Raw genomic sequence first — 57,208 nt, forward strand, 5'->3', positions numbered from 1 at the left:
TCGCCGAGGAGGTTGCCGCCGCTTCAATCCGGTCCGAAGACCCTCTCGAAGCGAGCCGCTCATTCTGCGGCCACTTCCTCGAATCGTCAACACCTTTGTCGCTGAAGTCGTTGATTCGAGAACCCTTTCCGAAGCCGGTTCCTTCCGGAGAAGGAGGCCGATGTCGGCGAGGGCTGCGCAGTTTAATCGGATTCCTGAATCCGTCAACACTTTTTTCGCGCGGCTTCGAGAAACGTCCTCCCGCCCGCTCCCGCCTGCGCATCCGGCGATCGTCGGTGAGAATGCAGCTCCCCCCTCTTCGCAAGGAGCTGTCGATGTCGATGCCCGGCCGGACCTCGATCCTCGGCGATGTCTCGCTGTCCACGCTCGCCGCCGGATTCGTCACGGTCCTGGTGGGTTTCGCGAGCTCGGCGGTCATCGTGTTCGAGGCCGCACGCCACCTGGGCGCGAGCCAGGCCGAGATCGGCTCGTGGATGTGGGCGCTGGGCATCGGCATGGGGGTGACCTGCATCGGGCTGTCGCTGCGCTGGCGGATGCCGGTGGTCACGGCATGGTCGACGCCGGGGGCGGCGATGCTGATCGCCAGCGCCGCCGCGGTGCCGCTGTCCGATGCAATCGGGGCGTTCGTGCTGGCCGCGCTGCTCGGCGCGGCGGCGGGATTCAGCGGGGTGTTCGCGCGCGCCATGCGGCGGATACCGGTGTCGCTGGCCTCGGGCATGCTGGCCGGCGTGCTGTTGCGGTTCGGGCTGGACCTGTTCGTGTCGGTGCAGGCGCAGCCGGGCATGACGCTGGCGATGTTCGTGGTCTACCTGTGCGGCAGGAAGCTGTTCGCGCGCTACGCGGTGATCGCAGCGCTGCTGGTCGGCCTGGCGATCGCCGCGGGCACGGGCGCGATGCACTGGAACGAGGTGCACGTGGCGGTGGCGCGCCCGCTGTTCACGATGCCGTCGTTCTCGTGGGCGGCGCTCTTCGGCATCGCGCTGCCGCTGTTCGTGGTGACCATGGCATCGCAGAACGTGCCGGGCGTGGCGGTGGCCCGCGCATCGGGTTACGCGTTGCCCATTTCGCCGGCGATCGGCTGGATCGGGGTGGTCAATACGCTGCTGGCGCCGTTCGGTGCGTACGCGTTGAACCTGGCGGCGATCACCGCGGCGATCTGCATGGGGCGCGAGGCGCACGAGGACCCATCGAAGCGCTACATGGCGGCGGTGTTCGCCGGCGCGTTCTACCTGCTGATCGGGTTGTTCGGCGCGACGGTGGCGGCGCTGTTCTCGGCCTTTCCCAAGGAGCTGGTGATGGCGATCGCCGGCATCGCGCTGCTGGGCACGATCGGCAACAGCCTGGCGGCGGCGTTGCGCGAGGAACACGAGCGGGAGGCGGCGCTGGTGACGTTCCTGGTCACCGCTTCCGGCCTGACGATGGCCGGCATCGGCGCCGCGTTCTGGGGCCTGATCGCAGGCGGCGCGGTGCTGTTGGCGCTGAGGCGGCAAGGCGCCTGAGATTCGAGCGCTCCGCGACCGCTCAGCGGTGGCTCACGCCGGTTTCGCCACGGCCTTGCGCCAGGCCACGCACCAGCCGGCGGCAAGCAACGCACCGGCCAGCAACCAGGGGGCGCCCGGCAGGTGCAGCGGAGCCTGCTTGCCGATGAACCAGGCGAAGACATTGGCGAACAGCAATGGACCGATGATGCCGGCGAGGCTGACCAGGCTCATCAGCGCGCCCTGGATGCGCCCTTGGACTTCGGCGCCGACCTGGCGGGTGATGAGCGCCTGCGCGGCGGGACCGGCCACCGCCCACAGCGCGCTGATCGGAATGCCGACCAGGAAGGCGCGGCCGCTGTCGGCCAAACCGTAGATCACGAAACCGGCCACGCCGGCGGCCACCCCGATCAGCAAGGCGCGGCGCTCGCCGAACCTGCGCACGATGCGCCCGACCAGCAGCGCGTTGACGACGATGCTGCATGCGCCGACCAGCGCCAGCACCCAGCTCACCTCGCGCGGCCCCCAGTTGTAGAGATAGCCGGCGAACAGGACGAACACGCTGGGATAGACGTAATGCGCCAGGTTGACCAGGAACAGTACGGCCGCCAGGCCGAACACCTGCGGGTAGCCGCGCAGGAGTTGCAGGGCGCCGAACGGGTTGGCATGCGACCAGTCGAAGCGGCGGCTGCGCTTTTCCGGCGGCAGCGATTCGGGCAGGACCAGCAGCCCGTAGAGCAGGTTCAGCAGCGCCAGGGCGGCGGCGGCGAAGAACGGCAGGCGCAGGTGGATGTCGCCGAGCCAGCCGCCGATCAACGGGCCGGCGACGAAGCCGATGCCGAACGCCGCGCCGATCATGCCGAACGCCTGCGCACGTTTCTCCGGCGGGGTGACGTCGGCGATGTAGGCGTTGGCGGTGGAGAAGCTGGCGGCGAACACGCCCGACACCACCCGCGCCAGCAGCAGCAACGGCAGGGTGTGCGCCACGGCCATCAGCAGGAAGTCCACGCCGAGGCCCAGGCAGGAGAGCAGGATCACCAGGCGCCGGCCGTAGCGGTCGGACAGCGCGCCCTGGATCGGCGAGCAGAAGAACTGGATCGCCGCGAACAGGAAGCCGAACCAGCCGATCCACTCGGCCGCCTGCGCGTAGTCGCCACCGGTGAACTGGCGCACCAGGCCGGGCAGCACCGGGATGATCACGCCGAAGGCCAGCACGTCGATCAGCACGGTGACGAAGATGAAGATCATCGCCGCGCGGCGCACGCCGGGGGCGGAATCGATCGGGGCCATGCGCGGCTGCCTTGGTCGGAAAGCGGCGAAGTTTAGCGGTGATCGAGGCGATGCCGCACCCGTTGGCGTCGCCCTTCACGGCGCCTGCATGCGCGTCCGCCGGCTACAAGGGCTCAACCGCGATCGTCTGCTTGAGGGTGTGGCGGCCGCCGGGTGCGAGTTCGATCACGTCGGGGCCGGCATTGGCCGCTTCCAGGCAGACGTACTCGCGCCAGTGCTCGCCGACGTCGGCCATCTTGCGCCCGGCGTCCTCGCCGGGATTCCAGGCCACCAGCGTGCGGCTGCCCTCGGTGGCGATGGCGATGCGGCGGCCGAGCACCGGGTCGACCAGGGTGTAGCGGCCGCCGGCGCCGGTGTAGATGCGGTCGCTGCGCCCGGGATCGCGCGGGTCGCGCAGGTTCCAGTCGCCCTGCTGGCGGTGCGCGGTGGCGTAGTTCTCGTACTTGTCGAGGTAGTCCAGGCCGTCCAGGCCTTGCACGTCGACCTTCAGCGCGTCGCCGACGCGGAAGTAGTTGTGCAGGGCCTGGGTGAAGCGGGCCGGCGCGGTGCTGGTGTTCTCGGTGACCAGTTCCTGTTCGAGGGTGCGGCCGATGCGCAGGTGCATGCGCAGGCGCAGCGGCAGGTCGTCGAAGGCCGGCGGCGCCAGCACCAGGCGCAGCGTGCCGTCGGCCTCGCGGCTGGCCTCCACCAGCTGCCACGGCACGGTGCGCACGAATCCGTGCGAGGGCACGTCGCCGGTCTGGTCCTGCCGGCCGAAGTACGGCCAGCACACCGGCGTGCCGCCGCGGATCGGCGTCGGCGGCTGCTTGGCCAGCGGCGAGAGCCACATCGCGTCCTGTCCGCCCTTCGGCACGAACGACAGCAGCTGGCCGCCGAACAGGCTGATGGCGGCGCTGGAGAACGGGGTCTGCACCAGCAGCGAGGGAAATCCTTGGTAGTCGCCGGCGCTCAGGCCGGGAAGATCGGGCAGGGCCATGGTCTTGGTCACGAGGGGGGATTGCAGGAACTGGGGATAGCGCGCCGGCAGCGCGAAGGCGGTGCCGCGGCGCGGGGAGACGGCGGGAGCGGCGCGCAGGGCGTCGAGGATGCGCTGGCCGGCGCGGCCGTCCGCCGGTTGCAGGCCGAGGCGCTGCTGTTCGGCCTGGATGGCGCGGCGGGTGGCGCTGCCGACCATGCCGTCGGCGCTGCCGATGTCGTGGCCGCGCGCGATCAGCAATCGCTGCAGTTCGCGCCGTTGGCCTCGGCCGAGGCCGGGATCGTCGGTGGGCCAGGCGGCCCGCAGGCCGGGTCCGCCGCGCAGGCGGTCGGACAGCAACGCGATCGCCAGCGCGTAGCTTTCGGCGGCGTTGTAGCTGTAGATCGCATCGTAGTTGCGGAAGACCAGGAAAGCCGGGCCACCGGGACCGGCGGGCAGCAGCAGCGCGGCCGGCGCATCCGCGGCCAGGCCGGGAACCGCCAGGGGCTGGCCGGCACCGTCGCGCAACCCGCCGGCCCGCCACGCGCTCAACGGGCGGCGCGCGGTGCGGCCGGTCCGGGTCGTGTCGAAGCCCGGCGGCAGGCGTACTTCCATGCCCCAGGGTTCGCCGCTGCGCCAGCCGGCGCGCGCGAGGTAGTGCGCGGTGGAAGCCAGCGCGTCGGGGATGCTGCCGACCAGGTCGCGGCGGCCGTCGCCATCGCCGTCGACCGCGATGCGCGCGTAGGTGGACGGCATGAACTGGGTATGCCCGAACGCGCCGGCCCACGAGCCGGTGAGGCCTTCGCCCTGGAGGTCGCCGGCGTCGATCAGCTTGAGCAGCGCGAGCAGTTCGCCGCGGAAGAACGCCTGGCGGCGGCCCTCGCAGGCCAGCGTGGCAAGCGATTGCAGCAGCGGGCGCTTGCCGAACACGCGGCCGTAGTCGCTTTCCACGCCCCATACCGCGACCACGGTGGCCGGATCGACCCCGTATTCGCCGGCGATGCGGTCGAGCAAGGCGCGATGGGCGGCCAGCATCGCGCGGCCGTCGGCGACGCGTTCGTCGTCGATCAGCGCGGCGAGGTAGTCCCAGATCGGCGTGGTGAACTCCGGCTGGGCATCGAGCAGGCGCAGTACCTCCGGGTCCGGCTGCAGGCCGGTGGTGGCGCGTTCGAAGGTCGCGGCCGACACGCCGGCGCCGGACGCCTGCGCGCGCAGGGTACCCAGGCACTGCCGGAAGGCCGCATCGTCGGCCTGCGCCGCGGCCGCCAGCGGCCCGGCCAGCAGCGCCAGCCATGCAAGCCTTGCGCGCCGCGGCGCGGCGCGTTCAGGCGCCATCGCGCAGCGCGATCCCCACCGGCCGGGCCGGCTCATCGGCACGCCCCGCGCGCGCCGCCGCGGACCGCGCGGCCGGCCGCAACCAGATCATCCAGGCCGCCAGCAACGCCGGCACCACCAGCCCGAACAGCACCGCCACCGCCATCACCCACTGCCAGAGACTGAGCGTGTTCATCGCTTTTGCCCTGCCAACCTGCGGCATTCCACCCCGCGTTGCGCGCTAGCTTAGCGTCCGGGCGCGAACGCCGTGTCGAGGCCGCCGTCACAGGGCGTCCAGGTAATACCAGCGGCCGTCCTCGCGCACGAAGCGGCTGTGCTCGAGCATCCGCACCGCGCTGCCGCCGCCGATGCGGTAGCGCGCGAGGAATTCCACTTCGGCGGTGTCGGGGCCGGTCCGGATGGCCTTCTGCACGCTCAGGCCGAGCCAGGTGGTGCGCCCGCCGGCGGCTTCGTCCAGCGACAGCGCGGCCGGGCGCGTGGACGGATGCCAGCTCGCCAGCAGGTAGTCCGCGTCGCGGCGGACGTAGGCGCTGTAGCGCGAGCGCATCAGCGACTCGGCGTCCGGCGCGGGCTCGTCGCGGTGCCAGCGACCGCAGCAGTCGGCGTAGTCGAGGGATCGGCCGCACGGACAGGGATCGCGCGGCGGACGTGAAACGGTCTTGCTCATGGCCCGATTGTGCCGGCTGCCGGGCGCGGGCGCATCCAGGCGGGCGCGCGGCTATGCTGGCGCGCCCCGGATCCGGTCCCCCACGTGTTCGACGCCCTGCCCGACGTACTGCCCTGGCTGCTGTGCCTGTCCTTCGCCGCCGGACTGATCGACGCCGCGGTCGGCGGCGGCGGCCTGGTCCAGTTGCCCGGCCTGTTCGCCGCCCTGCCGCAGCAGGCGCCGGCGGTGCTGCTGGGCACCAACAAGTTCAGCGCGATGGCCGGCACCGCGACCGCGGCGTGGCGCTACGCGCGCAACGTGCGCTTCCCGTGGCGGCCGGTGCTCTACGCGGCGGTCGCCGCGTTCGTGTTCTCGTTCCTGGGCGCCACCGCGGTCAGCCTGATGCCGAAGCAGGCGGTGCGGCCGCTGATCCTGGCGCTGCTGGTGGCGATGCTGGCCTACACGCTGGCGAAGAAGGATTTCGGCGCGCTGCACCGGCCGCGCCAGATCGGCCGGCGCGAGCTGGCGATCGCCCTGGCGGTGGGCGCGGCGATCGGGTTCTACGACGGCTTCTTCGGGCCGGGCACCGGCAGCTTCCTGATCTTCCTGTTCATCCGCTTCTTCGGCCTGGATTTCCTGCGCGCCTCGGCGGCCTCGAAGGTGGTCAACCTGGCCACCAACCTCGCCGCGCTGGGCTTCTTCGTGCCGACCGGCAAGGTGCTGCTGGCCGCGGCGCTGCCGATGGCCGCGGCCAACATCGCCGGCGCGGTCACCGGCACGCGGCTGGCGTTGCACGGCGGCACGCCGCTGATCCGCAGGCTGTTCCTGGTGCTGGTGGTGGTGCTGATCGCGAAGATGGGGTGGGACACCTTCGCGGCGTGAGTCGCCTGCGGCGGCTCACGCCTTTAGCTCCCATCCGCGCTACGCGCGGATCGCCCCCAACCTGGGGGCGGGTTCGATAGCCGAGACGGCCGTGAACACCTTCAGCGCTTGCCGCGAGGCTTGGCGGCTGCGCGCTTGGCCGCCGCCTTCTTCGCCGGCCCGGGCTTGGCGGATGCGGCTTTCTTGGCGTTCCTGGCCGGCTTGCGCGCGGCGGATGGCGGTGCGGCCTCGGGCTCCACCGGGGCCACGACCGCTTCCGCCGCGGCCACCACATCCTCGCCGCGCGAACGCTCGGGCAGCTTGAGGCGCTGCTCTTGCTCGTCGTACTCGATCAGCAGCACGCCCGAGTGATGGCGGCCGCTGATCTCGACGAAGCAGGCGCCGCCGATGAACGGCTCCAGCGTCATCACCGACTTCAGCGGGGTGGCGACGACCATCTGGAAGCCGAAGTTCTCGAAGATGTTCATCGCCAGCGCGGTGAACTCGTTGTCGGCCTTGTCGAACGCCTCGTCCAGCACCACCGCGCAGTAGCGCGGCAGTTCGCCGTCCTCGCCGCCGAGCTGGTAGCGCAGCGCCGCGGCCAGGCAGGTGGTGGCCAGCTTCTGGCGCTGGCCGCCGGACTTGCCGGCGCCGCTGCGGTAGATCTCCACCTGCTGGCGGGTCTGCGCGTCCAGTTCGACGCCGATGAACTCCACGTGCTGGCGCACGTCCAGCACCTGCTCGCGCCAGCGCCGCGCGTCCGGCTCGGTCGAGCCGAGCCGCGCCACCAGCTGGCGCAGCGTGGCGAACTGCGCCTCGGCCAGCGCGCGGTCCTCGGTCTGCTGGTGCGAGAGCACGGTGCGCAGCCATTGCTGGAACTCCTGCACCTCGCCCAGGCGGCGGTCGCCGACCTCGATGGTCAGGATCGTGCCGCGGTTGAACGGCACCTGTTCCAGGCTGGCGTTGACCTCGTCCATGCGCTGCTTGATGCCCTTGTGGGCCTCGGCGATGTGCCGCTGCAGGGCCAGCAGGTTGTTCTTGCTCTGGGTCTGCAGCAGGTCGAAGAAGCGGTGCTCGTGGCGCGGCAGGCCGTCGCTCTCCAGCCGCTCCAGGCGGGCCAGGAAATCCTCGGCGCTGGCCAGGCTGACGGTGAAGTCGCCGCTGTCCTCGGGCCACTGCTGGCAATAGCGGCGGAAGCAGTCCAGCAGTTGCGCCGACAGACGGCTGTCGCGGCCCTGGCTTTCGGCGAGCTGCTCGGCCAGGCCGCGCTCGACCGTGCGGAAGTGCGCTTCGAGATTGTCCAGGCTCAGCGGCGGCAGCGCGGCCAGGCGCTGCTGCAGGCCCTCCGTCTGCAGGGGCGTCAACGCGGTGCCGGTGCCGCGCGCGCGGCAGGCCTCGTACTGCTGCTCCAGGCGCGTCCGTTCGCGCGCCAGCTGGGCGCGCTCCAGGCGCACGTCCTCGTAGGTCCGCCTGGCCTGGTCGCGGTGCGCGCGCGCGCTTTCGATCGCCTGGCCGAGCGCGCGCAGGCCGGCATCGCCTTCGCGCAGCTGTCGCAGCTGTTCGTCGATGTCGCCCAGGCGCTGCAGCTGCGGCACCACGTCGATCTCGTCCCACTCGCGGCTGGCCAGCGCATGCGCGGCCAGCTGCTTCTCCTGGCCCTGCTCGCGCTGGCGGCGCAGCGCGGCGACGTCCGCCTCGCAGGCGGCGATCCGCTGAGCGAGCGCCTGGCCCTCGCGCTCGTAGACCTTGAGCTTGTCGCGGTTGTCGTAGCCGAGCAGCCAGCGCTTGCGGTCGTTGATCGCGTGGCGGTCGTCCTTCTCGTAGCGGTCGCCGGGGTGCTTGATCTGGCCCTCGCGGGTGATCGCGCGCTCGGCGTTGCGCAAGGCCGCCACGTTGTCGACGCAGTCGTAGTCGAAGCGGCGCTGCAGCTCGTTGCGCAGCCAGTCGGCGAAGGCGTGCTCGCGCAGCTGCAGCTTGCCCGGCAGCGAATCCGGGTCCGGCTTGCGCGCCTGCAGCGCGTCGTTGCGGCGCACCCGGAAATAGACCAGGCGGACGCCGAGGTGGGTGCGGTTGGCCCACTCGCCGACCTGGGCGTGGTGGCGCTCGTCGACCAGCAGCGACTGCGCGAAACCGCCCAGCACGCGCTCGATCGCGCCGCGCCAGGCGATCTGGTCGTCGCGCACCTGCACCAGCTCGCCGACGAACGGCAGCGCGGATTCGGCGATTCCGGTATCGGCGGCCAGGCGCGCGCGCAGTTGCTGCAACGGCGCGGGGATGCTGGACGGGGCCTTCTTCAACGCCTCGATCTCGGCACGGATCTCGGCGAAGCGGCGCTCGTCCTCGCGGCGCTCGGCCATGCGCTCGGCGATCGCCTCGTCCACCGACAGGGCGTTGGCCGCGCTGCCCTCCAGCAGCGCGCGCGCATGCGCCACCTGCTCGGCGAAGCCGGCCGCGGTGGAGGCGAGCACGGTGCCGAGCTGGCGGCAGGCCTGCTCGGCCTGCGCGCGCCGGCGCAGGCGCTCGTCGCGCTCGCGCTCGATCCGGTCGCGCTCGCGCTCCAGCGCCTCGATGCGTTCGCCGCCGGCGGCGCGCTGGTCGCGTTCCAGTTCGGCCAGCTTCTGCTCGTGGTTGTCCAGCGCCTGCCTGCGCTGGCCTTCCTCGCCCGCCAGGCCGCGGTCCTGCACGTCCAGTTCCTGCAGGCGCGCGGCCAGCAGTTCCTCGCGGCGCCGCTCGCGGTAGCCGTCCACGCCGAGCTGCAGCTCGCGCAGTTCGCCGACGCTGCGGCGCAGTTCCATCAACGCGGCGTGGTGTTCGCGCGCCGGGCTGAGCGTCTCGACCTGGCGGCGCGCGGTGACCACGGCGTGGTGCGCGCCGTCGAGCTCGGCGAAGTCCTCCACCAGCCGGTCGGCAGCCTCGAAGGTGCGCGGTTCGTCGAGCATGAAGCCGCGCAGGAACGCGTTGAGATCGCCCAGGTTCTTGGCCGACTGGGTCTTGTGCAGCAGCCGCAGCGCCATCTCGTTGCCGATCCCGAGCAGGTGGCGGAAGCGCTCGGCATAGCCGGCGAAGCTGTCGAAGTGGTGCACCCCGTCGCCCAGGCGCGCCTTGAGCCGGCGCAGGTCCAGGTCGAAGCCGTCCAGCTCCGCGACCAGGTCGAAACGGCGCGTGGCGACCATGTAGTGCTTGCGCACGTCGGCGGCGGCGTTGCCGCTGCCGGCGATCCAGAACAGGCGGACCAGGCTGACGGTCTCGCCGTGCGCGTTGCGGTATTCCAGCGCCAGCGCCGACCAGGTGGTGCCGCGGCGCAGGTACTGGGTGGCGATCTCGCCGGACTCGCTGTCCTGTTGGTCGGCCCAGGCGCCCCGCACGTACGACACCAGCGAGCGGTCGCGGCCGGAGCGCTCGGCCTCGCGCGCGGCGGCGTTGAAGTCGACGATCGACGGCGGGGTCAGCAGCGCCGACATCGCGTCCAGCAGGGTGGACTTGCCCGAACCGGAGCGGCCGACGAACAGGAAGCCCTTCTCGGCGATCGGCACGTCGGTCAGGCCGTTGAAGGTGCCCCAGTTGTGCACCTGCAGGCGGCGCATGCGGAACTGGCGGGCGCGCTGCTCGGCCACGGTCTCGGCGAACAGCGAGGGGGCGATCTCGCCGGTGGGGATGTCGATCTGGGCGTTCATGCGGTCCTCGCTCAAGCCTCGGCCTCGGCTTCTTCGTCGTCGCGCAGCACCGCGCGGCCCTCGCGCAGCTCGCGGTAGGCCTCGGCCAGCGCCTGCACTTCCTCGGCCGAGAACAGCAGCTTGAGCACCGGCGACACTTCGTAGCGGTCCTCGCTGCCGCGCAGGCGCGAGAGCAGCTGGTTCTCGCGCATCTTGTTGATCGCCGCCGCCACGCGCCGGGCGAAGCCGGCGCGGTCGGTGGACAGGTGCCGCTCGTAGACCGACAGCGCCTCGACCAGTTGCGCTTCCTCGACCACCGCGCGCTCGCCGCGCGTGTCGGCCTCGGCCAGCTGCTGGCGCAGGAACAGCAGCAGCACCGACTCGATGAAGGTCAGCGGCGCGCTGCGCAGCAGGGTCGGCGATTCCAGCTCGGCGGTATCGGCCTGGCGCGCGAACGCCACGCCGTCATCGCGGTCGATCACCAGTTCCAGGAACAGTTCGCACAGCACGCGGCGGATGTCGGCCTCGTGGCGCAACAGCGCCGGCCAAAGCGCGCCGTGGCGCTGCGCGTCCACGCTCGGTCCGGCCAGCAGCTGGCACAGCGCGCGTCGCGCGTCGAACGGCAGCGTGCCGGTATCGCCGAGGAACAGCTCGCCGCTGCGTTCCTCGCCCTTGGGATCGGCCGGCTCGGCCCGATCAGACCAGTTCATCGCGTTTCTCCTGGGTGAACCACACCAGCGGGATGCGCGCGCGCCGCGTGGCGCCGTCGCCGCCCTCCCACTGCACGGTCTCGTGTTGGTCCTGGATCACCATGCCATGGCGGGTGCCCAGGGACAGGTAGCCGATCACGCTGCCCAGGCCCTGCGCGGCCGGGCGCTGGCGCAGCGTGTCGCCGATGCTCAGGCGCGGGTGCCGGCCGAGCAGGTCGTGCAGGTCCTGGCGCAGCGCGCGCACGTCGATCTCCGACTGCGCGACCAGGTCGCCGATGCTGTCCAGCGAGATCTCGGCCTCGTCGGCGAACTCGATGCTGCCGTCGATTTGCACCACGCGCGGGTCGTGCAGCCGCCACTGCGACAGCGAGCGCAGCCGCGCGCCGCTCAGCGACAGCGTGTAGCCGGTGGCGGCGGTGGCGTGCAGCTTCTCGCGCAACGGCAAGGCCTCGGCCTGGGCCTGCTTGAGCAACTGGTTGAGGCGACGCTGCTCCAGGTAGCCGCGGCTCTGCACGAAGCCGCGCAGGCTGCGCGCGAAGTGCTGCATCACCGTGTGCACCTCGCCGCCGCGCTCCAGCAGGGTGGTGGTCAGCCCGCGCAGGAAGGCCCGCTCGCGACGGTCCAGCCGGCGCGCGAAGCCGCGCGCCAGCAGCGCTTCCAGCGCGGCGTCGAGCTGGCTGCTCTGCTGCGGGTCGTTGAGCAGGTTCCAGAACGCCTGGAAGGTGCGCCCGGCCTCGCTCTCGGCGATCACGTCGACGCCGTCGAACAGCTTCTCCAGCACGTCGCCGCGCGCGCCCTCGTCGTCGATGATGCGCTCGCGGAACTCGCGGTTGAGCCGCTCGAAATCGTCGCGCACGCGGTGGAAGTCCTCGACCAGCTCGTCGGAGAGCTGGATCAGGTCGCGGGTGCGTTCCAGCGCGCGCTTGCCGTCGAGCGCGGCGACCTTGCCGGCGGCCACGCGCTCGATCTCCGCGTCGATGCGCTCGCGCTCGGCGCGCAGCGCGGCCAGGCGCGCGTCCGGGTCGGACTCGGTCTGGCCGGCCAGCTGCACCAGCTGCTGGATCACCAGCGACAGCCGGCTCTCGGTGGCGGTGGAGCCGTATTCGCGCAATCCGGCGATGAAGCGGATCGCCTGTCCGGCCGCGCGCGAGAGTTCGTATTCCTCTTCCGCCGCGCCTTCGGGCAGGCGCCGCTCCAGCCAGCCCTGCGCCAGCCAGTGCGCGATGTAGGCCTGGGCGGTGCGCGGCAGCTCGCGCGACAGTTCCTCGGCGCGCAGCGCGTCGAGCTGGCGCTGCAGGCGCTCGTGCAGCACCGCCGCGCCGAGCCGGCGCTCGCCGTCCAGCAGCAGGGTCTGCAGCAGGCCGATCAGCTCGGGCGCATGGTCGGCGGCCAGCAGCTTCCACAGCGGCTGGTCGCGCAACTGGCGGTAATGGGCGATCCGTGCCGCGTGCTTCATGCCGACAACGACATCGACCGCATCAACGCTTGCCGCCCACTTCGATGAAGCGCAGGAACTCGGCGCGGGTGCGCGCGTCCTCGCGGAAGCTGCCGAGCATCTTGGAGGTCACCATCGACACGCCGCGCTTGTGGATGCCGCGGGTGGTCATGCACTCGTGCGAGCCCTCGACCACCACGCCCACGCCGACCGGCTGCAGCACGTCCTGGATGCACTGGGCGATCTGCGCGGTCATCTTCTCCTGCACCTGGAAGCGGCGCGCGTAGGCCTCGACCACGCGCGCCAGCTTGCTGATGCCCACCACCTTGCCCGCCGGCAGGTAGCCGACGTGGACCTTGCCGATGATCGGCGCCATGTGGTGCTCGCAATGGCTTTCGTACTCGATGTCGCGCAGCACGATCAGCTCGTCGTAGCCGGCCACTTCCTCGAAGGTGCGCTCCAGGTAGGCGCGCGGGTCCTCGCGGTAGCCGCTGAACCAGTCGCCGTAGGCCTCGGCCACGCGGCGCGGGGTATCCAGCAGGCCTTCGCGGGCCGGGTCCTCGCCGGCCCAGCGCAGCAGGGTGCGCACGGCCTCTTCGGCCTGGGCCTGGGTGACGGGGGAGGCGTTGTCTTTCTTGGAATCGTTCATGCGACGGCACCCGTTACGGGGCGTGCATGGTACCCGAGTGACCGGATCGTCGCCGGGAATGAACGGCAACGAACCGAAGGGCTCGCCGACGCGGGTCCGAGTTGATTCATTCCTGAAACAGTAGCATCCTATCGATCACCGATGGACACGCTCCCTCCCCTCACCCAGCTCAGCAGCGGCCTGCTGCTCGCCAGCCGGCAATGGCAGCGGCTGGTCGATGCCGCGCTCGAGCCGTTCGGCATCTCCGGCGCCTGCACCGCGCCGCTGCTTCTGATCGGCCGCTCCGGCGGCGGCATCCGCCAGGTCGCGCTGGCGCAGAAGCTGGGCATGGAAGGCCCGTCGCTGGTGCGCCTGCTCGACCGGCTCGGCGAGCAGGGCCTGGTGCGGCGCGAGTGCGACGCCCACGACCGCCGCGCCAACCAGCTGTGGCTGACCGAGGCCGGCCAGGCGCTGGTCGGCCAGCTGGAGGCCCGGCTGGTGGAGCTGCGCCGGGACGTGCTCGGCACGCTCTCGCCCGCCGAGGTCGAGGCCGTGCTGAAGCTGTGGCGCCTGATCGGCGACGCCAGCGAAAAGCACGACTGATCCATCGCCCGATCCCTCCCGCAGGCGCGGCGCATGCCGCGGCTTGCCCGTTCCGCAACCGAAAGAAACACAGACGACGATGTTCGGAGAATTCAGTCTCTACGGCGTGTTCATCCCGACGCTGCTGGCGTTGATGACGTTCGCGTACCTGCTGACCGGCGCGCTGGGCTACGCGCTCACCCGGCTCGGCGCCTATCGCCATATCTGGCATCCGCCGCTGTTCAATCTCGCCCTCTACATCGTGCTGCTGGGCGGCCTGTTCTCCCTCCTGCGCTGGACGCAACCATGAAGACTCTGACGAAGGCGGCCGGGCCGGCGTTGCTGACCCTGGCGATGGTGGTGGTCGCGCTGCTGGTGCTCCGGCACCTGTGGCACTACTACATGGACGAGCCGTGGACGCGCGACGCGCACGTGTCGGCCGACGTGGTGCAGGTGGCGCCGGACGTGTCCGGCCTGGTCGAGCGGGTCGAGGTCGCCGACAACGCCGAGGTGAAGCAGGGCCAGGTCCTGTTCGTGGTCGACCACGCCCGCTACCGGTTGGCGCTGGACCAGGCCAGGGCCGCGCTGGCCGAACGCCGCGCCGCGGTCGCCCAGGCCGAATCCAGCGCGGCCCAGCTGCGCCGCGAGATCGCGCGCGACCGCAGCCTCAAGGACCTGGTCGCCACCGAGGACGCCGAAGTGCGCCGCGCCAAGCTGCAGGCCGCCGAATCCGCCCTGCAGGCGGCGCGCTCGGCGGTGCAGACCGCGCAGGCCGCGGCCGACCTGGCCGCGCTGAACCTGGAGCGCACGCTGGTGCGCAGCCCGAGCGCCGGCCGCGTCAACGACCGCACCGTGCGCGCCGGCAACTACGTCGTGGCCGGCAAGCCGGTGCTGGCGGTGCTCGACACCGGCTCGTTCCGGGTCGACGGCTATTTCGAGGAAACCCGCCTGCGCGGCGTGCACCCGGGCCAGCCGGTGGAGGTCCACCTGATGGGCGAGCCGGGCGTGCTGCGCGGGCACGTGCAGAGCATCGCGGTCGGCATCGAGGACCGCTACCGCAGCGACGGCAGCAGCCTGCTGCCGAACGTCACCCCGGCCTTCGACTGGGTGCGGCTGGCGCAGCGCATCCCGGTGCGGATCGCGCTGGACGAAGTGCCGGAAGGCGTGCGCCTGATCGCCGGCCGCACCGCCACGGTGAACATCCTGCCGGACCGCGGCGCCGGAGCGCGGCCATGAAGCTCGCGTTCGCGCGCCGGTCGGCCGCGGCGCTCCTGCTGGCGAGCCTGGCCGCCTGCACCACGGTCGGCCCGGACTACGCGATCCCGAAGGACGCGGCCTATGCGCGTCCCGAGGCCAACGGCGCCTTCCTGGACACCGGCAACGACCGGGTCCAGCCGAGCGCGCCGCTGCCGGAGCGCTGGTGGTCGCTGTACCGCTCGCCGGTGCTGGACGCGCTGGTGCAGGCCGCGCTGCGCGACAACGTCGAGCTGAAGGTCGCCGCCGCCAACCTGCGCCGGGCCGACGCGATGTACCAGGTCGCCGAGGATGCCGCCGGCCCCGACTTCGAGGTGGACGCGTCCGCCCAGCGCGCGCGCATCTCCGGCGAGAGCTTGCTGCACGAGGAGCAACTGCCGGTGATGAACCTGGGCGACGCCAAGGCCGGCGTGTCCTACCTGTTCGACATGTTCGGCAAGCTGCGCCGCGGCGAAGAGGCCGCGCGCGCCGACAGCGAGGCGGCGCAGGCCGCGCTCGACCTGGCCAGGATGGCCCTGGTGGCCCGCGTGACCGGCAACTACGTCGCCATCTGCCATGCCAACCACGAGCTGGCGGTGGCCGAGCACTCGGTCGAACTGCAAAAACGCGGGCGTTCCGTGGTGCAGCGCCTGGTCGCCGCCGGCCGCGGCACGCCGCCCGACCTGGCGCGCGCCGAGGCCCAGGTGGCGACGCTGGAAGCGGCGCTGCCGCCGCTGCGCGCCAAGCGCGAAACCGCCGAGTACCAGCTCGCCGCCTTGCTCGGCCGCACCCCGGGCCAGTTGCCCGAGGGCGTGGCCGACTGCCGTCAGGCGCCGGAGATCAACCGGCCGATCCCGATCGGCGACGGCCGCGCCCTGCTCGCGCGCCGGCCCGACGTGCGCGAGGCCGAGCGCAGGCTGGCCGCGGCGACGGCCCGGATCGGCGTCGCCACCGCCGACCTGTATCCGCAGATCCGCCTCGGCGCCTCGGTCGGCGCCATCGGCACCCTGGGAACCTTCGGCAGCCCGGCCACGCAGATGTTCGGCTTCGGCCCGCTGATTTCCTGGTCGATCCCGGGCAAGGCGGCGCATGCGCGGGTACGCGCCGCCGAGGCCGGCGCCGATGCGGCCGTGGCGCAGTTCGACCATGCCGTGCTGCAGGCCTTGCGCGAAGCGCAGACCGCGCTCAGCCAGTACGCCCAGGACCTGCAGCGGCTGCAATCGCTGCAGCAGGCGCAGCGCCAGGCCGACCTGGCCGCCGAGCAGAACCGGCGCCTGTACCAGGCCGGGCGCAATCCCTACCTGTCCAGCCTGGACGCCGACCGCACCCTCGCCAGCGCCGACATCGCCCTGGCCAATGCCGAAGCGCAGGTGGCGCAGGACCAGATCCAGCTGTTCCTCGCCCTCGGCGGCGGCTGGGAAGAGGCGGACGCTTCCTCGCATGCGCGATGAAGCTCCCGAGGATCGCCTGGCGATCCTTGCGCCCTCTCCCGGCACGCCCCGATCCCCGGCGGCTGCCGCCGCGCTCCCCTTGCCGGGGGGAGCTGTTCCACTGAGCTATCCCGAGACCGAAATGCCGCTTTCCCTTCTCGCCCGGATCGTCGCCATCGCCTCCCTTGGACACGGGGGCCGGTGATGCTGCTGCTGGACAGACAGGCCTGGCTGTTCTCGGTCAAGACGTTCCTGGCGTCGATCGCGGCGCTGTACATCGCCCTGGCCGGCAACCTGTCGCGCCCGTACTGGGCGATGGCAACGGTCTACATCGTCACCCAGCCGATGCTCGGGCCGACCCGCGCCAAGGGCCTGTACCGCGTGGCCGGCACGCTGATCGCCGGCGTGGCCACGCTGGTGATGCTGCCAAACCTGGTGGAGACCCCGCTGCTGCTGAGCGCGGCGATGTCGCTGTGGTTGTCGCTGTGCCTGTTCCTGGCGCTGCTCGACCGCGGCCCGCGCGGCTACGCCTTCATGCTGGCCGGCTATACCGCCGCCTTCATCGGCTTCCCGGCGGTGACCGCGCCGGAGACCATCTTCGATACCGTGGTGGCGCGCTGCGAGGAGATCGTCCTCGGCACGGTGGTGGCGGTGCTGTTCGCCGCGCTGGTGTTCCCGGCCTCGGTGCGGCCGATGCTGGCCACGCAGGTGGGCCGCTGGATGCGCGACGCGGCGCAATGGTGCCGCGAGATCCTGGCGCGCGGGCACGCGGCCGGCCCGCGCAACCGCCTGGCCGCCGACCTGGTGCAGTTCGAGACCCTGATCGAGTTCGTCCGCCACGACGACCCGCGCCACGCGGAAGCGGCCCGCGCGATGGAGCACCTGCGCGAGCGCATGCTGCTGCTGTTGCCGGCGCTGAACTCGATCGCCGACCGCCTGCACGCGCTGCGCGCCCGCGGCCGGGCGTTGCCGGCCGACCTGCAGCCGCTGATCGCCGACATCGCGGCCTGGCTGGACGTCCCGCCCGACGCCGACCTCGGCCAGTACGCGGCGCTGCGCCAGCGCATAGCCGCGCTCAAGCCCGAGATCGACCGCGACTTCGACCGGCTGCTGCTGGCCTCGCTGCTGCTGCGGCTGGAGGAACTGCTGGACCTGTGGCAGGACTGCCGCACGCTGGGCGACGCGATCGAGCACGGCACCTCGCCGCGCGAGACCAGCCACTATCGCATCCGCACCGAGCGGATCGGCCCGGCGCGCCACGTCGACTACGGCATGACGCTGTTCTCCGCGCTCAGCGCCGGCGCGGCGCTGATGGCGTACTGCGTGCTGTGGATCGGCATCGGCTGGGAAGGCGGCGGCATGGGCGCGATGATGGCCGCGGTGACGGCGGCGTTCTTCGCCGCGCAGGACGACCCCGCGCCGAGCATGCTCTCGTTCCTGCTCTGGGCCACGGTCGCCAGCGTGGTGGCCGGCGTCTACCAGTTCGGGATTTTCCCGGCGATCCACGACTTCGGCATGCTGGTGCTGGTGCTCGCGGCGGTGTTCCTGCCGCTGGGCCTGATGCTGCACCGGCCCAAGACCGCGCTCGTCGCGCTGCCGCTGACGGTCAACCTGGTGGCGCTGCTGAGCGTGCAGAACACCTACAGCGCCGACATCCAGAGCTTCGTCAATTCATCGGTGGCGATGATCCTCGGCATCGGCTTCGCGGTGGTGCTGACCCGCCTGTTCCGCTCGGTCGGCGCCGAGTGGACCGCGCGGCGACTGGTACGCCAGGGCTGGACCACCCTGGCCGAGGCCGCCGAAGGCCGCGGCCAGCAGGACCGCCGCCGCTTCGCCGCGCGCATGCTCGACCTGCTCGGCCTGCTCGCGCCGCGCCTGGCCGCCACCCCGGAGGGCAGCGACCTCGCCTCGGTCGACATGCTCGGCGAGATCCGCGTCGGCCTGAACATCCTGCAGCTGCGGCGCGCGCGCCTGGAACTGCCCGAGCGCAGCATGCACGCGGTGGACGCGATCCTCGACGAGGTCGCCGCGCACTACCGGCGCCAGGCGCGGGCACGCCGGCCGTTGCCGGGCCCGGCGCAACTGCGCGAGCGCCTGGACGCCTCGCTGGGCCGCGTCGGCAGCGTCGCCCCCGGCAAGGCGCGCGACGAGGCGCTGATGGGCCTGGTCGGCCTGCGCCATGCCTTGTTCCCGGCCGAGGTGCCGGAGGCGGGGGACTCCATGCCTGCGCCTTCGCGCTAGCGTTCCGTCCCATCACCTACAAGCTTCGCCCGTCCGTCCTCCGGCAGCCCGCCGCGTCCCGACCCGGCGCAGCGCGCCGGGCGTTCGCGAGCCAGCGGCTCGCAAGCCGCGCTTCTTCACCCCGTGAGCGGGAGAAGGGAACGAAAGCTACCTGGGCGGCCGTCGGCAAGGCCCGTCGGGACTGGAGTCCCTCCCACGGAAAGCGCGCGCCTCCACGGAGAACTCAGCCGCGCCCGGGCACGCGCCTGCGCATCGCGGCCTCGTCGTCGAGCCAGTTCGAGCCCTTGTTGGTCAGGAAGAACATGTACACCACCAGCGAGACCGCGATCATCGCCGTCGCGTAGATCACGAACGTGGTGACGTGGCCGGTCTTCAGCGACGCCTGGTACAGCAGCGGCGCGGTGCCGCCGAAGGCCGAGTTCGCCAGCGCATAGCCCAGGCCGACGCCCAGCGCGCGCACGTGGGTCGGGAACAGCTCCGCCTTCACCACCGCGTTGATCGAGGTGTAGCCGGTCAGGATCACGAAGCCGACGGCCAGGATCGCGAACGCGGCGAGCCAATCGGTCTGCCGGGGCAGCTCCAGCACCAGGAACCAGGTGTACAGCACGCCGCCGATGCCGAAGAACACCAGCAGGGTCTTGCGGCCGACGATGTCCGACAGCCAGCCGCCGACCGGCTGCATCAGCATCAGCAGCGTCAGCGCGGCAAGGTTGATGAGCGTGCCGGCCATCACGTCGTCGCCGGCGAACGCGCTCTGGATCATCTTCGGCCCGTTGACCGAGTAGGTGTAGAACGCGACCGTGCCGCCGGCCGTGACCAGGAAGCACAGCAGCAGCGGCTTCCACTGGTGCAGGAACAGCTCGCGCATCGAGCCGGACGCGCGCGCGCGGCCCTGCCGCGCCTCGGCGATCGACTCCGAGTGCAGCGACTCGTCCATGGTCCGGCGCAGCCAGAACACCACGATCGCGCCGATGCCGCCGATGCCGAACGCCACGCGCCAGCCCCATTCGGAGATCTGCGGCACGTCGAGGAACTGCAGCATCACCAGCAGCGTCGCCTGCGCCAGGACGTGGCCGCCGACCAGCGTCACGTAGTGGAACGAGGACAGGAAACCGCGCCGGCCCGGGATCGCCGCCTCGGACATGTAGGTCGCGCTGGTGCCGTACTCGCCGCCCGTAGCGAAGCCCTGCAGCAACCGCGCCAGCATCAGGATCGCCGGCGCGGCGATGCCGATCGTGGCCACGGTCGGCGTGACCGCGATGATGAACGAGCACGCCGCCATCATCGACACCGACACGGTCAGCGCCAGCCGGCGGCCGTAGCGGTCGGCGAAGCGGCCGAAGTACCAGGCGCCGATCGGCCGCATCAGGAACGTCATGGCGAAGATCGCCCAGACGAACAGCGTGGCGTTCTTGTCTTCCTTCGAGAAGAACTGCGACTCGAAGTAGACCGCGAACACCGAGTACACGTAGACGTCGTACCACTCGACGAGGTTGCCGGCCGATCCCTTCAGCGTGTTGGATACCGAACGGCGCAGGCTGCCCAGCGCGGCGGGATTGGTGGTGGCCGGAGACGGCGTGGGTGCACTCATGCGTCGAGCCCCTGGAAATGGACAAACCCCGAGTATAGAGGGCGCCCGTATCCGGCCCGTCTACTCAGAAAGTAGTAGGCGCGTGCGATCTCCCGGCCCCCGGAGGGAGCCTGCGGTGCAGGCCATCGCCGCCGCCCGGCGATGCCCCGCAACCCGGGAGAACGGACCAGCCTACCTGCGCCGGGCGCGCGCCGCGGCCGTGGCCGCGCGCTTGGCCGGCTTGCGCTGCGGCCCGGACTCGCGCCCTTCCACCTGCGCGATCAGCGCCAGCACGTCGTTGATGATGGCGGCCATCGCCGCCTGGGCCGCCGGCGCATCGCCGGCCTTGATCGCGTCGTAGACCCGCCGGTGCGCCGGGATGCTCGCCGTGTGGCCATGGATGCGGTTGGTGAGCTGGATGGAGAAACGCAGCGCCGCATGCACCAGTTCGTGCAGCTGGATGTAGAACGGATTGCCCGTCGCATCCAGGATCGCCACGTGGAAGGCCGCATCGGCGGCATGGTGGTCGTCCTCGCCGCGCTCGGCGGCCATCATCCGCTCCAGGCCATGCTCGATCCCGCGCATGGCCTCGGGGTCGGCATGGCGCGCGGCCAGCGCGGCCGCGGTGGGTTCGATGCCCAGGCGCATCTCGGTGAAGGAGCGCAACAACTTGTAGGAGAACTTGCGCTCCAGCATCCAGCGCAATACGTCGGCGTCCAGCAGGCTCCACGCCCGCTCGGGCTGCACCAGGATGCCGCTGCGCGGGCGCGCGGACAGCATGCCCTTGGCGGTGAGCATCTTGATCGCCTCGCGGGTCACGCTGCGGCTGGTGGAATAGGCCTCGGAGATTTCCGCTTCGGTGGGAAACGGCCGGCTTTCGAAACGCCCGAGCACGATTTCCCGACCCAACGCCTCCAGCAACTGTTCCGTCAACGTCATGCGGCCGGCCAAGCGCGAGCGTCCGGCGGGCTGGAGTGGGGCCATCTTCGATAAACCCGTTGAAGAGAAGTACAAGCCTGGGAAGCTGCCCAGCTCCTGGAAACCCCTATCGCGTTTCCGGCCGGACGATAGCACGCCGGTTTATGTGCTCCAAGTCACGCGCGGCACGTGCTCGCTGCGATTGCGCGTTGCAGCATGGACGTTCGCCGCATCGCGCCTTGACGCTACATGTCGCCTTATTTATATGATAAATCCCATAAAAGCCAGACAGGGGATCTGCATGCGCATCGCGGCGCTGGTTGCATCGGGCTTGGGGTTGTTGATCGCGCAGGCGGGCGCCATCGAGGCGGCACGCGCGGCGGCGCACTACGACGCGCGCACGCGCGTGTTCCGGCTCGATGGCGGGCAGGTCACCTATGCCTTCGGCATCAACCCGCAAGGACAGCTGCAATCGGCCTACTGGGGCGGCCGCCTGGCCGATGGCGACCCGCTGGGACCGTTGGCGCCCTTGCCCGACGCGGCCAGCTTCGACCTGTCCGCATCGGTCACGCCGCAGGAGTTTCCCGCCCAGGGCGGCGGCGTCTTCAGCGAGACCGCGCTCAAGGTGGCCTACGCCGACGGCGGCCGCGACACGGTGCTCAAGTACGTTTCGCACCGCATCCAGGGCGACACCATCGAAGTGGTGACCCGGGACATCGCCCAGCCGCTGCAGGTGACATTGCGCTACAGCATCGATCCGGGCACCGGCGTGCTGGCGCGCTCGGCTTCGATCCGGAACCTGGGCCAGGCGCCGGTGCGCATCGACCAGGCCGGCTCGGCCTCGTACACCCTGGCGCCGGAAGGCGACTACCGGCTGCACTACCTCACCGGGCGCTGGGCCAGCGAGTGGACCCTGCAGCAACGGCCCGTGACCGAGGGCGCGACCGTGCTGGAGAGCCGCCGCGGCTCCACCGGCCACCAGAACGCGCCGTGGTTCGCGATCGACCGCGACGGCAGCAGCACCGAGGAAAGCGGGCCGGTGTGGTTCGGCGCGCTGGCCTGGTCCGGTTCGTGGCGGATCAGCATCGACAAGGACCAGGCCGGCGCGGTGCGCGTGGTCGGCGGCTACAACCCGTTCGACTTCGCCTACCCGCTCGCGCCCGGCGAGACGCTGGACACGCCGGTGTTCTACGCCGGCTACTCCGACCAGGGCATGGGCGGCGCATCGCGCCTGATGCACCGCTTCCAGCGCGAACGCATCCTGCCCGGCAACGGCAAGCCGCGCCTGCGCCCGGTGCTCTACAACAGCTGGGAAGCCACCGGGTTCGCGGTGGACGAGGCCGGCCAGATGGCGCTGGCCGAGAAGGCCGCGCGCCTGGGCGTGGAGATGTTCGTGATGGACGACGGCTGGTTCGGCGCGCGCGACAGCGACAAGGCCGGGCTCGGCGACTGGCAGGTCAACCGCGGCAAGTTCCCGAACGGGCTGAAGCCGCTGATCGACAAGGTGCATGGCCTGGGCATGCAGTTCGGGCTCTGGGTGGAGCCGGAGATGGTCAACCCGGACAGCGACCTGTATCGCGCGCATCCGGACTGGGTGCTGCATTTCGACGGCCGCCCGCGCACGACTGCGCGCAACCAGTTGGTGCTCAACCTGGCGCGCCGCGAGGTGCGCGACCACGTGTTCAAGGTGCTGGACGAACTGGTGAGCACGCACGACATCCAGTTCCTCAAGTGGGACTACAACCGCAACTGGTCCGAACCGGGCTGGCCGGAGGTCGCGCCGGACCAGCAGCCCAAGCTGTACGTGGAATACGTGCGCAACCTGTACTGGATCCTCGCGGAACTGCGCCGCCGGCATCCGGGACTGGAGATCGAATCCTGCTCCGGCGGCGGCGGCCGCGTGGACCTGGGCATCATGGCCCTGACCGACCAGGTGTGGCCCTCGGACAACACCGATCCCTACGACCGGCTGAGCATGCAGGACGGTTTCAGCCGCGCCTACACGCCGGCGGTGATGATGGCGTGGGTGACCGACTCGCCGAACTGGCTCAACGGCCGCCAGACCTCGCTGGAGTATCGCTTCCTGTCGTCGATGCAGGGCGGGCTGGGCATCGGCGCCAACCTCAACCACTGGCAGGAGGCGGACTTCTCCACGGCCAGGCGCATGGTCGAGGCCTACAAGCAGGTCCGCGCCACCGTGCAGCAGGGCGACCTGTACCGGCTGATCTCGCCGTGGGACGGCGGCCGCCGCTCCGCCACCCTGTCGGTATCGCAGGACCGCCGCCAGGCCGTGCTGTTCGCGTTCCTGCACAGCGGTACCAAGGGATTGCCGGACCCGGCCATCAAGCTGCGGGGCCTGGACCCGGCCAAGCGCTACCGCGTCGCCCGCCTGGGCGGCGGCGAGCTGCCCGCCGGGTTGCCCACCGAAGCCAGCGGCGCCTACTGGATGCAGCACGGCCTGCCGGTGGCCCTGCGCGGCGATTTCCAGGCGGCGGGATTCGTTTTCGAGGCCAGGTGACTAGCCGCGGGAATGGATGGGGGATATCCCGTCGAAGAAGTCCCGCAGGCGCAACCAACCGGAGCGCAAAGCGCGGAGGACGCGAAGACCGGGCGTGCTTGATCAGCCACATGGCTGATCAAAGAGACTCGCCCAGGGTGAAGCTTTGCTCCAGGCGAGGAAAGCAGAAGCCTAGCAACGTCCCTGGATGATCAGCCATTCGGCTGTTGTGGGATCGCTCCGCTGCTGAGAAGCGTTTCCTGCTTTCGCGGGAACGACGATGGATGGATGGCGGATGGAGCCTGCATATGGCTTCGCCCATACCCTCATCCGCCCTCCGGGCACCTTCTCCCGCAAGCGAGAGAAGGAAAAATCCGCGTCGCCAGACAACGCTGGCAAGGCTCGTCGGGACTGAAGCCCCTCCCACAGAAGACAATCCCCCGAGGACCATCCAAACTCCCGGACCAAAGTCCGCCTGGGCTTGGGCTTATTCCGCCGCCCCGACAGAATCACTCACCAACTGCGGCTGCAAGCGGAACCGATACCGCGAGGGCACCACCGGGATGCGGTAGGCCTGGTGCGGCTGGCCCCAGCGGCTCCATTGGTCGTCGCCGCCCACGCCGATCTGGCGCTGGTCGATCATCAGGCTGACGTGTTCGCGCGGCCGGATGTCCGAGCTGTGCGCCTGCCCCACCGGCTTGCGGTCCAGGTCCGAGTACGGGAAGGCCAGCGCGTTGACCGACAGCGGCTCGGCGCCGGTGATCTTCAGCCCCGTGCCGTTGGCCGGTGCCACCGCCAGCCAGCGCACGTCCACCTTGTTGCCGGTTTCCTGCGGGCGGATGTAGTCGTGGTTCTGCTCGGCGATCCTGCCCGAGTACAGCGCGATCTCGCCGCTCGTGTAGCGGTCGGCGTAGGTTTCGTGCGGGCCGCGTCCGTACCAGCTCAGCTCGGTCATGCGGCTGGGCACGGTGAACATCAGGCCGAGCCGCAGCGGGTCGGGCAGGCCGGCGTACAGCGGGCGGAAATCGCCGGTGACGGTCACCGAGCCGTCGCGCGCCATCTCGTAGGTGACGTCGTACTGCACGTCCGGCGTGGCGTCGCCGCCGATGTCGAAGCCCACCTGCACGCGCGCGCCGCCGTCCTGCGACCTGGACGCCTGCACGCCGCGGACGCGGCGGGTTTCCGAGAGCGTCTTCCAGACCAGGTGGCTGGCGTACAGGCCGGTGCCGATGTCGTTGTCGGTCGGTGCGCGCCAGAAGTTGGGCGTGCCGCCGCTGAGCAAGATCTGGCCTTGGTAGGCATAGCGCGCCACCTGCCCGGTGCCGCGATCGACCACCAGTTCGGCGCCGGCGGCGCGCAGGCGGATCTCGCCTGCGGTCTCGCTCATCGCCACCGCATTGCCGGACGTGGGTGCGGGCGGCAGCACGGGCGGCGACGAGAGCGCGAACTGCTCCCACGACACCACCTGCCCCGCCGGCACCAGCGGCACGGCGCCGTCGCGGGCCAGCGCGCGCAGGGTCAGGAAATACTCGGCACCGGGCTTGCGCTGCACGGGCGGCAACGTGAACTGCACAGTCTCCTGTCCATCGGCCGGCGTGGACAGGGCCGGCCCGCGGCCCTGCGCGACCAAGCGCCCGTCCTCGCGCAATTGCCAATCGAAGTCGAACCGGCCCAGGTCGATGAAGTTGTGCCGGTTGCGCACGACGAAGCGTCCCGCGGCCGCATCCACTGCCTCGAACTGGACCGGCCCGTACACCTTGGCCAGTTCATGCAGGTGCGGGTTGGGCGTGCGGTCGGATTGCAACAGGCCATCGCCGAATTCGATGGCGTCCTGGCCGGAAGGATTGGGACCGTAGTCGCCGCCGTAGGCCCAGTACTGCCGGCCGTCGGGCGTGGTCTTGATCATGCTCTGGTCCACCCAGTCCCAGACGAAGCCGCCCTGCAGGCGGTCGTGGGCATAGATGGCGTCCCAGTAGCGCTTCAGGTCGCCCAGGCTGTTGCCCATCGCATGGGCGTATTCGCACTGGATCAACGGTATCGGCGGCGAATCCGGGTTGGTGACGAAATCGACGATGCGCTCCACCGAGTCGTACATCGGCGCGTAGAAGTCCACGTAGGGCTCGGGCAGGTGCTGGGCGTACAGCGTGCCGTGGCCCAGGTAGCTCACCAGGCGGGTCTTGTCGTAGCCGCGTATCCACGCGGCGGCCTGGGCGAACGCCGGGCCGGTGCCGGCCTCGTTGCCCAGCGACCAGAAGATCACCGACGGGTGGTTCTTGTCGCGCTCCACCATGCGCTGCACGCGCTGCAGGTGCGGCAGCGCCCATTTCGGGTCGTAGCCCAGCTGCACCTTGTCGCGCGCGCGCATGCCCTGGTCGCCCTTCTGCATGTACTCGTGCGACTCGATGTTGGCCTCGTCCATCACGTACAGGCCGTACTCGTCGGCCAGCGCGTACCACAGCTCCGCGTTGGGATAGTGCGAGGTGCGCACCGCGTTGATGTTGTTCTGCTTCATCAGCTCGATGTCGCGGCGCATCGAGGCTTCGGAAACCACGTGGAAGGTGTACGGATCGTGCTCGTGGCGATTGACGCCGCGGATCTTGATCGCCCGGCCGTTGACCTTCACCAATCCGCCGCCGATCTCCACCGTGCGGAAGCCCACCCGCGTGGCGGTGGCCTGCACCAGCTCGCCGCCCGGCCCGTAGACCTCGAGCAGCAAGGTGTAGAGGTTGGGGGTTTCGGCGGTCCACGGACGCACGCCGGCGATGCTGCCGGCCAGCGTGGCCTTGCGCGGCTTGGCCGAGCCCGCCAGTTTCGCCTCGCGCTCGAGCACGACGCGGTCGCCGTCGAGCACGCTGGCCTTCACCCGGACCGGCGTGGCGGCGCCGCTCATTTCAACGTCCAGATCCAGCACGCCGTCGCGATAGGCCTTGTCCAGCGTGGTGCGGGCGAAGAAGTCGCGCAGCCAGACCGGCGGTGCGGCGACCAGGTAGACGTCGCGCTCGATGCCGTTGACGCGCCAGAAGTCCTGGTCCTCCAGGTAGCTGCCGTCGGACCAGCGGTACAGTTCGATCGCCACCGTGTTCCTGCCCGGTCGCAGCTTCGCGCCGACGTCGAACTCGGCCGGCAGCTTGGAGTCCTCGCTGTAGCCCACTCGCTCGCCGTTCACCCACACGTAGTAGGCCGCGCCGGCCGCGCCGATGTGCAGCATCACCTGGCGTCCGTCCCAGCCGTCCGGCAGGGTGAAATCGCGCCGGTAGGAACCCACCGGGTTGGTCGCGTGCGGGATGAAGGGCTGGTTGGCCGGGAACGGATAGGTGATGTTGTTGTACAGCGGCTGCCCGTAGCCTTGCGCCTGCATCATCGACGGCACCGGGATGGTGGCCCAGCCCGACACGTCGTAGCCGGGGCGGTAGAAATCCACCGGGCGCTTGTCCGGGCTTTCCGAGTAGGCGAAGTGCCAGGGACCGTTGAGCGACAGGAAGTACCGCGAGTCGCTCATGCGGCCCGCCCGCGCCAGCGCCACCGACTCGTAGGGAAAGCCGGTGGCGCGCATCGGCGCGCGGTCGATCTCGTTGATGTCCGGGCGTTCCCACTCGCGCACGCCGGCCGTCGAATCGGCAGCCGGCGCTGCCAGGGCGAGCACCGGCAGCACCAGGAGCAGCAGCGAGGCCAGGCCCTTGCGCGATCGGGAAAGCAGGGATTCCAACGTCGTTCTCCTTACCACGAACCCCGGATGCCCAGCGACAGCGTCCGGCCGTTCTTGGCCATCCATTGCACGCGATCGGTGTAGCGCGAGTAGGCTTCCTCGGTCTCGTTGGTCAGGTTGGTGGCCTCGGCGAACACCGAAACGTTGTCGTTGATCTTCAGGTTGGCGCTGAAATCCAGTTGCCCATAAGGCTTGACCGTGGTCGGCTGGCCTTGCGAACCGCGCACGGCGGCCAGGTATTCGTCGCGCCAGTTGTAGGCCACGCGGAAGCCGATGAGATCCTTTTCGTAGAACAGGACCAGGTTGCCGGAATCGGCCAGCCCCACCACCGCGAACTGGCCGGTGGCGATGGCCGGGTCGAAGGTCTGCGCGCTGTCCACGTAGGTGTAGTTCGCTTGCACGCCCAACCCGTCGAACGGCGTCGGCAGCCGGTCGAAGGTGTACTGGAAGGACAGCTCCGCGCCCTTCACCACCGCCGTGTTGGCATTGACCGGCTTGGTCTCCAGGAACGGGTAGCCCTGGATGGTGGTGGGCTGGGTGATGGACGTGATGAAGTTGTCCACCTTCTTGTAGAAGCCGGCCAAGCCCAGGTAGCTGGTGTTGTTGAAGTACCACTCCGCGCCCAGGTCGTAGTTGCGCGCCTTGTACGGCTTCAGGTCCACGTTGCCGGTGTCGTAGGAGCCCGGGCCGGGCGGACGCACGCCGATGCTCTCGCTGATGCGCAGGCTGGTCAGGGTGGGGCGGGTCACCGTTTCCGAGGCCGAGGCGCGCAGCACCAGGTCGTCGCGCAGGTTGATGCGGAAGTTCAGCGAAGGCAGCCAATCGTCGTAGCTGGCGCTTCGCGAGATCGGCACCGGCGGGGTGAAGTGCACGACCGCATTGGTGGGGTCGCCCGGGTTGCCGGTGATCGACTCTATCTGCGAGGACACCGCATCGGACACCACATCGGTTTTGACGAAACGCACGCCGACGTTCAACACCCATGGCATGTCACGGAAGCTGTTTTCGAAGTTGGCCATGGCGTAGGCGGCGTAGGTCTTCTCCCGCACCTGCCACGGACTCTGCGCGACCGGCACAGCCGTGTAGCCGCCGTACTTGGCGATCGCCTCGGCAACTTTTTGTGCGCTTTCCGGATCAAGCTGGTTGTAGGCGGCCGGGCTGGAGAGGAACTGGAAGTACCGCTCCGCGTCGTAAGTGAGCCACTGCGTCGGCGCGCCGGTGGAAATCCCGTTGACGATGGAGCCGGCATTGAACACGCTGGCCAGCTCTGCCGGTACGCGTACCGCGTAGCCGCAGTAGGCACAGTTCAGGTCTTCGTCCGAGCTGCGCAGGGTGACACTGCTCTTGGTGCGCTTGGAGCCGGAGACCCCGAACTTCAGCATCGACAACGTCCCGTCGGTGAAGTTCCGGGTGAAGTTGATCTTGCCTTCGTACATCTCGTCGCGGCGGTTGTCGCCCTCCCGGCCCACGTAGTGCGCGCGCAGGTCGGAGGTATCGACGGTGGACAACAGGTTGGAGTAGCTGGGGAAGCCGCCGGGATTGAGGTTCCAGGTCGGGTTGGTGCCCACGTTGCGCGTGCCCATCACCATGAAGTACTGCTTGCCGCCGTCGTTCTCTTCGGCCTTGGAGTAGGAGCCGTCGAAATCCAGCGTGGCCTGCTCGCCCACTTGCCAGGCCACGTTGATGCCGGCCTGCTGATTGGTGGAGTCGCGTGGGAAGCTCGCCACGACGTAGTCGTTGGCCAGCCCACCGGTGTCCCTGCGCACGAACGAAGTGGCCGTGCCGTTGGCATCGGCGGTGATCGACTGGATGTCGGCCGGGTCGTCGAACAATCCCAGGGCGTTGTAGTGGGACTTGATCTTGTAGTGCGAGTACATCGCATCCAGCGTGACCGTCACCGTGTCGCTGGGTTTCCAGTCGATCGCGCCATTGATGCCGGTACGCGTGCGTTCTTCTTCGGTCACCCGGTATTCCGTCGTACGTGGCACTGCAATGCTGGTCGATGTGGCCTCGTCCTTGTAGCCGTTATCGCCGGTCAGCCAGCCATCGGTATTGACGAACTCGGACCTGTGGTTGCGCTGATAGCGCACCACGCTCAGCAGCGCGCCGAACGTGCCATCGGCGTTGGTATCGCTGATCAGCGCCGACACCTTGGGCTTGGTATCGCCGGACATGCTGCCCTGCACGCCGGAGACGCTGCCGGCCACGTGGAAGCCCGGGTTGTCCAGCGGCCGCTGGGTGCGGATGTTGACCGTGGCGCCGATGCTGCCCTCGCTCAGGTCGGCCTGGGAGGTCTTGAACACCTCGGCGGTATTGATCAGCTCCGAAGGCAGCGTGTCGAAACTGAACTCGCGCCCGGCATTGTCCGTGGCCATGGTGCGGCCGTTGAGCAGTACCGTGTTGAATTCCGGGCCGAAGCCGCGCACGGTGATGAACCGCGCCTCGCCGTTGGAACGATCCACGGAAACGCCCGCAATGCGCTGCAGGGCATCGGCCACGTTCTGGTCGGGAAACTTGCCGACGTCCTCGGCCGAGACCGCGTCCAGCGTGCCTACCGCGTCCTGCTTGAGCGCCTGCGACTTGCGGATGCTGGCGCGGATGCCGGTGACCTGCACCGCATCCAGGTCGGTGACGCCCTGCGCGTTCCTGTTCTCGGCCGGTGGGCTGGCGGCAGGCGCGCCGTCCTGCGCGTTGGCCGGAAAGGCGGCGGAAGCGGCCACGGCCGCCATCGCCAGGAGTCCGTTGCGGATTGAAACGGTTAATGCCGACTGATCCATTTCCCCACCCATTGGCTTGGACGAAACGATGGTGTACGGCAGCGCTCCCCCCGGTGCGCCTCTCGCCTCGGTCCTCCTGCGGCCATTGCCGGCCATGCACGTCGGACGCGTGGCGAGTCATTTGTAAGATAAATCGTATTTATGTCATCGAGCGGCACGCAAGCTGCATCGCAACATGGGCGCGAAATCGCGATGGCCACCGCCGCAGCGCACGTGCCGGCCTTCCCGCGATGGGCTTGGAGACCGGGAAAAGCACGGAAAAAGAGCGTTCGTGGCGCGCATGGCATCCTGCGCGCGCATCGGGTGTCTTCGTTGCAGGAGGGCGCAGGTGGCCCAGCGCCATTGGCCCGTGGCCGATTGCAGGCTTCTTCTTGTCAGCAGCGGCACGAAGACGCGCCTCGCCGGCAATGGCGGCCCGGCCGGCTCGTGCCCGCCGGCGCGCCGAGGCCTATTCCGCCGCTTCCGGCGCCGCGAAGGCCTTGCTGTAGATCCCCGAACGATCGAAGCAGCAGGCGCGGCGCTTGCCGGAGGCGAGCATGTCGCAAGCGGTGTGGATGCGCTTCACGCGCGTTTCGGCCTTCTTGCCGGAGGTGATCCAGTGGATCCAGTCGCGCCGCGCCACCGGCGTGATGTCGTCCCAGACCGCACGCGCGGCCGGATGCGCGGCCAACGCCTGGCGCAGGTCGGAAGGCACCTGGGGTTCCGGCTCGACCGCGGCCGGCGCGAGTTCGAGCGCGACCGTGGCGCCCGCCTCGATGCCGGCGGCCTCGCGCAATGCCTGCTCGACCTTGAGCCAATGGCTACCCTGCCCATCCGGTTCCAGGGTGGCCTGGAACGGATGGCCCGCGATCGTGCCTTCGACGCTGACCATGCTGCGTGCCGGCAACTTCGCGCTGGCATCCTTGGGTAGCACGAGGAACGCCCACGCCGCGCCTTTCGGCGTTGCGGGCCGCAACAGTTTCGCCTCGAATCGGATCTTGCCCGTGGTCTTGCCCATGGCGAGACGATAGCACTGCTGCCGGCGCGAAGGCCCGGGGATCTACACGCCGCCCTGCACGAACTCGACGTTCGGGATCCAATGCGTCGCGCGCCTGGCCAGGCGGCTCGCCTCATCCTCTCCGTCGTAGGAGACCGGCACCTGGCGGAGCCTGGCCGGATCGACGTCGTCGAAGGCCAGCACGCTGACGACCGCGTGGAGGCGGCCATCGATCCGGCTGCTGACCACCGGCACCGCCCCGCAGGACGCGCATACGTGGAAGTCGGCGGTCTTCGTCCCGAACCGGTAGGCGGACACCTTCGCGGGGTCCTTGATCCGCACGGTCAGGGCGCCCTCCGGGCACGCCGTCCATACCCCGCCATGCTTCCTGCAGAAGGAGCAGGAGCAGGCCCGGGCCGGGATGTCCTCCGGATCCGGCCGCCAGTCCAGGGCGAACCCGATGTTTCCGCAATGGCAACTGCCCCGGACAAGCATTCGCGTCCTCCTGGCCAACGACGAACATGCAAGCATCCTGCCGCGCGCGGCAGGCGTTTGCGGGCCGCGGCTCAACGCTCCCGCTGCCGGACGCCCGTCAGCGCGATCAGCCGCGACACCACCACCGCGATGTACATCACCCCGGCGAACATCGCCAGCATGGTCAGCGCGCGGGCGGCCGGGGTGACCGGCACGATGTCGCTCAGGCCCACGCCCGACATCAGGCTGAAGCTGAGGAACAGCAGTTCCAGCCAGCTGCGCGCGTGCGTGGGATCCACCGCCCCGCTGAAGCTGCCGGGCGCCAGCGCCTGGCACGCCGAGAACGCGAAGGCGAAGCCCCAGGCCAGCAGCGTGAACGTGGCGCCGGCCGCGAGCAGTTCGTCCATGGTCACGTCGTGGTCGCCGAGCATGTAGAACATCAGGCCCGCCGCCGCGTAGAAGTACAGCAGCGCCTCCAGCACCTGCGCGAACGCCTGCAACGGCCACACGTGCATGAAGTTCGCCAGCAGCGACAGCACGACCGAAGGCACCGCCAGCGCCCAGGCCACCCAGTCCGACGCGCTGCCGCGATCGACCACCCAGATCACCAGCGCCAGCACCAGCATGCCGAACGCGCCGAACAGCGCGCGGCCGAGCGAGGTGTCTTCCATCAGCGGGTACAGCAGCAGGCCCAGCAACTGCACCGCCAGCAGGATGCCGGCCGGGTGCCGGCGGAGCGTGACCAGGCCCTGCCGGAGCGAGCGGTTCATGCGTGCCGTCCTGTTCGTTGCATGCCGGGACATGCGGGCCGTTCGGGCGGGTGCGATGGTCTCATCGGGCGCGGCATCCTGGGTTGGCCACGGCAGCCTGCCATGCCGCCGCAGGTCCGCCAAGGGATGCGCGCGGCCGGGCGCGGGCGATCCGCGGACCGGCGTGTTCCACCGCGACACGCGGATGTCCGGGCCGTGGCGCTAGACTTGGGGATCGTGCTCCACGGCGTCGCGACATGTCCCCCCTCAAGCAAGAAGCGCACAAGCTGATCGACGCGCTGCCCGACGCGGCCGGCTGGGACGACGTTGCGCGTGCCGTGGACGAGGCCCGTTTCCATGGTGCGGTCCGTGACGGCATCGAAGCGGCGGACCGGGGGCAGCTCGCCGGCCCTGAGCGGATGAAGGCGACGTTCGCCAGATGGGGCATCGATGTTGCGGCGTGAGTGGACCGCCCCGGCCGCCAAGCGATTCGAACACGCCCAGGACCACTACCACGCCCTCAACCCGGTGGCGGCCGCGGCGATGGCACGGCAGGTGCTGGAGGCGACGCGGAGGTTGGGCGAGCAACCGGGACTGGGTCGGCCTGGCCGGGTCGCGGGAACCCGGGAATGGCGGGTCGCGCGCACGCCGTACCTGCTCGTGTACCGCGTGCGCGACGACGCGCTGCAGGTGCTGCATGTCGAGGTGGACGCGCGCGACTGGATGCCGCGGACCGAGCCCTGGATCGAGCCCCTGGAACCGTGGCTCGCGGCGCTGGCCAGCGCGCTGCTGCACGTGCTGATGGTGTTCGCCTTGCTGCACGCTTCCACGCCGACCATGTCCACGCCGCAGGGCGCCGTCGCCGGCGGCCGGATGAAGGTGGACTTCCTCGGCGAGACGTCCGAACCGGAGCAACCCGCCCCGCCGAGCCCGCCCCCGCCTTCGGCCACCTCGCCCGTTCGCTCCACCGTGGTCAAGGACGCCAAGGATCCGTTGCCTCCCGACGTGGCCGCCACGCCGCGTCGCGTGCCGGCTCCCCGCCCCGTCGTGCAGCGCCCGAGCCAATCGCCGTCGCCGACGCCCGCACCGGTGCAGCGCCGTCCCGAGACCTGGACCGGCCGCCCGCCGGGCATGCTCGACGAGGACGTCGCCGAGGACGACGGGCTGGCCGACAGCGCCGCCTTCGAGCCCGGCTACCGCAACGATCGCCGCTCCGCCGAACCGAGCCTGGACGTGGGCGGCTACCAGGTCTACTACGACCTGCGCAGCGAGACCCAGCTGCGCGCGTGGAAGGAGCAGGGCATGAAGGAAATCGCCATCCTCCTGCCCGGCACCCAGAACCGCATGATCTGCCCGCTGGAGATCGCGCTGCGGCGCGGTTCCGGCAAGTGCCGCCTGCTGCCCCCGGACTCCCCGGAACTGCAGTCCATCGGCGACGCCCGCGAGGTCATCAACATGATGGAGGTCTACCGCCGCGGCGAACCGGTGTGGCGCGGGCCGGGGCCGTATCGGTGAGGTAAAGGGGTACTTGGGCCGCGGTCCCGGCTACAGCCGAACGGCAAGCCAAAGACGCGACCGAATCACCGGACACTCCGTCTTCGTGTGCAGGCATGCCGCCGAACCGGCAACATGCCTGCACGACCAATCAGCACCAATGCCAATACATGGGCACGCTGCGCAACGATTCACCACGTGTCATGGCGCAGATCGCATTCCTCGCTTGCGCAGGACCGGCGGCGAGCTCGTTCGAAGCGACTATGGGCTCCCCCTATTTAATCCAGAAGGGCTCGCATGACCGCCGCCGCATCGAAGATCACAATGTCGTGTCAACGGTGAGAAGCAGTCCGAGAGAATTTCTAACGAAGTATATAGAAGTACACACCCCGTCGCTTGCTTTACCCTTTGTCGTCGGGCGACTCGCTACCTTAGCACCCTTCTCGGTCAGTACCCTAAAGAGGCGTGTCATGTTGAAGACAGGCTCTTGGCAACACGAGTCCAAGTCCCTACCCAAAAAAAGCCCTCGGTGAACCGAGGGCTTTTTTTTAAGTTGATCTAACAGAGAGAAATAATCCAACAAAAACCACAACAATAGATACTCCCGTTAAGAAATACGAATACCTCCTCCTCGAGAAATAATCATACCTACCTATTTTAATAAGATGATGTACTGGGAGCGCAAGATATATCAATGAGAATAGGAAATAATAGACATTGAGTCCAACCCCATCATTCCCAATGGATTTGCCTATGGCCGCAATCACTACCGATCCAAGTAATATAAGAAAAGATCGGAAAGCAAAATAATTATTGACTCTTGCATTATTCATGGTGATAGATATCGAACTTGGCATCTGACGCCGCTTGGAGTTGATGCGCAAGCAACAATGTAACTCACGTTCACCGGTACGTTGCGCGGCCCGTCCCAACCAACACCCAAGTTGGATAGGTGATTGATCATTTCCCCGCCAGCATTGGAGGCGGAGGAGACGTTAGGATAGACGTAATTTCTAGTACCTTCATCATCCGTCACCTGATCTCTTGTTTCTGGAATTGGATTACCGGCTGCATCAATAGCCGAACCCTTTACATACGAATAATCTCGCGCACTCCAATTCCATTGTATTTTAAAGTAAGAACCATCGGGGAATTTTATAATATTTACAACTTTGAATGGATTTTCAAGTGGATTCTTGCTCAATACACTCATAAAATCGACGAGTGTTGTGCGTAACTTATCCACAAAATAGTAGAAGGGCCCGACCTGTTCATAGCTCAGCGCTGCCCTTATAGCAGTATCGCGATAAGTCGGGGTAGTTACAGCATCCATCGCTGTCATCGGCCGAGTCCCGACAGCTGCGACCGTTGCTCGAGCCTGTGCGCTTACTACAGTTGGCACCTGAACGGCTACAGAGAATTCATGTGTTGCTGTCGGAGAGCCTCCATTGGCGTCATAAACCGCCAGTCCCGCACTTAACACACTCCGTTCACCACTGGTCAGACTAACTTCTTTAACAGTAAGAGTGGTCGTTGCAGTGACAGCCAGCTCGCTCGAGGTAATCCGAACATAATCCGCAGCCGGCGCATTCGTTGGCACTGTTCCTCCGCCACCGCCGCTACTCGAACTAGTAACACGCATGTGATAAAGCGTACGCCGCGATAGATCCCACAAATAGTGATCGCCAACACCAAGTTCCCGCGACATGGTTTGTTTCTTGCCCAAGTCGCAGTCATTGCAGATTGCCGCTGCGGCATGGGCTGTAGACGTCGATCCAAACAGTACAGCTGCTAGAAAAATCGCTGATTTAACCCTATCCATTGCTTGCATTCCTGTGCGTGCGTGGGGATGTCCCCACGTTGATTTTTCACATTGCCTGCATTGGTAGCTTTGCCGAGTTTGGCCGCATGGCAGAAGTTAGGAAAAACTTCGCAAGAAATAGCTCCGCTGGGACTTGCCGCCGTAGTGGCCGCATCTGCATCGACTTAGGATATACAAAAGAGCGCTGCTCTCTATTCCGTTGAGGCGTGGTCCACGACCCTACTGCCTATCAGGAGGCAGGACAATTTCTTCCCTGCAACCTGTGTCTCAGCTTCCATCAAGTGGGCGGATATATATGAGCACTTCGGGAAAGTGATCTAGTGGTTCTCCGATATTCTTCAGAAACTATAGCGAAGAGCCGATAACTGACAGCAAGTCCAGATCGGCCAAGCTCATCTCGACCTGATTGGCCTGCTTGATTGCCGCCGGATTGCCCAAATCCAGGACTTCGGTAGCAAGGATAAGGGTGCCGTTACCTTGACGCTCCAATCGTGCCGCATCGGGAACCTGTTCAGCGGCAAGGGGACTGTTTACGTACCCCATCCATCCCAGAAACTCCCGATGGGGAAACGGAGCACGGTCAATACTGTACAGAAGCAGATCGTTTCCTACTCGCTGTTTCACATTGGTTTGGGCGAACCAAACACCTGGGACCTTGCTCAGCTCTTTCAGGATCCCCCAAATGATCTCCGTTGGGCGTTCGAAGGCCTGCTCCGGATTTCCAATACTCAGCCGCATGTCTCCAAAACTGGGATTGATGGTCCAACCTATTCGGCCACGCTTTTTCCAAGTCTTTTCGTCTCCAGCGTTCGTCAACAACAGGCCAGGAGCTCCTTTCTCCTTGAGCTCGGGAAACTCCTCATCTTCCTCCATACGGGCGATGATCCCCTTCCGGTCGCCGAAGGGAAGAAAAGCATCTTTAGGGCCCCGAGGGTTGGACCACCATTCGCGAAAATCAGGATGCACTTGAGCCAATCGCCCTATCAGTACTGCGGCGGCTGCATAGGCCTCGGGCAAGGACAGCCTTTCCGGCCGGGACTTCACCACCAAGGTGATGCCCATGTCAGATTCGCCCCAAGATGTAGAGAGTAAAGCAAGCCGCTGTGGATGGAATTCCGGCCTCGACTCCTGCCTTGCATGCGTCCATTTCCATGAAGTGCCATTCGGGCTTCCCCTGGGGTTTTGCCGACATGATGATTTCCTCCTGAGCCATATAATTCTTGAACCACGACGCGACTACTGCTCTGGTGAAGGGCTTGGCTGCATCCGATGCCTTCGGCGTGATGCTCGACAACCGTGTCATTGACGAGGCGAAGCGTCGCGAGAATCCGCTGGGATTGATCAACGATTTCATCAAGGCCAGGCGCTATCTCCGTACATTCGAGAATGGGGCCTTCGCACTCCTTCCTGCCGAGAGCGAGTCAAAAGCCAGCGAGCAGGCCAAGAAAGACCACTCCAAAAGGAAAGGCAAGTGGATGGGACTGTCACTATTTGCCATGCCGGTTTTTTCGTTCATTGCGATGCTTATCCCGTCGTTCTTCGGGCCAGCGACCGATCTCAAGGCTTTCCAGTTGTTGATCCTCGTTTGCCAAATAGCTTCCTTGCCCTTCATCTTGCCGATGATTTCGGCATTGACCGCCATATACGCCGCCGACAGGCTATTCAACGAGCTGGACCTGCATTACCCGCTCAGATCCGGATGCCCGGTACAGGAGAACAGAGCGATGCTCGCTCCGCCTTCGCTCTTCGGCAACGGCTTGGCCTCGTGCGTGGACAGCATGGCGGATGAAACCACGCGGCTTTCCTAGAACAACGTGCCCTGCTCCGGTTTGCGTGGCGGCCCAGCGACAACGTGGTCGGGATGCAACCCCTCGCCTTCTCGCTGCCCCAGCCTCCACCCCAACCCAGAGACCCGCGCTGCATGCCTTGCCAGCGCGGCGCGCAGCACCGCCTCGCTGGCGGCCAGATGCAGCGTGCGGCGGGCGCGGGTGATGCCGGTATAGACCAGCTCGCGGCTGAGCACGCGTGCGTCGCGGATGGGCAGTTGCAGCCATACCTCGTCGAACTCGCTGCCTTGCGCCTTGTGCACGGTCATCGCGAAGGCGCTCTCGTGCGCCGGCAGCGCCGCGGGGTGGAAGCCGCGGACCTCGCCGTCGCGGCCGCCTTCGAACCAGGCGACCAGCGCGCCCCGTGCGTCCCTGAGGCAGATGCCGACGTCGCCGTTGAACAGGCCGTGGCGATAGCTGTTCTCGGTGACCAGCAGCAGGCGGCCGTGGAACCAGGGCGAGGCGGTGCCGAGGCGGCGGCCGGCGGTGCCGGTTTCGGCCAGCAGTTGCTCGATGCGGGCATTGAGGCCGCGCGCGCCCTGCGGCCCGTTGCGCACGGCGGTGAGCAGGCGCAGGCGGCCGGCCTCGCGCAGGGCCTGGGCCGGGTCGCTGGCCTCCGCCAGCGCGCGCCAGTGCGCGAGCAAGGCGTCGCGGCGGGTTTGCAGCGGGTCGTCGGCGTTCTCGTGGAAGTGCACGCCGGCCAGCCGGCCGCCGCGCAGCAGCGCCAGCGCGGCGTCGGCGTCGCCGCCGCGCACGGCCTCGGCCAGCGGCGCCAGGTCGAAATCCCGGGCCTGGCGCCAGCCGCGGCGCAGGTGGATGCGGTGGCCGGCCAACCCGCCTTCGGGCGTGGCGACGGGCACCGGGCCGAGCAGCGGGCGCAAGGCGATGGCGTCGTCCGGCGCCAGTGCGTCGCCGGGACCGGCGGCGCCGAGGATGGCGGCGAGGACGTCGCCGGCTTCCACCGAGGGCAGCTGGTCGGGATCGCCGAGCAGGATCAGCTGGGTGCCGTCGGCCACCGCTTCGGCCAGCTTGCACATCAGCGGCAGGTCGACCATCGAGGCCTCGTCCACCACCACGATGTCGAACGGCAGCGGGTTGTCGGCGTCGTGCCGGAAGCGCGGCGAGTCGGGAAGGGTGCCCAGCAGCCGGTGCAGGGTGCTGGCGCCTTCGGGCAGCGCGGCGCAGGCGGCGGCGTCGACGCCGGCCGCGCGCATCGAGGCCACCGCGGCGCGCAGGCTCTCGGCCATGCGCTCGGCGGCGCGCCCGGTCGGCGCCGCCAGGGCGATGCGCGGCGGCGCCGCGCCGGCGCGCAGGGCCGCGGCCGCACGCAGCGCCAGCAAGCGCGCGATGGTGGTGGTCTTGCCGGTGCCGGGGCCGCCGGTGACCAACAGCAGCGCGCGGCGCAGGGACAACGCGGCGGCCTGGGCCTGGCGGTCTTCGGTCCAGTTGCCCCCCTCCGTCCTCCGGACACCTTCCCCCGCGAGCGGGGGAAGGGAAGGAGCAGGGAACAGGGCGTCGAACAGCGGCGCCAGCGCTTCGACGTCGAACGCCGGCGGCGGCATGGCGGCGATCCGGCGCAACGCCAGCGCCAGCCGGCGCTCGTACTCGCGGTAGCGACGCAGGTACAGCAGGCCGCGCTCGAGCACCAGCGGCTTCGCTGCGGTCGCCGCGTCCTCGTCCACGCTTGGCGCATCCACCCATGGCGAGGCGGCCAGGAGCGCCTGCCAGGCCCGCGGGTCCGGCCATGCCAGCTCGGCGTCGGCGAGCAGGCGCGGGCGCGCCGGGTCGAAGCCGGCATGGCCCTGCGCCACCGCCAGCGAGGCCAGCGCCGCGGCGGCCAGCACCTCGTTGGGCGTGCCCGGGTCGAGCCGGCGCAGGCTCTGTGCGAAAGCATGGTCGAGCGTGCGCAGGATGCCGGCGCGCTGCAGGTCGGCGAGCAAGTTGGGGACGTTCATGGCGAAGGCGCTCCGGGCGCGGACGTCTCCTCGCCCCGCCCCCTCTCCCGGGCAGAAACGGGCTCGAGTTCGGCACCGGCGAACAGCGCATCCAGCGCGTGGACCAGCGCCGGGTCGAAGCGCTGCGCGTGCACGCCGGGCGAGGGATCGCGCGCGGCATCCAGGCCGCGGCAGAACAGGTACCGCACGCCGCCGAAGTCGCGCGCGTAGTCGTAGTCCTCGCCGAGACGGAAGCGCAGCCAGCGGTGCAGCGCCAGGCTGTAGATCAGCGCCTGCAGGTCGTACTCGCTGTGGCGCATGGCCTGCGCCAGCGCCGGCGGGTCGTAGGCGGGCAGGCGGTTGGACTTGTAGTCGAGCACGTACCAGCGGCCTTCGTGGCGGTAGGTGAGGTCGATCAGGCCGGTCATCAGCCCTTCCAGGCGCTGGCGCAGGCCGAAGCCGTGGCGATCGCCGACCACGCCGTGCGCGTGCAGCAGGCGCAGCAGCGCGTCCACGCGGGTGGCGCGCAGCGCGAACTGGAACTCGATCTCGGCGCGGCGCTCGACCGCCGGCACGTCGCACAGGCGCACGCCCTCGGGCAGCGCGACGGTGAGGGTCTGGCCGATCAGGCGCGCCAGCAGCGCCGCGCCGTCGCCGAGGTCCTCGGCCGCGTAGCCGCCCTCGCGCAAGGCCGCGGCGATCGTTTCCGCTTCCGCGGCCGGCGCGGCATCGCCCGGGCGCCAGCCGCGCCAGGCGGCGAAGTCGCCGTGCTCCAGCGCGGCGTGCAGCACCACGCCGAAGCGGTTGCCGGCGAAGCGCGGATCGAAATCGTCCTCGAGCGCGACCGGTGCGGCCGGCTCGTCGTGGCCGCCGGCGGATTCGACCGTGGCGCTGGCGAGGGTGTCGCCACCGCCGTCGGCGTTGGCGAGCTGGGTGAAGCTGTAGACCCACCAGTCCGGCGCGAGCCGGCGCGTGGCGACGCGCGCCGGCGGCGGCTCGCCCTCGCCGGGCGGCGGCAGCCACGGCAGCGTGGCCGGGAGCGGGCGCTCGTCGAGGACGATGCCCGGCTGCGCCGCCAGCGCGGCCGGGTCGGCCAGCATCGCTGCGAGCGGGCTGCGAGGGGCGTTGTAGAACGCGCCGAAGGCGATCCACAGCGCGTGCTCGGCGCGCGTGAGGCCGACGTACAGCAGGCGCGCGTCCTCGGCGTGCTGGGCCTGGATCCAGGCCGCGCGCGCGGCGCTCCACTCCGGCGTTTCCGGCGAGGGTTTCCAGAACAGCGCGCGCGTCCCCTGTTCGGTCGGCGCCACGCAGGCGCGGCCGGGATCGGGCGACTTGCCGCCGATGCCGACGAACGGCAGGAACACCAGCGGGTACTCCAGGCCCTTGCTCTTGTGCAGGGTGACGATCTGCACGCGGCGCGCGTCCGATTCCAGCCGCAGCAACTGGGTCTCGTCGTCCGGGTCGGCCTCGGCGATGCGGCGGCCGAGCCAGTCCACCAGCCCATGCAGGCCCAGCGCGCGCGCGTCGGCCTGTTGCAGCAGTTCGCCCAGTTGCAGGTAGTTGGTCAGGCGGCGCTCGCCGTCGAGCAGCCCGAGCAGGCGCTCGGCGTTGGCCGCGCACAGCTCGTCCACCAGCGCCAGCGGGCCGCCGCGCTGCAGGCGCTCGCGCCAGTGCTGCGCGCGCAGCTGCCATTGGCGGTGGAGCTCGCCGTCGCGTTCGAGCGCGGCGATGCCGTCGGCGTCCACGCCGACCAGCACCGTCGCCAGCGCCGCGCGCAGGCGGCCGTCGTCGGCGCCGTGCAGCAGCGCGAGCAGCAGCGCCAGCAGTTCCCGCGCCTGTTCGCTGGCGAACAGGCTCTGCTTGCCGGCCGCCACGGCGGGGATGCCGGCCTCCGCCAGCGCCTGCTGGATGCGCGTGGCCTCGCCGTGCTTGCGCACCAGCACGGCGATGTCGCCCGGTTCGACCGGACGGCCCCGCAGCGATGCCTGGCCGGCGCGCGCCTGCGCCAGCACCTCGTGGATCGCGGCGACGCAGGCGGCGGTGGCGAGCTGGCGCGAGCGCTCGGCATCGTGCGGCTTGTCGCCGGCAGGCGGCGGCGCGCGCCACAGCGTCAGGGCCGGCGCGGGCGCGCCGTCGCGCAGGAAATCGTCGTCGCCGCGCACGCCGCCGGGCTGCACGTCGTGGAATCGGATGCCTTCCTCGACGAAAGCCCGCTCGCCGGCCTGCCGGTACAGCGCGGCGATGGCTTTCAACAACGAGGGTCGCGAACGGAAGTTGCGCTCCAGCGGCGGTGCGCGTTCGGCCTGCCCGGCCGCGGCCAGGTAGGTGTGCACATCGCCGCCGCGGAAGCCGTAGATGGCCTGCTTGGGGTCGCCGATCAGGGCGAGAAAGCGCGCTTGCGAACCACTGGTTCGCGCGCTTTCGAGCGCCGCCGGGCTATGCCCGGTGGCCGGGTGCTCGCACTCGCGACGTTCATCTGGAGAATCAGGACCGAACACGCGCTCGAAGATGCTCCACTGGCGCGCGTCGGTGTCCTGGAATTCGTCCACCAGCGCGACCGCGTACTGCGCGCGCAGGCGCTGCGCCAGGGCCTCGGCGTGCGGGCCGGACAGCGCGGCGGCAACGTCGTCGATGAGATCGTCGTAGGTCTGCACGCGGCGCAGCCGCTTGAGCGCGGCGAGGCGCTCGCGCGCTTCCTCGCGCAGGCGATGCAGCAGCGCGATGCGGCGCTGGCCCTGCCACAGGCGCATCGCGTCGTCGGCCTGCAGCCAGGCGTCGAGCGCGTCGAACAGCGGCGAGCACGGCGGCTCGTGGCCGTCCTTGCACAGCTCGCGCAGGCGCGCCGGCACCAGCTTGTCCAGGTGCGCGGTGCCCCCGCGCGACCAGGCCTGCGCCTGCAGGCCATCGAGCAGCGCCTGGAACGCCTTGTCGAAGCTGGGCCGGCGCGCGCGGCGGCCGTCGAAGCGCTTGCGCTCGAAGGCCTCGGCCACCGCGGCGCGTGCGTCCTCGAGATGCGCGGCGATCGCCTCGGCCAGGCGTTGCGCGGCCTGGCGCAGCGCCGGCCGCGGGTCGTGGGCGAGGTCCACCGGTGCGGGCAGCAGCAGCGGCTGGCGGATCAGCGCCGGCAGGTCGCGCGCCAGCGCGGCCGGGCCGGCCGGCCACAGCGCCGGCAGGTGCTCGGCCTCGCCCGCTTCGGCGGCGTGCGCACGCCACAGGTCGGCGGCCAGTTCTTCGAGCAGCTCGCGGTCGCTGGCGAGCAGTTCGGGCGGGGCGAAGGTCTGCCCGCTCTCCAGCGCGTGTTCGCGCAGCACCCGCGCGCAGAAGCCGTGGATGGTGAAGATCGCGGCCAGGTCGATCTCGTCGGCGGCCTGGCGCAGACGGCGGCGCAGGGCGTCGGGGGATTCGCCCGACGTGGCGAGGTGGGCCGCCAGGAGGGTGCGGGTCAAGTGGATTTCAGGCGAGTCCTGTGGGAGGGACTCTGGGTGGCCTAGGGCCATCAGTCCCGACGCTTCCTCGGCAAAGCCCGTCGGGACTGAAGTCCCTCCCACAAGGGCGGTCTCTCCAAGGGAAGTTTCGGGCACCAGCGTAGCGGCCAGGGCCAGGCGCTCGCGGATGCGCTTGCGCAGCTCCTGGGTGGCGGCCTCGGTGAAGGTCACCGCCAGGATCTGGCCGACGCGCAGGCCGCGCTCGACCACCAGCCGCGTCGCCAGCGTGGCCAGGGTGAAGGTCTTGCCGGTGCCGGCGCTGGCCTCGATCAGGCGCACGCCGTGCAGCGGCAGTCCCAGGTAGGGATCGGCGGGGACGTCCATGCTCACTCCTCCTCGCCCCCGTCCTGCTCGCCGCGCGCGGCCCAGACCGCGTCCAGCGTCGCCTCGTCCGGTTCCAGGTCGGTGCGTCCCTCGCAGACCGCATCGAACACGGCGAAGCTGGTGCGGGCGAAGGCGATGAACGCCGTGCGGTCGGCGAACGGATCGCGCCCGCGCAGGGCCAGCCGGGTCGCCTCGCCCTGTCCTTCGGCATAGCCGCGCGTGCCGTGCCAGCGCTCGAACGCGGCCTTGAAGGTCTTCTTCGCGTCGGCGCCGTCCATCAGGTGGCGGTAGAACTCCCAGCCGCTGTAGGGACCGAACGCCAGCGGTTCGCGCAGGCCGCGAGCGCGCAACGCCAGCAGCGCGCGCAACGCGTCGCGCGCCTGCGCCGGCGGCAAGGCCTCGCGCACGTGCGGGCCGGTGCCGGCCTCGCCCGCGTCGTCGAAGCGCACCAGCGGACGCGGGTCGCCGGCGGCGCTGGCCAGCAGCCAGTCCAGGCCGTTGCGGATCGCCGCCGGCCCGTTGCGCACGCCCGGCCGCACCCGCGCGATGCCGTGCGGATACAGCGCATCGACGCGGCCGTGCAGGTGCAGGCCGTCCAGTTCGATGTCGTAGCGCTGCGACTGTGCGCCGGCCCCGGCGCGCCATTGCGCGAAGCCCCGCGCGTACGGGCGCAGCTGCGCCAGCAGGTCTTCGAGCTCGCGCTCGCCCAGCGTGCCGGACGGCAGCAGGGCGCGGGCGCGCAGGCGGCGGTACAGGGCCTGTTCGTCCTCGCCGTCCAGCAGCGCCTCGAACGCCTGCATCTGCAAGGCGTGCTTCTCCAGCCCGCCGCCGGGCAGCAGCAGCGGTTCCAGGTCCTCGGCGCGCTCGATCTCGTCGGCCAGGCGCAGGCCCAGCCGCAACTGCAGGAACTGCGCGGCGGGCGCGAGCAGGAAGCGCCTGAGCGCGTCCAGCGGCAATGCCGGCTCCGGCTCGGGCGCGGGCAGCGCCTGCCCGAACCACGGTTCCAGCGCATGGCGCTCGCTGCCGAGGCGGCCGGCGGCCGGGCGCCACGCCGCGCGGTAGCTGAAGCGGCGCGGTTCGCCGTCGCCGCCGAACGCGGCCGGCGCGAACGGCTGCAGCGGATGCCGCACCACCAGGTCGCGTGCGGCGGCGGCCGGATCGGCGTGGTAGGCGGCGGCCTCGGCGAGCAGTTCGGCGACCAGCACCGAGGGTTCGCGCTCGCTGCCGTCGCGCGGGTCGGCGCCGAGGTAGCTCAGGTAGAACACGTCCTGCGCGGCGGCGAACAGTTGCAGGAACAGGAAGCGGTCGTCCTCGCGGGTGGAACGGTCGCCGGGACGGCGGCGCTCGCTGCCCAGTTCGGCGGTCAGGCGATTGAGGCCGGCGGCCGGGTCGCGGCGCGGGAAATCGCCGTCGTTCATGCCCAGCAGGCAGATCGCGCGGAACGGCAGCAGCCGCATCGGCACCATGCGGCCGATGCTGATGCCGCCGGTGAGCAGCGGTGCGCGCGTGTCGGCCTCGCCCAGCACGGCGGCGAAGTGCGCGCGTACCGCCTCGGCCGGCAGCGGCGCCTCGAAACCGGCACGCGCGGCACTGTTGGCAAAGCCGTCGACCAGCCAGCGCAGGCGGTCGAGCGCGCGCTGCGTGGACGGTGCCGATGGCGGCTGCGGCAGCAGCGCGTCGAGCAGGCCGATCAGCCGCTCGCGCCAGGCCGACGGCGGCAGCGCCTCGCCCAGCGTCTGCTGGTGCCGCGCCAGCACGCGCAACAGCCGGATCAGCGTGTCCAGCGCGTCCAGCGCGCTGCCTTCCAGCTCCGGCCACGGCGCCACCCCGGCGATCTCCGCATCGCTGCCGCTGGCGTGGCCGAGCAGCAGCCGGTCCAGCGCGAACGCCCAGGTGTAGGCGTCGTCGCGCGGCGCCGCGTGCTGCTGGCGGTGCGCCGCGTCCAGGCCCCAGCGCGCGCCGGCCGCCTGCAGCCATCCGTGCAGGCGCTCGAACGCGGCCGCGTCCAGCGCGGCGGCCTCGGCCAGCGGCGGACTGGCGAGCAGGTCGAGCACCTCGTTGAGGCCGAAGCGCGATACCGGCAACCCGAGCAGGCGCACGAACACTTCCGCCAGCGGCTCGCCGGCCAGCGGGCTGGCGTCGGCCAGGGCGTAGGGCAACGGGTCGTCGGGGCCGCCGAATACCGCGTCCAGGTAGGGAATGTACGGATCGATGTCCGGCGCCAGCACCGCGATCTCGCGCGGCTGCAGCGGCGGGTCGAAGCGCGGGTCCTCCAGCAGCGCGCGCAGCTGGTCGTGCAGGACCTGCAGCTCGCGCAGGCGGGTGTGGCAGGCGTGCACCTGCAGGGTCGGATCGTCGCGGCGCAGCGCCGGCAGCAGCCCGCCCGAAGGCCGGCCGCGCCGGTGGAACAGGTCGGCCTGCAGCCGCTTCAGCAGGCCGTCGCCCAGCCCGCCCTCGGCCAGCGGCTTGCCCGGGCGCCGTTCCGGGTCGGCGTAGGCGGCGATCTCGCCGGAGGGGTGCACCACCTCGTAGCCGCCCAGCACCGCCATGAAGTCGCGGCCGACCGCGCCCCAGGCCTGCAGCAAGCGGTTCTCGCCGGCATCCTCGCCGAACGGGTCGGCATCGCCGGCTTTCAGGCGCGCGCCCAGGGTCTGCAGGTCGCCCCAGTACGACGCCGTGGGCGTGGGCAGATAGAAGTGCAGCGTGCCGGTCCGCGCCTGGGTGGCGAGCACGCGCAGCACGTCGGGCGAAACGTTGAGGGTGGCGAAGGCGAACAGCCGCGGCGGCAGCCCCGCCGGAAGCGCGCCGCCGCCGGCATGGCGCGCCAGGTAGTCGTTGATGCGCCGGGCGCGGTGCGCGCGGCCGCCGGCGATGCGCCGCCACAGCAGCGCCTGCGGATCGTCCGGGTCGGCCCCGGCCTCCCAGCGCAGCAGCCAGTCGCGGCGCCAGGCCTGGTATTTCTCGAACACCGACGCCAGCTCGCCGGCCAGCGCCCACGGCTTGAGCGCGTCGCCGTCGGCCAGGTAGGCCTGCAGCGCGCGCATCGCCGGCCGCGCCAGCAGCTCCGGATCGACCAGCGCCGCGTACAGGCGCCAGCGCAGCGTGTCCGCGTCCAGGTCGTCGTCGGCCGGGCCGAGGTTGGCCTCCAGCGCGTGCGCGACGAACTCTCCGGGGGTGAGGAACTCCAGGTTGGCGGCGATGCCGTACTCGGCGGCCAGGGTCGATTGCAGCCAGCGCCGCATCGCCACCTGCGGGATCAGCACCGTCTCCGGCGCCAGCAGCGACTGGCCGGGTACCGGCCGGCGCAGCTCGTGCGCCAGCAGCGATGCCAGCACCTCGAGCGAGTTGGAATGATAGAGGCGGAAGTCCGGTGCAGCGTCGGCCATCGCGCCATAGTGCCGCAGCGCGGCATGGGCGATAAGCCCGGGGCGCGGCGGCTGAATGGGCGGCCCGCCCGCGCGGCCGGTCCTCGGCGATAATGACGGAATCCTCACGCGGCGCCGGGTGTCATGCGCATTCATGCACCTGAGCAGTAGTCGAACGAGCCGCGGAGTGACACAATACTAGACCGCCCAGTTCTGAAAAACTTAGTCCAACTGAGTTCAGCCAGCCGGCGCGAAATTAACCTGTTCGTTATTTGTTAACGGTGGCGATGTCGGATTCCGCTTCCCCTGTCGTGCAGTTGTCCGGCGTCCGCATCGACCGTGGCGGGCGCACGATCCTGCGCGACGTTTCGCTCGACGTGCCGCGCGGCAGCATCACCGCGGTGCTCGGCCCGTCGGGCAGCGGCAAGTCCACGCTGCTGGCGGCCCTGACCGGCGAGCTGCGCCCGGCCGCCGGCACGCTGGCCCTGTTCGGCGCGCCGATCCCGACCGGCACGCGCGCGCTGCTGGAGACGCGCCGCAACGTCGGCGTGCTGCTGCAGGGCAACGGCCTGCTGACCGACCTCACCGTGGCCGAGAACGTGGCGCTGCCGCTGCGCACCCACACCCGGCTGCCCAAGGCGCTGATCGCGCGCATCGTGCAGATGAAGCTGCACGCGGTCGGCCTGCTCGCCGCCGCCGATGCCTGGCCGCGCGAGCTGTCCGGCGGCATGGCCCGGCGCGTCGCGCTGGCCCGCGCGCTGGCGCTGGACCCGCCGCTGATGATCTACGACGAGCCGCTGACCGGGCTGGACCCGATCGCCTCGGGCGTGATCATGAGCCTGATCCAGCGCCTCAACGACAGCCTGGGGCTGACCAGCATCATCGTCAGCCACCACGTCCACGAGACGTTGCCGATCTGCGACCAGGCGGTGGTGATCGCCAACGGCGGCATCGTGTTCTCGGGCACGCCGGCGCAGCTGGAAGCCAGCGCCGATCCGCTGGTGCGGCAGTTCCTGCACGGCCAGCCGGACGGCCCGATCCCGTTCGACGCCGCCGCGCGCACGACCAGGAGCGCCGCCTGATGGCCTTCGCCGAATCGATCCGCTCGCTCGGCCGCGCCGGCCTGTTCTCGCTGACGGTGGCGCGCGGCTCGCTGCCCACCGCCGACTTCCTGGCCGAGCTGACCCGCGAGATCTACAAGATCGGCGCGCGCTCGCTGCCGATCATCGCGGTCGGCGGCGCCTTCGTCGGCCTGGTGCTGACCCTGCAGGGCTACCGCACGCTGACCACGTTCGGCGCGTCCGACGCGCTGTCCACGCTGCTGGGGCTGTCGCTGTACCGCGAGCTGGCGCCGGTGCTGACCGCGCTGCTGTTCATCGGCCGCGCCGGCAGCTCGATCGCCGCCGAGCTGGGCCTGATGCGCGCCACCGACCAGATCAAGGCGCTGGAGCTGATGGCGATCGACCCGGTCGCCAAGGCGGTCGCGCCGCGCTTCTGGGCCGCGGTGCTGACCGTGCCGCTGCTGACCGCGGTGTTCTGCTCGCTGGCGATCAGCGGCGGCTACTTCGAGGCGGTGCACGTGCTCGGCGTGGACAACGGCACGTTCTGGTCGGGCCTGCGCAACAGCGTGGACCTGTGGGACGACTTCGGCGTGGCGCTGCTCAAGTCGGCGATCTTCGGCGGCACCGCCGCGCTGGTCGCCGCCTACGTCGGCTTCCATGCCGAGCCGACCATCGAGGGCACCTCGGTGGCGACCACCCGCGCGGTGGTCAACGCCTCGCTGCTGGTGCTGATGTTCAACTTCGTGCTCTCCGCATTGCTGTTCCAATGAGGCGGGCCCGGATGCGGCGAGTCCCTCGCAAGAACCCGCGCGTCCACGCGCGGGAACTCAATGAAAAGCCCGCTGCGGCGCATGTCGCGGCGGCAGTTGGACGAAAGGTGGAATGACATATGGCCATGCGTGGACCACGACTCGAATTCGCCGTCGGCGCCTTCCTGCTGCTGACCCTGGCCTCGCTGCTGGTGCTGGCGGTGGCCTCGACCAACCAGCGCTGGGGCCTGGGTTCGGACGGGTACGACCTGACCGCCCGCTTCACCCAGATCGGCCAGCTCAAGAAGCAGGCGCCGGTGCGCATCGGCGGCGTCAACGTCGGCCAGGTCAGCAACATCACGCTCGACCCGAAGACCTTCGAGTCGGTGGTGACGCTGAGCCTGGACGGGCGCTACAAGGACCTGCCGGCCGACACCTCCGCCGGCATCTTCACCAGCGGCCTGCTCGGCGAGAGCTACATCGGCCTGCAGCCCGGCGGCGACCCCGACGTGCTCAAGCCCGGCGACGAGATCGCCTTCACCCAACCGGCCGTGGACCTGATCCAGCTGGTCGGCAAGTACATGTTCAGCGGCGGTGGCGGTAACTCCGCGTCAGGCGAAGCGCCTGCCGCGTCCGACGCGACCACGCCCTCTTCCACGGAGCCCCACAAATGAAGACCCCGTTGCTTTCGACCGTACTGGCCGCGGCGCTGTTCGCCGCCGCGCCGACCGCCGCGTTCGCCCAGGCCGCCCCGGCCGCGGCCGCCAGCCAGGGCGCGGCCACCAAGACCGTGATCGACGCCAGCAGCAACGTGCTGACCACGCTGCAGCAGCGCCGCGCCGAGTTCAAGCAGAACCCGGCCGCGCTGCGCCAGTACATCGACACCCAGCTCAACCAGCTGTTCGACCGCGACTACGCCGCCCGCCTGGTGCTGGGCGTGCACGGCCGCGGCGCCTCCGACGCCGACGTCAAGCTGTTCGCCGACGCGATGGCCGACAGCCTGATGCAGCGCTACGGCTCGGCGCTGCTGAGCTTCGAGGGCAAGCCGACCTTCCGCGGCAAGTCGGAGACCGCGCTGCCGGGCAACCGCGGCGTGAAGGTGTCCACCGAGCTGCTGCGCCAGGGCGACGACCCGACCCCGGTCGACTACCTGATGCGCAACGTCAACGGCCAGTGGAAGATCTTCGACGTGGTCATCGAAGGCATTTCCTACGTGCAGACCTTCCGCAACCAGTTCGATGCCCCGCTGCGCCAGAAGGGCATCGCCGAGGTCGCCAAGGAATTGCGCAGCGGCACCCTGGCCGCGCAGCCGGCGAACAATGGCAAGTAACGACGCCCGGCTGTACCGCGAAGGCGACGCGCTGCTCGCCACGGGTACGCTCGACCGCACCGCGGCCACCGCGCTGTGGCCGCAGCTGGCCGGGCTGCTGGACGGCGCCGCGCGGCTCGATCTGGGCGGCGTCAGCCGGCTGGACAGCGCCGGCCTCGCGTTGCTGGCCGAAGCCGCCGCGCGGCTGCGTTCGCGCCGGGGCGGCGACGTCGCCGTGCTCGGCACGCCTCCCGGCCTGGAGGAACTGCGGGCCGCCTACCGTCTCTCGCCCACCCTGGATTTCCAGGCCTGACCGGAACCGACATGAACGTCCTCCGCCCCCTCGTTCTCGTCCCGCTGCTGTTGCTGGCGGCCTGCGCCGGCCAGGCGCCGAAATCCGCGCCGCCCGCGGCGGCCTCGGTCGTCGCCGCGCCCGCGGCGGAGGCGACGCCGGCGGCGGAGGCCCCCGCATCCGCCCCGGCCGACGCGGGTGAAGCGCCTGCGGCCGCCGCACCGGCGGAGGCGCCATCGGCCAGCGCTGCCGGCACCGCACCGACCGCGGCCGAAGACGACTATGCCGCGCTGTACGGCGGGCCGGCGCCGAGCGCCTCGGCCGACGCCGCGCCGGCCGGCCAGGTCGCCTACGATCCGTGGGAGCGCTACAACCGCGGCATGCACCGCTTCAACCTGGCGGTGGACAAGTATTTCGCGCGGCCGGTGGCGACCGCGTACGTCAACGTCACGCCCGAGCCGGTGCGCCTGGGCGTGACCAACTTCTTCGACAACCTGCGCTCGCCGGTGACCCTGGTGAACCAGTTGCTGCAGGGGCACCCGGTCAGGGCGCTGCAGACGCTGGGCCGGTTCGTGATGAACACCACGCTGGGCATCGGCGGCCTGTTCGACCCCGCCAGCGCCGCCGGCATCCCGCGCGGCAACGGCGACTTCGGCCAGACCCTGGGCGTGTGGGGCTGGCGCAACTCGCGCTACTTCGAGCTGCCGTTCTTCGGCCCGCGCACGCTGCGCGACACCTTCGGCCTGGCCGGGGACATGCCGCTCTCGCCGCTGCGCCAGGTCGAGAACGACAAGGTCCGCATCGGCCTGCAGGGCGTCCAGCTGGTCAACACGCGCGCGCGCCTGCTGTCGCTGGACGAGATGCGCAACGAGGCGCCCGACGAGTACGCGCTGACCCGCGACGCCTGGCTGCAGCGCCGCAACTACCAGATCCAGCAGAGCCTGCACCGCAACCAGAAGGACCAGGACGAGCTGCCGGACTACCTGCGCGAGGACAACACCGTGCCGGCGGACGCGATGCCGGTACCTGAGTGGGGCGGTTGATCCTGTTGCCAGGAAGGACCCGCAGAAAAGCCCGGGAGCGATCCCGGGCTTTTTCGTGGGTCCCTCACAAGAGCAGCGCACATCCATGTGCGCGGACTTGTCTGGGTTCTTCGCGGCACCGCGCATTCCTGTGCGGGTGTCCCCTGCCGGGCTGTGATGTTGTGGGAGGGACTTTGGTCGCGACGTGCCGTACCGGTAGCGCGTCGGGCTGAGGTCCCTCCGGCAAGGAAGCCCTTCCGGCCGCGAGCCCTTGCTGCAACGTTGCGCGTTTACGCCGCCAGCGCGGCGTCGATCGCCTCGCGCAGGCGCGCATCGTCGGCGTCCACGTCCGGCGCGAAGCGACCGACCACCCGGCCGTCCTTGCCGACCAGGAACTTCTCGAAGTTCCACAGCACGCCCGGCGCCGGGTTGGCCTCGATGCCCAGGCCCTGCAGGCGCTCGCGGAACGGACCTTCGCCCGCCGCTTCCGGCTGCGCGGCGATCAGCTCGCGATACAGCGGATGGGTCTGCTCGCCGGTGACCGCGATCTTGGAGAACATCGGGAAGGTGACGTCGTAGGTCAGCGTGCAGAACTGCTTGATCTCCTCCTCGCTGCCCGGCTCCTGGCCCTTGAAGTCGTTGGCGGGAAAGCCCAGCACTTCGAAGCCGGTGCCCTGCTTCTCGCGATAGAGCCGCTCCAGCCCCTCGTACTGCTTGGTCAGGCCGCACTTGGAGGCGACGTTGACCACCAGCAGCACCTTGCCGGCATGGTCGGCGAGCGTGGCCGGGGCGCCGTCGATGGTGGTCAGGGGAATGGCTTGGATCGGGGTGGACATGCAGGGGACTCCAGGTAGAGGGATTGCGGCGACAGGATAAACCCGGCGCCGCGCATTTCCGCGCGGCGCCGGGACGATCAACCTTCGGTTTCGTCGTCGGCAGCGGCCGGTTCGTCGAGCGCGGCGTCTTCGCCCAGCAGCGCGCGCGAGTCGTCCGCCGACAGCGATTCCACGCCGCGCAGGCGGCGCTCGATGGTGCGGGTCTTGCGGCTGGCCTCGCCGAGGCTCTTGCCGACGGTGTTGATCTGCTTCTCGGCCTTCTCGAGGATGCCGGCGAACTTGCCGAACTCGCTCTTGACCGCGCCGAGCAGGCTCCACACCTCGCTGGAGCGCTGCTCGATCGCGAGCGTGCGGAAACCCATCTGCAGGCTGTTGAGCAGCGCGGTGACCGTGGTCGGGCCGGCCACGACCACCCGGTGCTCGCGCTGCAGCAGGTCGACCAGGCCGGGGCGGCGGATGACTTCCGCGTACAGGCCCTCGGTGGGCAGGAACATCACCGCGAAGTCGGTGCTGTACGGCGGCACGATGTACTTGTCGCCGATCGACTTGGCCTGCACGCGGATCGCGCGCTCCAGCTGCGCGCCGCTGGCGAGCACCTGCTCCTGGTCGCCCTGCTCCTGCGCGTCGAGCAGGCGCTCGTAGTCCTCGCGCGGGAACTTGGAGTCGATCGGCAGCCACACCGGCGCGTCGTCGCGGCCGCGCCCTGGCAGGCGCACCGCGAAGTCCACCGCCTCGGCGCTGTCGGCGCGCAGGCGCACGCCGCGCGCGTACTGCTCCTGGGTCAGGGTCTGCTCGAGGATGTTCTCCAGCTGCACCTCGCCCCAGCCGCCACGGGTCTTGACGTTGCTCAGCACGCGCTTGAGGTCGCCCACGCCGGTGGCCAGCTGCTGCATCTCGCCGAGCCCGCGCTGCACCTGCTCCAGGCGCTCGGAGACCAGCTTGAAGCTCGAGTCCAGGCGCTGGTTGAGCGTGCTCTGCAGCTTCTCGTCGACGGTGGCACGCATCTGCTCGAGCTTGGCCGCGTTGTCGTTCTGCAGGGCCTGCAGCTGCTGCTCGAGCGTGGCGCGCATCTCGCCGATGCGCAGCTCGTTGCGCTGGGTCAGCTCGAGCAGGCGCTGGTCGAGCGACCCGGCGAAGCGCTGCTGCGATTCGCCGGCTTCCTGGCGGCCGCGGCGCGCGTCCTCGGTCAGGGTTTCGCGCAGCTGGTCCAGGCGCGCATCGGTGCGGGTGGACAGGTCGGCGAGGCTGCGGGCGAAGGCGTCCAGCCGCACTTCCTGGTGGCGCGCGAACGATTCGAGCTGCTCGCGCAGTTCGCCGCGGCCGGCGCGCGCCTCCTCGCGCAGCGATCGTTCGAGGCGGGTGCCGTCCTGGCGGCGCAGCAGCGCCGCGATCTGCAGCACGATGACGGCACAGAGCAGGCCGCCGAGGATCATCGATTCGGGAGTCATGCCGCCAGTGTAGCGGCGCGCGTCTCACCGGATGCGCCGGCTACACTGGCCGGCCCGTTCCCGGAGACCTGCCGTGCTGGAACTGTTGGGCCATTCGCGCTCGATCAACGTGCGCAAGGTGCTGTGGCTGCTGGACGAACTGGGCCTGCCGTTCGCCCACGACGAGGCGCCGGCGCCGGAAGCGCTGCGCGCGCTCAACCCGAACGCGCTGGTGCCGGTGCTGCGCGACGGCGGTTTCGTGCTGTGGGAATCCAACGCGATCTGCCGCTACCTGGCGGCGCGCGCCGGCCGCTTCGACCTGTTGCCGGCCGAGGCCGCGGCGCGGGCACGGGTGGAACAATGGATGGACTGGCAGGCGACCGATCTCAACGGCGCCTGGCGCTACGCGTTCATGGCCAAGGTGCGGCGCAGCGCGGCGCATGCCGACCCGGCCGCGATCGCCGCCAGCGAGGCGCAGTGGAACCGGCACATGCGCATCCTGGATGCGCAGCTGGCGCAAGGCGGGCCCTACGTGCTGGGCGCGGGCTTCACCCTGGCCGACATCGTGCTCGGGTTGTCGACCCAGCGCTGGCTGGCCAGCCCGATCGAGCGCCCGGCGCTGCCGGCGGTGCAGGCCTACCACGCGATCCTGGGCGAACGCCCCGGCTTCCGCCGCCACGGCGCCAACGGGATGCCCTGAGCCGCCGCGCGCGGCTGCGCTACGATGGCCGCCCCGCCGCCGCCGATCCCGTCGCGCGCCCGATGAAATCGTTCCTGTTGCTTTCGATGGCCATGCTGCCGGCCGCCCATGCGGCCACTCCGCCCACCCCGTCGCAGACCCTGACCTCGCCTGCGCCGCTGCCGGCGCACGACGCGCGGATCAAGGTGTTCCTCGCCGGCAGCATCGAGATGGGCAAGGCCGGCGACTGGCAGCAACAGGTGCAGGACGCGCTGCGCGACGAGGGCGTGCTGCTGCTCAACCCGCGCCGCCCCGACTGGAACCCGGCCTGGCGCGCCGAGGCCGACGAGCCGGAGTTCCGCCGCCAGGTGCAATGGGAGCTGGCGGCGCTGGAGCAGGCCGACCTGGTGCCGATGTACTTCGCGCCCGGCACGCAGAGCCCGATCACGCTGCTGGAGTTCGGCCTGTACGCGCGCTCCGGCAAGCTGCTGGTATCGGCACCGGCGGGGTTCTGGCGCAAGGGCAACCTGGACATCACCGGCGACCGCTACGGGGTGCCGCGCTACGACTCGCTGGAGGCGCTGATCGCGGCGCTGCGCGAGCGCATCCATGCGCTGCGCCGGGCCCGCGCTACGGCGCCCTGAACCCCGGTGCGGCCGGTGCCCGCGCCGGGTCGGGGGCGCATCGCGCGGGCAGGAAGATCAGAAACCTTCCAGCACGATCTTGCCGCGGGCGCGGCCGCTCTCGATCAACGCGTGCGCGCGCCGCAGGTTCTCCGCGCTGATCTTCCCGTAGTGCTCGCCGAGCGTGGTGCGCAGCGTGCCGGCATCCACCAGCGACGCGACGCGTTCGAGCAGCTGGTGCTGGGCGATCATGTCCTCGGTGCCAAACAGCGGGCGGGTGAACATCAGTTCCCAGTGCAGCGAGATGCTCTTGCGCTTGAGCAGCAGCACGTCCAGCCCCGCCGGATCGTCGATCAGCGCGAACCGGCCCTGCGGCGCCAGCGCCTCGACGATCTGCGGGTAGTGCACGTCGGTATGGGTCACGCCGACGACCAGCGGCACCTGCTCGATGCCCAGGCGCTTGAGGCCCTGGGTCAGCGGCTCGCGGTGGTCGATCACGTGGTGCGCGCCGAGCGTGCGTACCCAGTCCTGGGTCTCCGGGCGCGAGGCGGTGCCGACCACGGTCAGCCGGGTCAGCTGGCGCGCGAGCTGCACCAGGATCGAGCCGACCCCGCCGCCGGCGCCGACCACCAGCAGGGTCTGGCCTTCGCCGCCGCCCTCGGCGACCCCCAGGCGGTCGAACAACAGCTCCCAGGCGGTGATCGCGGTCAGCGGCAGCGCCGCCGCCGCGGCATCGTCCAGGCTGCGCGGGGCATGGCCGACGATGCGCTCGTCCACCAGGTGGTACTCGGCGTCGCTGCCGGGGCGGGCGATCGAGCCGGCGTACCAGACCCGCTCGCCGGGCTTGAACAGGCTCACCTCGGCGCCGACCGCATCGACGATGCCGACCGCGTCCCAGCCGAGCACGCGCGGGGCCTCGGTGGCCATGTTGCGGCGGACCTTGGTGTCGACCGGGTTGACCGAGACCGCATGCACCTTGACCCGCAGGTCGCGCGGGCCCGGTTCGGGAACCGGCAGGTCGATCTCGACCAGGGCCTGCGGGTCGTCGATCGGCAGGCCGTGGCGGGTATAGGCGATGGCTTTCATGGCGGCACTCCAGGAGGGGGCAAAGCGGACATGGTCGGCCGTGCCGGTCGCGTCGGAAACCCGCAGAATGCACCAGCACTTTCATTGCTGGAGTGAAAATGATCCGGTTCGACGACCTTGCCCTGTTCGTCCGCACCGCGGCGCTGGGCAGCTTCTCGCGGGTGGCACGCGAGGTGGACCTGCTGCCGGGGCAGGTCAGCGCCGCGATCGCCCGGCTGGAGCGCGAACTGGACCTGCGCCTGTTCGTGCGCACCACCCGCAGCCTGCGCCTGACCGCCGAGGGCGAGCAGTACCTGCCGTACGCGCAGCAGGTGCTGGACACGCTGCGCGAGGGCCGCGAACGCCTGGGCGGCGCCGATGCGGAGCTGCACGGGCTGCTGCAGATCGCCGCGCCGTCGGACCTGGGCCGCAACCTGCTGCTGCCGTGGCTGGGCGAGTTCCACCGCATGCACCCGCGCCTGAACCTGCGCCTGCACCTGTCCGACCAGGTCGCCGACGTGTTCCGCGATCCGGTGGACGTGGCGCTGCGGCTCGGCCGTTTCGACGAGGCGCGCTACGTGGCGCTGCCGCTGGCGCCGGAGAACCGCCGGGTGCTGGTGGCCTCGCCGGACTATCTGCGCCGGCACGGCCGCCCGGCGACGCCGGACGCGCTGCGCGAGCACGCCTGCGTGACCTACATGCTCGGCGGCCGCGCGCACGACCGCTGGAGCTTCGACCTCGACGGCCGCCGCCATACCGTCGACGTGCGCGGCGCGATGCTGTGCGACGACGCGGAGGTGGTGCGGCGCTGGGCGCTGGCCGGCGAAGGCATCGCCTACAAGTCGTGGCTGGACGTGGCCGAGGACGTCCAGGCAGGGCGGCTGCAGGCGCTGTTCCCCGCGCACGGCGAAAGCGTGCCGCTGAACCTGGTGTGCCCGCACCGCAAGCAGTTCTCGCCGGCGATCCGGCAACTGCACGACCTGCTCGCGCTGCGCCTGCGCGAGCACCTGCGGCGTTTCCCGCTGCCGGGGTGATCGTTCCATCGTCATTCCCGCGAAAGCGGGAATGACGATGAAGGGATGGCGAAGACCGGAAAGGAAGTAGGAAGCAGCAAGTAGAGCGAAGGCTGCGACAGCGAAGCCTTCACGACGTACCATCGCTTTCCTCCCCACCGACCTCGCCGCCATGCCGTGGATGGGCATCCAGAACCCATGGGCCTTCGCCGCCGCCGTGCTGGTGTTCCTGGCGCTGCCCGGCCCCGGCACCTTCACGCTGCTCACCGCGACCGGGCGCAGCGGCATCCGGGCCGGCTACACGACGCTGGCGGGGCTGCTGCTCGGCGACCAGGTGCTGATGTGGCTGGCGGTGGCGGGCGTCGCCGCGCTGCTGAAGGCCAACCCGCTGCTGTTCCATGGCGTGCAGTACCTGGGCATGGCCTACCTGATCTGGATCGGGCTGCAGTTGCTGCGCACGCCGAAGCCGGGCGCGCCGGCCGGCCTGGTCGCGCTCAAGCCGGGCCATTACTTCCGCCAGGGATTGCTGGTCACGCTGCTCAACCCGAAGGCGATCGTGTTCTACATGGCGTTCTTCCCGCTGTTCATCGACCCGGCCACGCATCGCGGCCTGCCCACCTTCGCGACCATGGCGGCGCTGATCGCGCTGCTGGGAGTGGCCTGGTGCTCGCTGCTGATCCTGCTCGGCCATGCGCTGGCGCGGCGGTTTTCGCGGCATCCGCGCACGGGCGCGTGGCT

Annotated in this window: 43 protein-coding genes and 2 pseudogenes (1 of these 45 cut by a window edge); 21 read left to right on the forward strand and 24 right to left on the reverse strand. The window is 70.1% G+C overall.

What is annotated here, in order from left to right; all coding sequences use genetic code 11:
• Positions 1–314: 314 nt before the first annotated feature.
• Positions 315–1,499, forward strand: coding sequence for a benzoate/H(+) symporter BenE family transporter (locus FD678_RS13130; protein ID WP_218569709.1), 1,185 nt, complete (start codon positions 315–317; stop codon positions 1,497–1,499).
• A 33-nt stretch (positions 1,500–1,532) separates the two neighbouring features.
• Here FD678_RS13130 and FD678_RS13135 read toward each other — a convergent pair.
• From FD678_RS13135 to FD678_RS13150, 5 genes and pseudogenes are all read right to left on the reverse strand, one after another.
• Positions 1,533–2,783: pseudogene (locus FD678_RS13135) on the reverse strand (TCR/Tet family MFS transporter); the annotation flags it as partial.
• A gap of 88 nt (positions 2,784–2,871) precedes the next feature.
• Positions 2,872–3,744 (reverse strand): D-hexose-6-phosphate mutarotase, encoded by an 873-nt coding sequence (locus tag FD678_RS20770; protein WP_305955986.1) that lies wholly within the window; start codon positions 3,742–3,744, stop codon positions 2,872–2,874.
• Positions 3,745–3,831: 87 nt separating this feature from the next.
• A pseudogene (locus FD678_RS20775) lies at positions 3,832–5,058 on the reverse strand (lytic murein transglycosylase); the annotation flags it as partial.
• Entirely contained in the window at positions 5,048–5,233 is a 186-nt protein-coding gene (locus FD678_RS13145; protein ID WP_140724291.1) for a hypothetical protein, read from the reverse strand. The pseudogene FD678_RS20775 and the gene FD678_RS13145, both read right to left, overlap by 11 nt.
• 87 nt (positions 5,234–5,320) lie before the next feature.
• Positions 5,321–5,725: a YchJ family metal-binding protein gene (locus FD678_RS13150; protein ID WP_140724294.1), complete on the reverse strand. Its 405-nt coding sequence runs from the start codon at positions 5,723–5,725 to the stop codon at positions 5,321–5,323.
• An 84-nt stretch (positions 5,726–5,809) separates the two neighbouring features.
• Here FD678_RS13150 and FD678_RS20410 point away from each other — a divergent pair, with 84 nt between their 5' ends.
• The gene (locus tag FD678_RS20410; protein ID WP_372237532.1) at positions 5,810–6,586 is read left to right on the forward strand and encodes a sulfite exporter TauE/SafE family protein; all 777 of its coding nucleotides are present in this window, start codon (positions 5,810–5,812) and stop codon (positions 6,584–6,586) included.
• A 101-nt stretch (positions 6,587–6,687) separates the two neighbouring features.
• Here the strand turns inward: FD678_RS20410 and FD678_RS13155 are convergent, their stop codons facing one another.
• Genes FD678_RS13155 through folE form a run of 4 tightly spaced genes read right to left on the reverse strand, consistent with a single transcriptional unit; the run spans position 6,688 to position 13,012 of the window.
• Positions 6,688–10,239, reverse strand: coding sequence for an ATP-binding protein (locus FD678_RS13155; RefSeq protein ID WP_218569710.1), 3,552 nt, complete (start codon positions 10,237–10,239; stop codon positions 6,688–6,690).
• Between the two features lie 11 nt (positions 10,240–10,250).
• Complete coding sequence (locus FD678_RS13160; RefSeq protein ID WP_140724297.1) at positions 10,251–10,928, reverse strand: DUF4194 domain-containing protein; 678 nt, start codon at positions 10,926–10,928, stop codon at positions 10,251–10,253.
• The gene (locus FD678_RS13165; RefSeq protein WP_140724301.1) at positions 10,915–12,384 is read right to left on the reverse strand and encodes a DUF3375 domain-containing protein; all 1,470 of its coding nucleotides are present in this window, start codon (positions 12,382–12,384) and stop codon (positions 10,915–10,917) included. Before FD678_RS13165 ends, FD678_RS13160 begins: the two co-directional genes overlap by 14 nt.
• A 22-nt stretch (positions 12,385–12,406) precedes the next feature.
• Positions 12,407–13,012: a GTP cyclohydrolase I FolE gene (folE, locus tag FD678_RS13170; protein ID WP_140724304.1), complete on the reverse strand. Its 606-nt coding sequence runs from the start codon at positions 13,010–13,012 to the stop codon at positions 12,407–12,409.
• Positions 13,013–13,153: 141 nt separating this feature from the next.
• Here folE and FD678_RS13175 point away from each other — a divergent pair, with 141 nt between their 5' ends.
• From FD678_RS13175 to FD678_RS13195, 5 genes are all read left to right on the forward strand, one after another.
• The gene (locus FD678_RS13175; RefSeq protein WP_140724307.1) at positions 13,154–13,594 is read left to right on the forward strand and encodes a MarR family winged helix-turn-helix transcriptional regulator; all 441 of its coding nucleotides are present in this window, start codon (positions 13,154–13,156) and stop codon (positions 13,592–13,594) included.
• Positions 13,595–13,673: 79 nt separating this feature from the next.
• On the forward strand, positions 13,674–13,883 hold the full coding sequence (locus FD678_RS13180; RefSeq protein ID WP_140725268.1) for a DUF1656 domain-containing protein: 210 nt from the start codon (positions 13,674–13,676) through the stop codon (positions 13,881–13,883).
• Positions 13,880–14,809 (forward strand): efflux RND transporter periplasmic adaptor subunit, encoded by a 930-nt coding sequence (locus FD678_RS13185; protein WP_177497785.1) that lies wholly within the window; start codon positions 13,880–13,882, stop codon positions 14,807–14,809. The genes FD678_RS13180 and FD678_RS13185 overlap by 4 nt, the downstream gene beginning before the upstream one ends.
• Positions 14,806–16,257 carry an efflux transporter outer membrane subunit gene (locus tag FD678_RS13190; protein WP_140724310.1) on the forward strand — a complete coding sequence of 484 codons (1,452 nt, stop codon included), beginning with the start codon at positions 14,806–14,808 and terminating at the stop codon, positions 16,255–16,257. Before FD678_RS13185 ends, FD678_RS13190 begins: the two co-directional genes overlap by 4 nt.
• Positions 16,258–16,440: 183 nt before the next feature.
• Positions 16,441–18,477 (forward strand): FUSC family protein, encoded by a 2,037-nt coding sequence (locus tag FD678_RS13195; RefSeq protein WP_218569711.1) that lies wholly within the window; start codon positions 16,441–16,443, stop codon positions 18,475–18,477.
• Between the two features lie 223 nt (positions 18,478–18,700).
• Here FD678_RS13195 and FD678_RS13200 read toward each other — a convergent pair whose 3' ends face one another.
• Positions 18,701–20,068: an MFS transporter gene (locus FD678_RS13200; protein WP_140724317.1), complete on the reverse strand. Its 1,368-nt coding sequence runs from the start codon at positions 20,066–20,068 to the stop codon at positions 18,701–18,703.
• A gap of 171 nt (positions 20,069–20,239) precedes the next feature.
• On the reverse strand, positions 20,240–20,986 hold the full coding sequence (locus FD678_RS13205; RefSeq protein WP_218569712.1) for a FadR/GntR family transcriptional regulator: 747 nt from the start codon (positions 20,984–20,986) through the stop codon (positions 20,240–20,242).
• 280 nt (positions 20,987–21,266) lie between these two features.
• Here FD678_RS13205 and FD678_RS13210 point away from each other — a divergent pair, with 280 nt between their 5' ends.
• The gene (locus FD678_RS13210; protein ID WP_218569713.1) at positions 21,267–23,483 is read left to right on the forward strand and encodes an alpha-galactosidase; all 2,217 of its coding nucleotides are present in this window, start codon (positions 21,267–21,269) and stop codon (positions 23,481–23,483) included.
• 466 nt (positions 23,484–23,949) lie between these two features.
• Here FD678_RS13210 and FD678_RS13215 read toward each other — a convergent pair whose 3' ends face one another.
• The 5 genes from FD678_RS13215 to FD678_RS13235 all read right to left on the reverse strand — a co-directional run bounded on the left by FD678_RS13215 (position 23,950) and on the right by FD678_RS13235 (position 32,165).
• Entirely contained in the window at positions 23,950–27,168 is a 3,219-nt protein-coding gene (locus FD678_RS13215) for a glycoside hydrolase family 2 TIM barrel-domain containing protein (protein WP_218569714.1), read from the reverse strand.
• An 11-nt stretch (positions 27,169–27,179) separates the two neighbouring features.
• On the reverse strand, positions 27,180–29,888 hold the full coding sequence (locus FD678_RS13220; protein WP_177497788.1) for a TonB-dependent receptor: 2,709 nt from the start codon (positions 29,886–29,888) through the stop codon (positions 27,180–27,182).
• 505 nt (positions 29,889–30,393) lie between these two features.
• Positions 30,394–30,942, reverse strand: a complete 549-nt coding sequence (locus FD678_RS13225; protein ID WP_140724332.1) for a YdeI/OmpD-associated family protein — start codon at positions 30,940–30,942, stop codon at positions 30,394–30,396.
• Between the two features lie 42 nt (positions 30,943–30,984).
• The gene (locus FD678_RS20965; protein ID WP_441346746.1) at positions 30,985–31,452 is read right to left on the reverse strand and encodes a GFA family protein; all 468 of its coding nucleotides are present in this window, start codon (positions 31,450–31,452) and stop codon (positions 30,985–30,987) included.
• 35 nt (positions 31,453–31,487) lie between these two features.
• Positions 31,488–32,165, reverse strand: a complete 678-nt coding sequence (locus FD678_RS13235) for an ion channel (RefSeq protein ID WP_140724338.1) — start codon at positions 32,163–32,165, stop codon at positions 31,488–31,490.
• A gap of 236 nt (positions 32,166–32,401) precedes the next feature.
• On the opposite strand from FD678_RS13235, the gene FD678_RS13240 reads away from it, so the two are divergent.
• Entirely contained in the window at positions 32,402–32,608 is a 207-nt protein-coding gene (locus tag FD678_RS13240) for a hypothetical protein (protein ID WP_140724341.1), read from the forward strand.
• Entirely contained in the window at positions 32,595–33,659 is a 1,065-nt protein-coding gene (locus tag FD678_RS13245) for a type II toxin-antitoxin system RelE/ParE family toxin (RefSeq protein ID WP_140724344.1), read from the forward strand. The genes FD678_RS13240 and FD678_RS13245 overlap by 14 nt, the downstream gene beginning before the upstream one ends.
• Positions 33,660–34,467: 808 nt before the next feature.
• On the opposite strand, the gene FD678_RS13250 is transcribed toward FD678_RS13245, so the two are convergent.
• Together FD678_RS13250 and FD678_RS13260 are read right to left on the reverse strand one after the other, a co-directional pair.
• Positions 34,468–35,460 (reverse strand): hypothetical protein, encoded by a 993-nt coding sequence (locus FD678_RS13250; RefSeq protein WP_218569716.1) that lies wholly within the window; start codon positions 35,458–35,460, stop codon positions 34,468–34,470.
• Between the two features lie 345 nt (positions 35,461–35,805).
• Positions 35,806–36,522 (reverse strand): Imm52 family immunity protein, encoded by a 717-nt coding sequence (locus FD678_RS13260; protein ID WP_140724347.1) that lies wholly within the window; start codon positions 36,520–36,522, stop codon positions 35,806–35,808.
• 158 nt (positions 36,523–36,680) lie between these two features.
• On the opposite strand from FD678_RS13260, the gene FD678_RS13265 reads away from it, so the two are divergent.
• On the forward strand, positions 36,681–37,268 hold the full coding sequence (locus FD678_RS13265; protein ID WP_140724350.1) for a hypothetical protein: 588 nt from the start codon (positions 36,681–36,683) through the stop codon (positions 37,266–37,268).
• On the opposite strand, the gene recD is transcribed toward FD678_RS13265, so the two are convergent.
• From recD to recC, 3 genes are read right to left on the reverse strand one after another with little or no spacing between them, the layout of a single operon-like run.
• Entirely contained in the window at positions 37,265–39,241 is a 1,977-nt protein-coding gene (recD, locus tag FD678_RS13270; RefSeq protein WP_140724353.1) for an exodeoxyribonuclease V subunit alpha, read from the reverse strand. The genes FD678_RS13265 and recD overlap by 4 nt on opposite strands.
• The gene (locus FD678_RS13275; protein WP_140724356.1) at positions 39,238–43,029 is read right to left on the reverse strand and encodes a UvrD-helicase domain-containing protein; all 3,792 of its coding nucleotides are present in this window, start codon (positions 43,027–43,029) and stop codon (positions 39,238–39,240) included. The genes recD and FD678_RS13275 overlap by 4 nt, the downstream gene beginning before the upstream one ends.
• Before the next feature lie 2 nt (positions 43,030–43,031).
• Positions 43,032–46,415, reverse strand: coding sequence for an exodeoxyribonuclease V subunit gamma (recC, locus tag FD678_RS13280; RefSeq protein ID WP_140724359.1), 3,384 nt, complete (start codon positions 46,413–46,415; stop codon positions 43,032–43,034).
• 266 nt (positions 46,416–46,681) lie between these two features.
• Between recC and FD678_RS13285 the strand changes: the two genes are divergently transcribed.
• The 6 genes from FD678_RS13285 (at position 46,682) to FD678_RS13310 (ending at position 50,848) form a co-directional block, all read left to right on the forward strand.
• Positions 46,682–47,476: an ABC transporter ATP-binding protein gene (locus tag FD678_RS13285; RefSeq protein WP_140724362.1), complete on the forward strand. Its 795-nt coding sequence runs from the start codon at positions 46,682–46,684 to the stop codon at positions 47,474–47,476.
• A complete protein-coding gene (locus tag FD678_RS13290) occupies positions 47,476–48,225 on the forward strand; it encodes an MlaE family lipid ABC transporter permease subunit (protein ID WP_140724365.1) in 750 nt (249 codons plus the stop codon). Before FD678_RS13285 ends, FD678_RS13290 begins: the two co-directional genes overlap by 1 nt.
• Before the next feature lie 125 nt (positions 48,226–48,350).
• Positions 48,351–48,878, forward strand: coding sequence for an outer membrane lipid asymmetry maintenance protein MlaD (mlaD, locus tag FD678_RS13295; protein WP_218569717.1), 528 nt, complete (start codon positions 48,351–48,353; stop codon positions 48,876–48,878).
• On the forward strand, positions 48,875–49,534 hold the full coding sequence (locus FD678_RS13300) for an MlaC/ttg2D family ABC transporter substrate-binding protein (protein WP_140724371.1): 660 nt from the start codon (positions 48,875–48,877) through the stop codon (positions 49,532–49,534). Before mlaD ends, FD678_RS13300 begins: the two co-directional genes overlap by 4 nt.
• A complete protein-coding gene (locus tag FD678_RS13305; protein ID WP_140724374.1) occupies positions 49,524–49,826 on the forward strand; it encodes an STAS domain-containing protein in 303 nt (100 codons plus the stop codon). Before FD678_RS13300 ends, FD678_RS13305 begins: the two co-directional genes overlap by 11 nt.
• Positions 49,827–49,837: 11 nt before the next feature.
• Positions 49,838–50,848: an MlaA family lipoprotein gene (locus FD678_RS13310; RefSeq protein WP_140724377.1), complete on the forward strand. Its 1,011-nt coding sequence runs from the start codon at positions 49,838–49,840 to the stop codon at positions 50,846–50,848.
• A gap of 269 nt (positions 50,849–51,117) precedes the next feature.
• Here the strand turns inward: FD678_RS13310 and FD678_RS13315 are convergent, their stop codons facing one another.
• Positions 51,118–51,663, reverse strand: coding sequence for a glutathione peroxidase (locus FD678_RS13315; protein ID WP_140724381.1), 546 nt, complete (start codon positions 51,661–51,663; stop codon positions 51,118–51,120).
• 77 nt (positions 51,664–51,740) lie between these two features.
• Positions 51,741–53,111, reverse strand: a complete 1,371-nt coding sequence (gene rmuC, locus FD678_RS13320) for a DNA recombination protein RmuC (RefSeq protein WP_140724384.1) — start codon at positions 53,109–53,111, stop codon at positions 51,741–51,743.
• Positions 53,112–53,184: 73 nt separating this feature from the next.
• On the opposite strand from rmuC, the gene FD678_RS13325 reads away from it, so the two are divergent.
• Positions 53,185–53,790, forward strand: a complete 606-nt coding sequence (locus FD678_RS13325) for a glutathione S-transferase family protein (RefSeq protein ID WP_140724389.1) — start codon at positions 53,185–53,187, stop codon at positions 53,788–53,790.
• Positions 53,791–53,852: 62 nt separating this feature from the next.
• Complete coding sequence (locus tag FD678_RS13330) at positions 53,853–54,413, forward strand: nucleoside 2-deoxyribosyltransferase domain-containing protein (protein WP_140724392.1); 561 nt, start codon at positions 53,853–53,855, stop codon at positions 54,411–54,413.
• Positions 54,414–54,470: 57 nt separating this feature from the next.
• On the opposite strand, the gene FD678_RS13335 is transcribed toward FD678_RS13330, so the two are convergent.
• Positions 54,471–55,478, reverse strand: coding sequence for a zinc-binding alcohol dehydrogenase family protein (locus FD678_RS13335; RefSeq protein ID WP_140724395.1), 1,008 nt, complete (start codon positions 55,476–55,478; stop codon positions 54,471–54,473).
• A 98-nt stretch (positions 55,479–55,576) separates the two neighbouring features.
• On the opposite strand from FD678_RS13335, the gene FD678_RS13340 reads away from it, so the two are divergent.
• Positions 55,577–56,491, forward strand: coding sequence for a LysR family transcriptional regulator (locus FD678_RS13340; RefSeq protein WP_140724398.1), 915 nt, complete (start codon positions 55,577–55,579; stop codon positions 56,489–56,491).
• A 151-nt stretch (positions 56,492–56,642) separates the two neighbouring features.
• Positions 56,643–57,208, forward strand: partial view of a leucine efflux protein LeuE gene (gene leuE / locus FD678_RS13345; RefSeq protein WP_140724401.1) — the 5' portion only. The gene runs 61 nt beyond the window's last position; 566 of the gene's 627 nt are visible here — the first part of the coding sequence; its start codon is at positions 56,643–56,645; its stop codon lies beyond the right edge, outside the window.

It is taken from the genome of Pseudomonas sp. Hp2 (assembly GCF_006386585.1).
In the GTDB taxonomy this organism is placed as follows: Bacteria; Pseudomonadota; Gammaproteobacteria; order Xanthomonadales; family Xanthomonadaceae; genus Pseudomonas_S; species Pseudomonas_S boreopolis.

Excerpts from the sequence above, each read along its gene's own strand:
- FD678_RS13130 (WP_218569709.1), top strand. The coding sequence starts at position 315 with ATGTCGATGCCCGGCCGGACCTCGATCCTCGGCGATGTCTCGCTGTCC.
- FD678_RS20770 (WP_305955986.1), bottom strand. The coding sequence starts at position 3,744 with ATGGCCCTGCCCGATCTTCCCGGCCTGAGCGCCGGCGACTACCAAGGA.
- FD678_RS13145 (WP_140724291.1), bottom strand. The coding sequence starts at position 5,233 with ATGAACACGCTCAGTCTCTGGCAGTGGGTGATGGCGGTGGCGGTGCTG.
- FD678_RS13150 (WP_140724294.1), bottom strand. The coding sequence starts at position 5,725 with ATGAGCAAGACCGTTTCACGTCCGCCGCGCGATCCCTGTCCGTGCGGC.
- FD678_RS13155 (WP_218569710.1), bottom strand. The coding sequence starts at position 10,239 with ATGAACGCCCAGATCGACATCCCCACCGGCGAGATCGCCCCCTCGCTG.
- FD678_RS13160 (WP_140724297.1), bottom strand. The coding sequence starts at position 10,928 with ATGAACTGGTCTGATCGGGCCGAGCCGGCCGATCCCAAGGGCGAGGAA.
- FD678_RS13165 (WP_140724301.1), bottom strand. The coding sequence starts at position 12,384 with ATGAAGCACGCGGCACGGATCGCCCATTACCGCCAGTTGCGCGACCAG.
- folE (WP_140724304.1), bottom strand. The coding sequence starts at position 13,012 with ATGAACGATTCCAAGAAAGACAACGCCTCCCCCGTCACCCAGGCCCAG.
- FD678_RS13175 (WP_140724307.1), top strand. The coding sequence starts at position 13,154 with ATGGACACGCTCCCTCCCCTCACCCAGCTCAGCAGCGGCCTGCTGCTC.
- FD678_RS13180 (WP_140725268.1), top strand. The coding sequence starts at position 13,674 with ATGTTCGGAGAATTCAGTCTCTACGGCGTGTTCATCCCGACGCTGCTG.
- FD678_RS13185 (WP_177497785.1), top strand. The coding sequence starts at position 13,880 with ATGAAGACTCTGACGAAGGCGGCCGGGCCGGCGTTGCTGACCCTGGCG.
- FD678_RS13190 (WP_140724310.1), top strand. The coding sequence starts at position 14,806 with ATGAAGCTCGCGTTCGCGCGCCGGTCGGCCGCGGCGCTCCTGCTGGCG.
- FD678_RS13195 (WP_218569711.1), top strand. The coding sequence starts at position 16,441 with ATGCTGCTGCTGGACAGACAGGCCTGGCTGTTCTCGGTCAAGACGTTC.
- FD678_RS13200 (WP_140724317.1), bottom strand. The coding sequence starts at position 20,068 with ATGAGTGCACCCACGCCGTCTCCGGCCACCACCAATCCCGCCGCGCTG.
- FD678_RS13205 (WP_218569712.1), bottom strand. The coding sequence starts at position 20,986 with ATGACGTTGACGGAACAGTTGCTGGAGGCGTTGGGTCGGGAAATCGTG.
- FD678_RS13210 (WP_218569713.1), top strand. The coding sequence starts at position 21,267 with ATGCGCATCGCGGCGCTGGTTGCATCGGGCTTGGGGTTGTTGATCGCG.
- FD678_RS13225 (WP_140724332.1), bottom strand. The coding sequence starts at position 30,942 with ATGGGCAAGACCACGGGCAAGATCCGATTCGAGGCGAAACTGTTGCGG.
- FD678_RS20965 (WP_441346746.1), bottom strand. The coding sequence starts at position 31,452 with ATGCTTGCATGTTCGTCGTTGGCCAGGAGGACGCGAATGCTTGTCCGG.
- FD678_RS13235 (WP_140724338.1), bottom strand. The coding sequence starts at position 32,165 with ATGAACCGCTCGCTCCGGCAGGGCCTGGTCACGCTCCGCCGGCACCCG.
- FD678_RS13240 (WP_140724341.1), top strand. The coding sequence starts at position 32,402 with ATGTCCCCCCTCAAGCAAGAAGCGCACAAGCTGATCGACGCGCTGCCC.
- FD678_RS13245 (WP_140724344.1), top strand. The coding sequence starts at position 32,595 with ATGTTGCGGCGTGAGTGGACCGCCCCGGCCGCCAAGCGATTCGAACAC.
- FD678_RS13250 (WP_218569716.1), bottom strand. The coding sequence starts at position 35,460 with ATGGATAGGGTTAAATCAGCGATTTTTCTAGCAGCTGTACTGTTTGGA.
- FD678_RS13260 (WP_140724347.1), bottom strand. The coding sequence starts at position 36,522 with ATGGGCATCACCTTGGTGGTGAAGTCCCGGCCGGAAAGGCTGTCCTTG.
- recD (WP_140724353.1), bottom strand. The coding sequence starts at position 39,241 with ATGAACGTCCCCAACTTGCTCGCCGACCTGCAGCGCGCCGGCATCCTG.
- FD678_RS13275 (WP_140724356.1), bottom strand. The coding sequence starts at position 43,029 with ATGGACGTCCCCGCCGATCCCTACCTGGGACTGCCGCTGCACGGCGTG.
- recC (WP_140724359.1), bottom strand. The coding sequence starts at position 46,415 with ATGGCCGACGCTGCACCGGACTTCCGCCTCTATCATTCCAACTCGCTC.
- FD678_RS13285 (WP_140724362.1), top strand. The coding sequence starts at position 46,682 with ATGTCGGATTCCGCTTCCCCTGTCGTGCAGTTGTCCGGCGTCCGCATC.
- FD678_RS13290 (WP_140724365.1), top strand. The coding sequence starts at position 47,476 with ATGGCCTTCGCCGAATCGATCCGCTCGCTCGGCCGCGCCGGCCTGTTC.
- mlaD (WP_218569717.1), top strand. The coding sequence starts at position 48,351 with ATGCGTGGACCACGACTCGAATTCGCCGTCGGCGCCTTCCTGCTGCTG.
- FD678_RS13300 (WP_140724371.1), top strand. The coding sequence starts at position 48,875 with ATGAAGACCCCGTTGCTTTCGACCGTACTGGCCGCGGCGCTGTTCGCC.
- FD678_RS13305 (WP_140724374.1), top strand. The coding sequence starts at position 49,524 with ATGGCAAGTAACGACGCCCGGCTGTACCGCGAAGGCGACGCGCTGCTC.
- FD678_RS13310 (WP_140724377.1), top strand. The coding sequence starts at position 49,838 with ATGAACGTCCTCCGCCCCCTCGTTCTCGTCCCGCTGCTGTTGCTGGCG.
- FD678_RS13315 (WP_140724381.1), bottom strand. The coding sequence starts at position 51,663 with ATGTCCACCCCGATCCAAGCCATTCCCCTGACCACCATCGACGGCGCC.
- rmuC (WP_140724384.1), bottom strand. The coding sequence starts at position 53,111 with ATGACTCCCGAATCGATGATCCTCGGCGGCCTGCTCTGTGCCGTCATC.
- FD678_RS13330 (WP_140724392.1), top strand. The coding sequence starts at position 53,853 with ATGAAATCGTTCCTGTTGCTTTCGATGGCCATGCTGCCGGCCGCCCAT.
- FD678_RS13335 (WP_140724395.1), bottom strand. The coding sequence starts at position 55,478 with ATGAAAGCCATCGCCTATACCCGCCACGGCCTGCCGATCGACGACCCG.
- FD678_RS13340 (WP_140724398.1), top strand. The coding sequence starts at position 55,577 with ATGATCCGGTTCGACGACCTTGCCCTGTTCGTCCGCACCGCGGCGCTG.